The organism is Streptomyces sp. NPDC002054 (genome assembly GCF_040296685.1).
Taxonomy (GTDB): domain Bacteria; phylum Actinomycetota; class Actinomycetes; order Streptomycetales; family Streptomycetaceae; genus Streptomyces.
In genome coordinates, this window is the sequence record NZ_JBEOXT010000029.1 from 1 (window position 1) to 57,671 (window position 57,671).

At 72.6% G+C, this 57,671-nt stretch carries 45 protein-coding genes (1 of these 45 running past the window's edge); 24 read left to right on the top strand and 21 right to left on the bottom strand.

Annotation, left to right across the window (positions count from 1 at the left end; genetic code table 11):
• The coding region (locus tag ABT123_RS24880; RefSeq protein WP_351318441.1) for an IS200/IS605 family accessory protein TnpB-related protein at positions 1-1,362 on the top strand (1,362 nt) is incomplete at its 5' end.
• On the opposite strand, the gene ABT123_RS24885 is transcribed toward ABT123_RS24880, so the two are convergent.
• Positions 1,352-1,876 (bottom strand): methylated-DNA--[protein]-cysteine S-methyltransferase, encoded by a 525-nt coding sequence (locus tag ABT123_RS24885; RefSeq protein ID WP_351318443.1) that lies wholly within the window; start codon positions 1,874-1,876, stop codon positions 1,352-1,354. The two genes, ABT123_RS24880 and ABT123_RS24885, sit on opposite strands and share 11 nt — an antisense overlap.
• Positions 1,877-1,911: 35 nt before the next feature.
• A complete protein-coding gene (locus ABT123_RS24890; RefSeq protein ID WP_351318445.1) occupies positions 1,912-3,396 on the bottom strand; it encodes an AlkA N-terminal domain-containing protein in 1,485 nt (494 codons plus the stop codon).
• A 921-nt stretch (positions 3,397-4,317) separates the two neighbouring features.
• On the opposite strand from ABT123_RS24890, the gene ABT123_RS24895 reads away from it, so the two are divergent.
• The gene (locus tag ABT123_RS24895; protein ID WP_351318447.1) at positions 4,318-5,214 is read left to right on the top strand and encodes a GNAT family N-acetyltransferase; all 897 of its coding nucleotides are present in this window, start codon (positions 4,318-4,320) and stop codon (positions 5,212-5,214) included.
• 892 nt (positions 5,215-6,106) lie between these two features.
• Here the strand turns inward: ABT123_RS24895 and ABT123_RS24900 are convergent.
• The gene (locus ABT123_RS24900) at positions 6,107-7,306 is read right to left on the bottom strand and encodes a PucR family transcriptional regulator (RefSeq protein WP_351318449.1); all 1,200 of its coding nucleotides are present in this window, start codon (positions 7,304-7,306) and stop codon (positions 6,107-6,109) included.
• Between the two features lie 206 nt (positions 7,307-7,512).
• Between ABT123_RS24900 and ABT123_RS24905 the strand changes: the two genes are divergently transcribed.
• Genes ABT123_RS24905 through ABT123_RS24925 form a run of 5 tightly spaced genes read left to right on the top strand, consistent with a single transcriptional unit; the run spans position 7,513 to position 12,352 of the window.
• A complete protein-coding gene (locus ABT123_RS24905; protein WP_351318451.1) occupies positions 7,513-8,304 on the top strand; it encodes an ABC transporter ATP-binding protein in 792 nt (263 codons plus the stop codon).
• On the top strand, positions 8,301-9,122 hold the full coding sequence (locus ABT123_RS24910; protein WP_351318453.1) for an ABC transporter ATP-binding protein: 822 nt from the start codon (positions 8,301-8,303) through the stop codon (positions 9,120-9,122). The genes ABT123_RS24905 and ABT123_RS24910 overlap by 4 nt, the downstream gene beginning before the upstream one ends.
• Positions 9,119-10,009 carry a branched-chain amino acid ABC transporter permease gene (locus ABT123_RS24915; protein WP_351318455.1) on the top strand — a complete coding sequence of 297 codons (891 nt, stop codon included), beginning with the start codon at positions 9,119-9,121 and terminating at the stop codon, positions 10,007-10,009. The genes ABT123_RS24910 and ABT123_RS24915 overlap by 4 nt, the downstream gene beginning before the upstream one ends.
• Positions 10,002-11,084 (top strand): branched-chain amino acid ABC transporter permease, encoded by a 1,083-nt coding sequence (locus ABT123_RS24920; RefSeq protein ID WP_351318457.1) that lies wholly within the window; start codon positions 10,002-10,004, stop codon positions 11,082-11,084. Before ABT123_RS24915 ends, ABT123_RS24920 begins: the two co-directional genes overlap by 8 nt.
• A 26-nt stretch (positions 11,085-11,110) precedes the next feature.
• Positions 11,111-12,352 carry an ABC transporter substrate-binding protein gene (locus tag ABT123_RS24925; protein ID WP_351318646.1) on the top strand — a complete coding sequence of 414 codons (1,242 nt, stop codon included), beginning with the start codon at positions 11,111-11,113 and terminating at the stop codon, positions 12,350-12,352.
• A gap of 157 nt (positions 12,353-12,509) precedes the next feature.
• Here ABT123_RS24925 and pssA read toward each other — a convergent pair whose 3' ends face one another.
• From pssA to ABT123_RS24970, 9 genes are all read right to left on the bottom strand, one after another.
• On the bottom strand, positions 12,510-13,403 hold the full coding sequence (gene pssA, locus ABT123_RS24930) for a CDP-diacylglycerol--serine O-phosphatidyltransferase (protein ID WP_502971037.1): 894 nt from the start codon (positions 13,401-13,403) through the stop codon (positions 12,510-12,512).
• On the bottom strand, positions 13,390-14,046 hold the full coding sequence (locus tag ABT123_RS24935; RefSeq protein ID WP_351318459.1) for a phosphatidylserine decarboxylase: 657 nt from the start codon (positions 14,044-14,046) through the stop codon (positions 13,390-13,392). The genes pssA and ABT123_RS24935 overlap by 14 nt, the downstream gene beginning before the upstream one ends.
• A 177-nt stretch (positions 14,047-14,223) precedes the next feature.
• On the bottom strand, positions 14,224-15,429 hold the full coding sequence (locus ABT123_RS24940; RefSeq protein ID WP_351318461.1) for an acyl-CoA dehydrogenase family protein: 1,206 nt from the start codon (positions 15,427-15,429) through the stop codon (positions 14,224-14,226).
• A gap of 2 nt (positions 15,430-15,431) precedes the next feature.
• Positions 15,432-15,944, bottom strand: a complete 513-nt coding sequence (locus ABT123_RS24945; RefSeq protein WP_030155134.1) for a MaoC family dehydratase — start codon at positions 15,942-15,944, stop codon at positions 15,432-15,434.
• 3 nt (positions 15,945-15,947) lie between these two features.
• Positions 15,948-16,940, bottom strand: coding sequence for an HpcH/HpaI aldolase/citrate lyase family protein (locus ABT123_RS24950; RefSeq protein ID WP_351318463.1), 993 nt, complete (start codon positions 16,938-16,940; stop codon positions 15,948-15,950).
• On the bottom strand, positions 16,937-19,006 hold the full coding sequence (locus ABT123_RS24955) for an ethylmalonyl-CoA mutase (protein ID WP_351318465.1): 2,070 nt from the start codon (positions 19,004-19,006) through the stop codon (positions 16,937-16,939). The genes ABT123_RS24950 and ABT123_RS24955 overlap by 4 nt, the downstream gene beginning before the upstream one ends.
• Positions 19,007-19,037: 31 nt before the next feature.
• Positions 19,038-20,375: a crotonyl-CoA carboxylase/reductase gene (gene ccrA / locus ABT123_RS24960; protein WP_351318467.1), complete on the bottom strand. Its 1,338-nt coding sequence runs from the start codon at positions 20,373-20,375 to the stop codon at positions 19,038-19,040.
• A 414-nt stretch (positions 20,376-20,789) separates the two neighbouring features.
• Entirely contained in the window at positions 20,790-21,659 is an 870-nt protein-coding gene (locus tag ABT123_RS24965) for a TetR family transcriptional regulator (protein ID WP_351318469.1), read from the bottom strand.
• 154 nt (positions 21,660-21,813) lie between these two features.
• Entirely contained in the window at positions 21,814-23,616 is a 1,803-nt protein-coding gene (locus ABT123_RS24970) for a 3-hydroxyacyl-CoA dehydrogenase family protein (RefSeq protein ID WP_351318471.1), read from the bottom strand.
• 385 nt (positions 23,617-24,001) lie between these two features.
• Here ABT123_RS24970 and ABT123_RS24975 point away from each other — a divergent pair, with 385 nt between their 5' ends.
• Positions 24,002-24,580: a HEAT repeat domain-containing protein gene (locus ABT123_RS24975; protein ID WP_351318473.1), complete on the top strand. Its 579-nt coding sequence runs from the start codon at positions 24,002-24,004 to the stop codon at positions 24,578-24,580.
• Here ABT123_RS24975 and ABT123_RS24980 read toward each other — a convergent pair.
• From ABT123_RS24980 to ABT123_RS25005, 6 genes are all read right to left on the bottom strand, one after another.
• Positions 24,552-25,100 (bottom strand): GNAT family N-acetyltransferase, encoded by a 549-nt coding sequence (locus ABT123_RS24980; RefSeq protein ID WP_351318475.1) that lies wholly within the window; start codon positions 25,098-25,100, stop codon positions 24,552-24,554. The genes ABT123_RS24975 and ABT123_RS24980 overlap by 29 nt on opposite strands.
• 26 nt (positions 25,101-25,126) lie before the next feature.
• A complete protein-coding gene (locus ABT123_RS24985) occupies positions 25,127-27,136 on the bottom strand; it encodes a S9 family peptidase (protein WP_351318477.1) in 2,010 nt (669 codons plus the stop codon).
• A gap of 17 nt (positions 27,137-27,153) precedes the next feature.
• On the bottom strand, positions 27,154-28,515 hold the full coding sequence (locus ABT123_RS24990; RefSeq protein WP_351318650.1) for a M20/M25/M40 family metallo-hydrolase: 1,362 nt from the start codon (positions 28,513-28,515) through the stop codon (positions 27,154-27,156).
• A 1-nt stretch (position 28,516) separates the two neighbouring features.
• On the bottom strand, positions 28,517-29,350 hold the full coding sequence (locus ABT123_RS24995; protein ID WP_351318479.1) for a M55 family metallopeptidase: 834 nt from the start codon (positions 29,348-29,350) through the stop codon (positions 28,517-28,519).
• Positions 29,351-29,563: 213 nt separating this feature from the next.
• Positions 29,564-30,007 (bottom strand): SRPBCC family protein, encoded by a 444-nt coding sequence (locus ABT123_RS25000; protein ID WP_351318481.1) that lies wholly within the window; start codon positions 30,005-30,007, stop codon positions 29,564-29,566.
• Positions 30,008-30,109: 102 nt separating this feature from the next.
• On the bottom strand, positions 30,110-31,174 hold the full coding sequence (locus ABT123_RS25005; RefSeq protein WP_351318483.1) for a DUF2207 domain-containing protein: 1,065 nt from the start codon (positions 31,172-31,174) through the stop codon (positions 30,110-30,112).
• Positions 31,175-31,308: 134 nt separating this feature from the next.
• On the opposite strand from ABT123_RS25005, the gene ABT123_RS25010 reads away from it, so the two are divergent.
• The 7 genes from ABT123_RS25010 (at position 31,309) to ABT123_RS25040 (ending at position 43,821) form a co-directional block, all read left to right on the top strand.
• The gene (locus ABT123_RS25010; RefSeq protein WP_351318485.1) at positions 31,309-32,376 is read left to right on the top strand and encodes an Rv2578c family radical SAM protein; all 1,068 of its coding nucleotides are present in this window, start codon (positions 31,309-31,311) and stop codon (positions 32,374-32,376) included.
• A 128-nt stretch (positions 32,377-32,504) separates the two neighbouring features.
• Positions 32,505-34,100: an alpha/beta hydrolase gene (locus ABT123_RS25015; RefSeq protein WP_351318487.1), complete on the top strand. Its 1,596-nt coding sequence runs from the start codon at positions 32,505-32,507 to the stop codon at positions 34,098-34,100.
• A 777-nt stretch (positions 34,101-34,877) separates the two neighbouring features.
• Complete coding sequence (locus tag ABT123_RS25020) at positions 34,878-35,309, top strand: RidA family protein (RefSeq protein WP_351318489.1); 432 nt, start codon at positions 34,878-34,880, stop codon at positions 35,307-35,309.
• A gap of 7 nt (positions 35,310-35,316) precedes the next feature.
• Positions 35,317-36,222, top strand: coding sequence for an arginase family protein (locus ABT123_RS25025; protein ID WP_351318491.1), 906 nt, complete (start codon positions 35,317-35,319; stop codon positions 36,220-36,222).
• 242 nt (positions 36,223-36,464) lie between these two features.
• The gene (locus ABT123_RS25030) at positions 36,465-38,447 is read left to right on the top strand and encodes a DUF5107 domain-containing protein (protein ID WP_351318493.1); all 1,983 of its coding nucleotides are present in this window, start codon (positions 36,465-36,467) and stop codon (positions 38,445-38,447) included.
• Between the two features lie 101 nt (positions 38,448-38,548).
• On the top strand, positions 38,549-39,037 hold the full coding sequence (locus ABT123_RS25035; protein WP_351318495.1) for a hypothetical protein: 489 nt from the start codon (positions 38,549-38,551) through the stop codon (positions 39,035-39,037).
• A gap of 74 nt (positions 39,038-39,111) precedes the next feature.
• Complete coding sequence (locus ABT123_RS25040) at positions 39,112-43,821, top strand: aKG-HExxH-type peptide beta-hydroxylase (RefSeq protein WP_351318497.1); 4,710 nt, start codon at positions 39,112-39,114, stop codon at positions 43,819-43,821.
• A 3-nt stretch (positions 43,822-43,824) separates the two neighbouring features.
• Here the strand turns inward: ABT123_RS25040 and ABT123_RS25045 are convergent, their stop codons facing one another.
• Entirely contained in the window at positions 43,825-44,667 is an 843-nt protein-coding gene (locus tag ABT123_RS25045) for a methyltransferase domain-containing protein (protein WP_351318499.1), read from the bottom strand.
• A 222-nt stretch (positions 44,668-44,889) separates the two neighbouring features.
• Between ABT123_RS25045 and ABT123_RS25050 the strand changes: the two genes are divergently transcribed.
• The 6 genes from ABT123_RS25050 (at position 44,890) to ABT123_RS25075 (ending at position 51,943) form a co-directional block, all read left to right on the top strand.
• Positions 44,890-45,474, top strand: coding sequence for a TIGR03086 family metal-binding protein (locus tag ABT123_RS25050; RefSeq protein ID WP_502971039.1), 585 nt, complete (start codon positions 44,890-44,892; stop codon positions 45,472-45,474).
• A gap of 182 nt (positions 45,475-45,656) precedes the next feature.
• Positions 45,657-46,925: an aminotransferase class I/II-fold pyridoxal phosphate-dependent enzyme gene (locus ABT123_RS25055; RefSeq protein WP_351318652.1), complete on the top strand. Its 1,269-nt coding sequence runs from the start codon at positions 45,657-45,659 to the stop codon at positions 46,923-46,925.
• 91 nt (positions 46,926-47,016) lie between these two features.
• Positions 47,017-48,219, top strand: coding sequence for an MBL fold metallo-hydrolase (locus ABT123_RS25060; RefSeq protein WP_351318503.1), 1,203 nt, complete (start codon positions 47,017-47,019; stop codon positions 48,217-48,219).
• Between the two features lie 1,145 nt (positions 48,220-49,364).
• Complete coding sequence (locus ABT123_RS25065) at positions 49,365-49,955, top strand: SMI1/KNR4 family protein (RefSeq protein ID WP_351318505.1); 591 nt, start codon at positions 49,365-49,367, stop codon at positions 49,953-49,955.
• A gap of 78 nt (positions 49,956-50,033) precedes the next feature.
• Positions 50,034-50,489 carry a VOC family protein gene (locus ABT123_RS25070; RefSeq protein ID WP_351318507.1) on the top strand — a complete coding sequence of 152 codons (456 nt, stop codon included), beginning with the start codon at positions 50,034-50,036 and terminating at the stop codon, positions 50,487-50,489.
• A 95-nt stretch (positions 50,490-50,584) separates the two neighbouring features.
• Positions 50,585-51,943: an SMI1/KNR4 family protein gene (locus ABT123_RS25075; protein ID WP_351318654.1), complete on the top strand. Its 1,359-nt coding sequence runs from the start codon at positions 50,585-50,587 to the stop codon at positions 51,941-51,943.
• A 4-nt stretch (positions 51,944-51,947) separates the two neighbouring features.
• Here the strand turns inward: ABT123_RS25075 and ABT123_RS25080 are convergent, their stop codons facing one another.
• Together ABT123_RS25080 and ABT123_RS25085 are read right to left on the bottom strand one after the other, a co-directional pair.
• Positions 51,948-52,574 (bottom strand): DedA family protein, encoded by a 627-nt coding sequence (locus ABT123_RS25080; RefSeq protein ID WP_502971040.1) that lies wholly within the window; start codon positions 52,572-52,574, stop codon positions 51,948-51,950.
• Entirely contained in the window at positions 52,571-53,347 is a 777-nt protein-coding gene (locus tag ABT123_RS25085) for an MBL fold metallo-hydrolase (RefSeq protein ID WP_351318509.1), read from the bottom strand. Before ABT123_RS25085 ends, ABT123_RS25080 begins: the two co-directional genes overlap by 4 nt.
• Before the next feature lie 152 nt (positions 53,348-53,499).
• Between ABT123_RS25085 and ABT123_RS25090 the strand changes: the two genes are divergently transcribed.
• The 3 genes from ABT123_RS25090 to ABT123_RS25100 all read left to right on the top strand — a co-directional run.
• Positions 53,500-53,904 carry a hypothetical protein gene (locus ABT123_RS25090; RefSeq protein ID WP_351318511.1) on the top strand — a complete coding sequence of 135 codons (405 nt, stop codon included), beginning with the start codon at positions 53,500-53,502 and terminating at the stop codon, positions 53,902-53,904.
• 247 nt (positions 53,905-54,151) lie between these two features.
• Complete coding sequence (locus ABT123_RS25095) at positions 54,152-56,227, top strand: phage holin family protein (protein ID WP_502971043.1); 2,076 nt, start codon at positions 54,152-54,154, stop codon at positions 56,225-56,227.
• 106 nt (positions 56,228-56,333) lie between these two features.
• Positions 56,334-57,671 carry the 5' portion of an amino acid permease gene (locus ABT123_RS25100; protein WP_351318515.1) on the top strand. Its footprint extends 69 nt past the window's final position, so only the first 1,338 of its 1,407 coding nucleotides appear in the window; its start codon is at positions 56,334-56,336; its stop codon lies off the right edge, out of view.

The window sequence follows — 57,671 nt, forward strand, 5'->3', positions numbered from 1 at the left end:
CAGTGGGCACTCTCCCGCCGCTGCCAGCTCGCGCACATCCAAAGCCTTGAGGCCGGTGTCCGCATGCTGATGCACCGACTGTCCCAGCCGGTTGGGGGCAAGGGCAGCAAGCGGGCACCGGGCGGATACCGCAGCAAGGGCGAGTGGTTCCACAAGTCCCGGCGTCTGCACACCCTGGAGCAGCGTCTCGACGTCGCGCGAGCCGACCGGGAGAACGGCGTCGTGCACATCGTGCGCGGCGGCCGAAAGCTGCTCAACAACCGGCGCAGCCTCCAGGCAGTGCAGCTCACCGAGGCCGAGTGGCGGCAGCGGTGGGAGGCGGAGCGCTGGTTCCTGGCCGCTGACGGCGAGTCGGGCAAACGCTTCGGGAACGAGACGATCCGTGTCACCCCGGACGGTGAAGTGTCCCTCAAACTGCCCGCGCCGCTGGCACACCTGGCGAACTCCAAGCTTGGCCGGTACGTCCTGGCCTCCCGCATCGCTTTCGCGCACCGGGGCCGGGAATGGCGGGACCGGATCGACGGCAACCGGGCCGTCGCCTACCGCATCCACTACGACGCCCCGCGCGGGCGCTGGTACCTCACCGCATCCTGGCAGCGCCCCGTCATCCAGACGATCCCGCTGGAGACGGCACTCACGAGCGGTGTGATCGGCGTCGATACGAACGCCGACCACTTCGCCGCCTACCGCCTCGACACCCACGGCAATCCGATGGGTGAGCCGCACCGGTTCTTCTATGACCTGTCGGGCACCGCGGACCACCGGGACGCGCAGATCCGGCACGCCATCACCCAAGTACTGCACTGGGCCAAACGACGCGGCGTCAATGCCATCGCCATCGAGGATCTGGACTTCCAAGCGGAGAAGACCCGCGAGAAGCACGGCCGCAAGAAGCGGTTCCGGCAACTCATCTCCGGCATGCCCACCGGCAGGCTCAAGGCCCGGCTCGTCTCCATGGCCGCCGAAGCCGGTCTGTCGATCGTCGCGGTTGATCCGGCTTACACCTCTCAGTGGGGCGCCCAGCACTGGCAGAAGCCGCTTGTCACCCCACGTCGAAAGATGTCCCGTCACGATGCCGCCGGTATCGCGATCGGACGACGCGCCCTCGGGCACCCGATCCGGCGACGGACGGCACCGCCCCGCGACAACCGGAGTGATCGTCGCGGGCATCGGACCGTCCAGGCCGACCGTGGTACCCAAGAGCGTGAGGGAACCCGCCCACCCGTCACGGACCGTGCACACGATGCACGCGCCCGAGCGGGAACCACACGAGGAACGCGGGAGACCAGCGCATCCACAACCGTTCGGGATGCGCGCAGTGCCGGGACGTGGGCCCAAGACTCACTCCCGCTCACTGACTAGGAACGGTCCGCTCACCCGACTCGAAGGCCAGCAGCCGCTCCTTCCGCTCCACCCCGCCGCCGTACCCGGTCATGCTGCCGGACGCCCCGATCACCCGGTGGCAGGGCACGATGATGCCGACCGGGTTCTTCCCGTTGGCCAGGCCCACCGCCCGGGAGGCATTCGGCTTCCCGAGCCGGCCGGCCAGCTCTCCGTACGACCAGGTCTCGCCGTACGGGATGCGCTGGAGCTGCGCCCAGACGCTGCGCTGGAACTCGGTGCCCTCGAGACGGACCGGCAGGTCGAACTCGGTCAGCTCCCCGGCGAAGTACGCCGTCAGCTGCCGCACCACCTCCGGGAACGGCTCCTCGGCGGCATCGACCCGCAGGCCGAAGGACTCCTCCGGCGGCCGGTGCCGCTGCCCGGTCATGTACAGGCCACTGAGGATCCCCTCGGTGGCGACCAGGGTGAGCGTCCCGTAAGGACTGTTGACGACGGCGTGCTGCTTGTGCTGCCTGTGCTGCTTGCTGTTCACGATCGTTCTCCTGAAGAAGATGAAGTCTGGGGCGGTCAGGCGGGCAGCAGATTGATGGGGTGGTCGTCCGTCGCCCACAGGTACTGGACGGCGTACGCCCGCCACGGCCGCCAGCCGGCCGCCCGGGCGGTCAGCGCGGCCGGCGAGGACGGCAGCCCCAGCCCGGCCGCCGCCCGCCGCACCCCGAGATCGGACGGAAGAAACGCGTCCGGGTCACCCAGCGCGCGCATCGCGATCACCTCGGTGGTCCACGGCCCGAACCCCGGCAGCGCCGCCAGCTGCGCCCGCGCCGCCTCCCAGTCGCTGTCGATGCCCAGCGGCAGCGAGCCGTCCGCCAGCGCCCCGACCAGCGTGGTGAGCGTCGTCCGCCGGCTGCGCGGCAGCGCCAGCGCCTCCGGATCCAGCCCGGCCAGCGCCTGCGGCGACGGGAACAGGTGGGTCAGCCCGCCCTGCGGGTGGGGATCCTCTACCGGCTCGCCGTACGCGGTCACCAGCCGGGCCGCGTGGGTCCGCGCCGCCGCCGTGGACACCTGCTGGCCGAGCACGGCCCGTACGGCGAACTCCGCCGCATCGACCGTACGCGGCACCCGGCGCCCGGGCGCCTTGTCCACCAGCGGCGCCAGCAGCGGATCCGACCGCAGCTGCTCGTCCACCGCCTCCGGATCGGCGTCCAGGTCCAGCATCCACCGGCACCGGCTGATCGCGATCGTCAGATCCCGCAGATCCGTCAGCGCCAGCTGACAGCCGATGTGGTCCGGCTGCGGCGTCAGCGACACGACCCCGGTCCCGTACGGCAGCCGCAGCGTCCGCCGGTAGGCCCCGTTCCGCCACTCCTCCACCCCGGGTACGGCCGTCGCCGCGAGATGCCCGAACAGGTTGTCCGGGTTGAGCGGAGCCCGGTAGGGGAGCCGCAACGACAGCGTGCCGGGGGTCTGGGACGGGGCCGAACCATTGGCCCGGGCGGCCCGGGCCCGCAGCTCACCCGGGGCGAGTGCGAACACCTCGCGCACCGTCTCGTTGAACGTCCGGATGGAGGAGAATCCGGCCGCGAAGGCGATGTCGGCCATCGGCAGCGCCGAGGTCTCGATCAGCAGCCGCGCGGTCTGGGCGCGCTGCGCCCGGGCCAGGGCCAGCGGCCCGGCCCCGAGCTCGGCGTTCAGCTGCCGCTCCACCTGCCGGGCCGAATACCCCAGCCGGGCAGCCAGCCCCGGCACGCCCTCCCGGTCGACGACCCCGTCCCGGATCAGCCGCATGGCCCGCGCCACGGCATCGGCCCGGGCGTTCCACTCGGGCGAACCGGGACTGGTGTCCGGCCGACACCGCTTGCAGGCCCGGTAGCCGGCCTGCTGGCAGGCGGCGGCACTGGGCAGGAAGGTCATGTTCTCGACCTTGGGGGGAACCGCGGGACAGCTGGGCCGGCAGTAGATCCCGGTGGTCCGCACGGCGGTGAAGAACCACCCGTCGAACCGCGCGTCCTTCGACTGGACGGCCCTGACGCAACGCTCGGTGTCGGTGTGCATGGATCCAGCATCCGGGGAGTAAGGGTGCCGCGGCTGGCGGTTTTCCGACATCAAGGATACGGGGCCCCGTGCTCGGGTATACGGGGCTCCTGGCGCGGGCCCGCTTCTTCGCCCCCCTCTCGGGGCCGGGGTGCGGCGGGGTTTCCCGCCCGCCCCCGCGGGCTGCGGTCAGACGGAGTCCGGTGGTGGGGGCGCGGTGCTTTGCCTCCGCTGGGCGGAGTCCAGAGCCGGACTCGGAGCTCCGGGGCGCACCCCGCGGGCCCGCTGGCCCGTTGAGCGGTACCCGCCCTGCCCCGCTGGGGCGGAGCCCCGGTTTCGGGGAAGGCTCCGCATAGCGGTCCGCCCGGGCTGCGATCCCGGCCGGTTGCGGGGCGGGGCCCGGGGGTATGGGGTTTTTCCTGAACGGAATCAGGTGGTGTCCGGGGGCTGCCCGTCAGTCCCAGTGTCGTTCCGTGTCGGCCGTCGGCCTCAAGGGCGCTCCTTCGTCGCGTCGCTTCGCGATTCCGCTGCGCTCCACCCTTGCCCCCGCCGTCCGCCCCGGAAAGACAAGGACTGTCGGGAAGCCCCCGGGGGAGGGACGGCATGGGGAACGTGTCCCAGATACGGCCGAATCCGGGAGGGCCGGACGGCGGCTCCCGCCCGACCGGCCGCCCTTGCGGGCGGAGAGCTCCATTTCCTCGAAGCCGGGACCCATTTAGCGAGGCCAGACCATGGGGCGCCGCCGATCGCTACGCGCTTCTCCCGTCTCAGCGTCCTCAGACCGCCCGTGGCCGGACATAGGCCGCCAACGACCACTACACCCTCCGGCCGGTTTGGCGTCCGAGGACCGGCTGTGGGCGGACACAAGCCGCCACCGACCACCACCGATTGCCTCCCGCTCCTGTCATCTCGGCGAGGTGCGCACATGAGGGATCATGAAGGATGCGCCCGGATGACTGGCACCTCGCCCAAGACCTCGACGACTTCCTCGCCCGAGCCGGAGACTTCCTGCGCTCGCGCCCCGTCATGCACAACACGCCGCTGACAACGCTCGAGAAACTGCGAACGCGTGGTGCGGGCGCATTCGGCTCCGGAGCCACCGTCTTCGGCCGACTGGAGTCAGGGGGCGAGGTCAGCGCCATCTTCTACCGCACCCCACGTGGCCGCCTGACCCTCACCACCCTCGCCCCCGAGCAGGCCGACACACTCGCTGCCCACCTGGCCGCGCTCGGACACTCCTTCACCGGCGTCACCGCGGACCACGACACCGCCACCGCTTTCGCCGAGGCATGGCAGCGGCAGACGGGCGCGGCGCCGGTACGCGACTGGCGGGGCCGTCTCCACCGACTCCACACGCTCACCCCGCCGGAGCCGGTTCCAGCGGGCCGAGGCCGACTCGTGGGCGAGTGGGACCATGAGCACCTCATGAGCTGGTGCCGTGAGTTCGCCGCGGACGTCGGGGAAGTCGTCTCCATCGACGCCGCTTCCTGGGAGGACACACGCTTCGCCGAGAAGCGCTATACCTTCTGGGAGACCCCAGACGGCGTGCCCGTCTCGATGGCGGGCGTGAACCCGATGGTCGCAGGCCAGGTCCGGGTGGACCCCGTCTACACCCCGTCCCACCTCCGGGGCCGCGGCTATGCGGGCGCTGTGACGGTCGAGGTGAGCAGGGCTGCGTTGGCCGCAGGCGCGACGGACGTCGTCCTGTTCACAAACCCGGCCAACCCCACCAGCAACGCCCTCTACCAGCGCATCGGATACGTCCCGGTCACCGACTTCACTGGGTACAACCTCTCCTGCAACGCACCAGAAGCCGACCAGTCTCGGGCCGCCGGGTAGTGGTCGTTGGCGGCTTGTGTCCGACCACAGCCGGTCTTCGGACGCCAAACCAGCCGGAGCGCGTAGTGGCCGTTGGCGGTCTATGTCCGGCCACGGCCGGTCCGTCTGTCGCCTGACGGCAGAAGCGTGTAGCGATCGGTGGCGGCTTATGTCCGGCCACGGCCGGTCCGGAGACGCTAAACCGGCCGGAGCGTGTAGCGATTTGGCGCGCCCCATGGTCTGGCCTCGCCAAATGGGCTGGGGCTTCGGGGAAATGGAGCTCTCCGCCCGACAGGGCGGCCGGTCGGGCGGGAGCCGCCGACCCACTGCATACGCATGGCCGCATCTGGGACACGTTCCCCATGCCGGCCCTCCCCCGGGGGCCGCCCGACAGTCCTTGGTCTTTCCGGGGCCGGCCGGTCGGTCAAGGGTGGAGCGCAGCGACATCGCGAAGCGACGCGACGAAGGAGCGCCCTTGAGGGACCGGACGGACACGGAAGAACAGTGAGGACTGACGGGCAGCCCCCGGACACCACCTGATCCCGTCCAAGAGAAAACCCCCACCCCGGGACGCCGCCCGGCAGTCGGGCGGGGCCGCTGCGCGGGGACGTCCCTCGCCCCGTCCGTTCCCGAAGCCGGGGCTCCGCGCCCGCGTCCGCATGGCAGGAAGAGCGGGGCTTCCGCCCCAGCCAGCCCAGCGGCGGGTGCCGCTCAACAGGCCGGGCGGGCCCACGCCGGGGGCCCCGCAGCGCGGCCCGGCGTCCGGACTCCGTCCGACCGCAGCCCGCGGGGGTGGGCGGGAAACCCCGCCCCGCCCTGGCCCCGAGAGGGGGGCGAAGAAGCGGGCCCGCGCCAAGAGCCCCGTACACCCGCGTTAGCAGCAAAGCGGGCCCGCGCCGGGACGAGGCCCCCCTCACACCGCCGCCGCCCCCGTCGCCAGCCGGTACGCGTCGCGGGCCAACGTAAGCGCGGTCAGGTCGTGGGGGCGGGAGAGGGAGTGGGAGGTGAGTTGTTCCAGGCGGCGCAGGCGGTTGAAGACCGTGTTGCGGTGGCAGTACAGGCGGGTGGCCGCTCGGCCCGCCGAGCCCTCCGAGGCCAGCCACGCGTCCAGCGTGTCCAGCAGGACCGCCCGGTCCGCCGGGTCCAGTTCCAGCAGCGGGCCGAGGACCGAGGCGACGAGCTCTGCCGCGAGTTCGGGCTGGCGGACGACCAGGGCGGTGGGCAGCCGGTCCGTGAGGCGGACCAGCGCGCGGTCCTCCGGACCGCAGGTGCGCAGGGCGGTCTCCGCCAGCCGGCGGGCCCGGCCGAGTTCGGTGAGGCCGTCCACCACCGGGCTGATCCCGCCCGGGCCCGGGCAGCGGTCGGTCAGTTCCGCCGCGAGCTCGTCCAGGGTGCACGCGCCCAGCGCCACCACCGCCAGTTCCCGTTCCGTCCGCATCCGCCAGAACAGCCGCATCCCGCCGACCGCCTCGATCCGGTGCAGCGCATCCCGCCGGTCGGCGGGCAGCACCACCACCGCGTACCGCCCCTGCTCCGGCAGGTCCAGGCCCGCGGCGGCGCGGGCCGCCAGTTCCACCCCGGCCTCGCCCTCCAGCAGCGCGTCCAGCAGGGCCTGGACCCGCTCGTCGCTGCGCCGCCGCATTTCCCGCTCGGCGGTCCGGTACGCCTCCGCCGTGGCCGCCGCCTGCTGCTCGATGCCCGCCCACATTGCGCCCGCCGTACGGGCCAGGACCGGCAGGGCGTCCGGATGCCGTTCGGTGACGATGTCCAGCAGGGCCTCCCAGGTCAGCCGCCCGGCCCGCCGGTACGCGTACAGCAGCAGGTCCAGCGGGAGGCCTTGGCCGGCCCGTCGGCGGCCCAGTTCCTCCGCGTACGCGAGGTCCTTGCGCGGCTCGGAACGGCGGGCGGCAAAGGCCTCGATGCCGTAGTGCATCGCCTCGCTGACCTGCTGCCAGTGCTCGTCCCGCGGTACTGCCAGGTCGAACAGCGGTGAATGTTTCACCAGGTCGCCGATCAGCTGGTCGGTGAGCTCCGGGATCCGTTCCATCAGTACCTCGGCGGCCCCCAGCAGGACCGACCACTCCACGTCCGTACGCGTTCTGTGCCCGCCCATGGGCGCTGAGGATGTCACTCCGGCCCCACCCCCGTCATGGACCGCGACCGCAGGTCTGTGCGCCTGCACAACCGGACCCCGCTTCCGGCTGGTCATCGGCAGCGATTCGGCTTCGGGCCGTGGACGCGCGGTCCGGCCGGTGCTGGTGTGTGCGCCAGCACAAGGACCAGTGCAAGGACCAGCACAAGGAAAGGCAGGGAGAGGACGTGGCTTCGCTTCAGGTGCGGGCGCTGTCCATCGGCTATGGGCCGGTGCGGGCGCTGCGCTCCGTGTCGCTGGACGTGCCGGCCGGTGCCGTGGTCGTCGTACTGGGAGGGAACGGCGCGGGGAAGTCCACCCTGCTGCGCGCGGTGTCCCGGACCCTGGGGTTCCACCGGGGCGCCGTCACCGGGGGAGGCATCAGCTTCGACGGGCGCCCGCTGGACGGGCTCAGCCCCGCCCAGGTGGTGGCCGCAGGGGTGGTGCAGGTGCCGGAGGGGCGGCAGGTGTTCGCCCGGATGAGCGTGGCGGACAACCTGCGGGCCGGGGCGCTGGGTGCGCGGGCCGGGTCCCGGGCCGAGGTGGCCGCCTCGCTCGCCCGGGTGCACGAGTTGTTCCCGGTGCTGGCCCGGCGGGCCCGGCAGCGGGCCGGGCTGCTGTCCGGCGGCGAGCAGCAGATGCTCGCCCTGGGGCGGGCCCTGATGGCCCGGCCGCGCCTGCTGCTGCTCGACGAGCCCTCCCTCGGGCTGGCTCCGAAGATGGCCGCGACCATCGCCGAGACGGTCACCGAGATCAATGCCGCCGGTACGTCCGTCCTGCTGGTCGAGCAGAATGCCGCGCTGGCGCTGCGGCTGGCCTCCGAGGCGTACGTACTGGAGGTCGGCGAGGTCACCCTGCAGGGCCCGGCCGCCGAGCTGGCGGCCTCCGACGAGGTCCGCCGCCGCTACCTCGGCATTGGCGAGCCCGGGGTGCCGGGCCCGCGCCGGCCCGCCCGGGAACTGCGCAGGTGGTCCGCATGAGCACCAGCGCCGGCGCAGAGACTGGCGCAGAGACTGCGTCCCTCGAGACCGCGCCCCCCGAGCTCGTCGTCGCCGACGTCACCGTCCGGTTCGCCGGGCTCACCGCCCTCGACGCGGTCTCCTTCACCGTGGCACCCGGCAGTGTGCACGCCGTCATCGGCCCCAACGGGGCCGGCAAGTCCACCTGTTTCAACGTGCTCTCCGGGGTGTACCGGGCCACCTCCGGCAGTGTCCGGTTCGGCGGGACCGAGCTCACCGGCCTCGCCCCGCACGCGGTGGCCGCCCTCGGTGTCGCCCGGACCTTCCAGAACCTGGCCCTGCCCCCGCACACCACGGTCGCCGACAGCCTGCTGCTCGGCCGCCACCGGCTGATGCGGTCCGGGTTCCTCGCCACCGGGCTGCGGCTGCCCGCCGCCGCCCGCGAGGACCGCCGGCACCGCGAGCGGGTCCGGGAGATCGCCGCCTTCGTCGGCCTGGAGGGCGACCTCGCGGCGCCCGCCGGCTCCCTCCCGTACGGGAAACAGAAACTCGTCGAGCTGGCCCGGGCCCTGTGCATGGAGCCCCGGCTGCTGCTCCTGGACGAGCCCGTCGCCGGGATGACCGCCGACGAGCGGCAGCGCACGGCCGCCGTCATCGCCGGTGTCCGCGACGGACTGGGCATTTCGATTGTGCTGGTCGAACACGACATGGGGGTGGTGATGCGGCTCGCAGACGCGGTGACCGTACTCGACTTCGGCAAGCGGATCGGCGGGGGCAGCCCGGCCGAGGTGCAGAACGATCCGGCCGTGGTCCGGGCCTACCTGGGGGAGGAGGAATGAGCACCTTCCTCGAACTGCTGCTCGGTGGGCTGTCCATGGGCTCCGTCTACGCCCTGATCGCGCTCGGTTTCGTGGTCATCTTCAAGGCCACCGAGGTGGTCAACTTCGCCCACGCCTCGCTGCTGCTGGCCGGCGGCTATGTCACCGCGACCCTCCACGAGGAGCTCGGCTTCTGGCCCGCGCTCGCGGTCGGGGTGGCCGCGGCTGCCGCCGTCGGCGCGGGCATCGAGTTCCTCGTCATGCGCCGCTACCGCGGCCAGGACCAGAGCGTCCTGGCCATCGTCACCATCGGCGTCGACATCCTGCTCATCACCGACCTCACCCGCCGCATCGGCACCGATGTCCTCTCGCTGGGCGACCCCTGGGGCAGCGCGGTGGTCCACCTCGGACCGGTCACCCTGGCCCAGACCCGGATCGCCGCGATCCTCGCCGCCGGCCTGCTCATCACCGTCTTCCTGCTGGTCTTCCGGTACACCTCCTGGGGCGTGGCCATGCGCGCCGCCGCCGAGAAGCCGGAGACCGCCGCGCTGATGGGCGTCCGGCTGGGCCGGGTCTCGCTCGCCGCCTGGGCGGTGGCCGGGGCGCTGGCCGCCGTTGCCGCGCTGTTCCTGACCGTGTTCCCCACCCCCGGCCTGGAGCGGTCCACCTCGCTGGCCGCCCTGAAGGCCTTCCCGGCCGCGATTCTCGGCGGCCTCGACTCCACCACCGGGGCGCTGGCCGGCGGCCTGATCGTCGGCGTCACCGAGGCCCTGGCCACCGGCTACCAGAGCCAGCTGACCTTCCTCGGCCGCGGGATCGGCGATCTCGCGCCCTACCTGGTGATGGTCGTGGTCCTGCTGATCCGCCCGGCCGGCCTGTTCGGTACGAAGGAGCTGGCGCGTGTCTGACCTTGTTCGCCGGGCCCTGTGGGCTGCCGGAGCCGTGGTGCTCCTCGCCCTGCCCTTCTATCTGGACCGGTTCTGGCTCCAGGCCGGCCTGTTCGCCATCGCCGCCGCCATCGGGGCCATCGGGCTCAACCTGCTCACCGGGGCGACCGGCCAGCTCTCCATGGGGCACGCCTTCTTCCTCGCCGTCGGCGCGTACGGCTACTGCGCCCTGGCCGGGGACGGTACGAAGGCCGGAGGCCACGAACTGGTCGGCCTGGGGCTGCCCAGCTGGCTGGCTGCGGTCCTGGCCGTCGCCCTCACCGGGGCGGTCGGCGGGCTGTTCAGCCCCATCGCCGGCCGGCTGCGCGGCGCCTACCTCGGCATCGCCACCCTCGCCCTGATCTTCATCGGCCAGCACGTGCTGTTCAACGCCACCAGCCTGACCGGCGGGTTCAACGGCCGCTCCGTCGAGCCGCTGTCCCTCCTCGGCCTCACCTTCGACGACACCGAGACCGTGATCGCCGCCGTGCCGTTCCAGTCCGCCGAGAAGCTCTGGTACGTCGCCCTGGCCGCCCTGCTGGCCTGTGCCCTGTTCGCCCGGGGCATCCTCCGGGGCCGCCCCGGCCGGGCCATGAACGCCATCCGCGACCACAACATCGCCGCCGGGGTGATGGGCGTGCCGGTGGCCCGCTACCGGGCTGCCGTGTTCGTCCTGTCCTCGATGTACGCCGGACTGGCCGGGGTACTGCTGGCCCTGGTCTTCCAACGGACCGTGCCCGACTACTTCGGCATGGTCCTGTCCCTCGAATACCTCGCCATGATCGTCATCGGCGGGCTGGGCACGGTGGCCGGCGCCGTCGTCGGCGCCGCCTTCGTCTCCCTGCTGCCCCAGCTGCTCACCCGCTACAGCGACGCCCTCCCGCTGGTGTCCGCCCCCGGCACCGGCGGGGTCTCCCCGGGCGAGGCCTCCCGCTACCTGTACGGCGCAGCCGTCGTCCTGGTCGTGCTGTTCCTGCCCGGCGGCCTCATGCGTATCACCGCCATGCGTATCACCGCCCTCACCCGCCTCACACCTTCGAAGAAGGAGCAAGCGTGAAGAGATCCGGATTCGGCACCGCGGCCCTGGCGACCGCGCTGGTCCTCACCGTCGCCGGCGCCGCTGCCGGCTGTAGCAGCAAGGCCGGCAGCTCGGACAAGGACCAGCAGGGTGCCGGCGGGGTGAAGACCGGCGACGGGGTCTCCGACTCCGCCATCCAGCTCGGCGTGCTCACGGACATGACCGGGGTCTACGCCTCGCTCGGCAAGAGCGTCACCCAGGCGCAGCAGCTGTGGGCGAAGCAGACCAACGCCGCGGGCGGCATCTGCGGCCGGAAGATCGAGCTGACCGTACGCGACCACGGCTACGACCCGCAGAAGGCGCTGGCCGCGTACACGGAGCTGGAGCCCAAGGTGCTGGGCTTTGCGCAGTTCATCGGCTCGCCGTTCGTGGCCGCGGTCAAGGAGCGCATCGACGGCCAGGACAAGGGCCTGGTGGTCCCGCAGGCCTGGTCCGCCTCGCTGCTGGGCAGCCCGTACATCCGTACGGTCGGGGCGACGTACGACATCGAGACGGTCAATGCCATCGGCTGGCTGCTCGACCAGAAGCGGATCGCCTCCGGGGACAAGATCGGGCACGTCTACTTCGAGGGCGACTACGGGGAGAACGCGTTGGCCGGCGCGAAGCACGCGGCGAAGGAGGCCGGGCTCACGGTGTTCGAGCAGAAGATCAAACCGACCGACAACGATATGACGGCGCAGGTCGCGGCGCTGAAGCAGGCCGGGGTGAAGGCGGTGGTGATCAGTGCGGGCCCGCGTCAGGCGGCCTCGCTGGTGGGGGTCGCGGCGGCGGGCGGCTGGAACGTCCCGTTCGTCGGCAACAACTCGGCCTACGCCCCGCAGCTGCTGGCCACCCCGGCGGGGGCGGCCCTGCAGAAGGACTACTACGTCGCCGCCTCCACCCTGCCGATCGGCTCCGAGGAGCCGGGCCCGGCGGGTCTGGCCGCCGCGTACAAGGCGGAGTACCCGGGCGCGGGGCTGGACAACGGGGTGGTGGCCGGCTGGACGGCGGCGAGCATGTACGGGGAGGTCCTGAAGAAGGCCTGCGCCGACAAGGACCTCACCCGGGAGGGCGTCGGCAAGGCGCTGCTCGGCCTGAAGGCGTACGAGAGCGGCTTCGGCATCACCCACGACTTCTCGGACCCGAAGACCCCGTCCACCCGCCAGAGCATCATCATGAAGCCGGACGAAAAGGTCCCGGGCGGCCTGAAGGTAATCAAGGAAGCAACAGTCGCCCCGGCAGCCCGCAACTTCACCCCCTCCGGCTGACCGGTTTCAGCCCCGCCGGCGTTTGAGGCGCGGGGTCCGGGGCGGAGCCCCGGGGGCTCCGGCGGAGCCCCGCCGGGCCTGCCGGAGCCGCCGGGACAAACGAGAGGGGCCCGGACGCCATTGGCGTCCGGGCCCCTCTCGTGTCCGTAGCCGCAGGCTACGGAACCTGCGTGGCACGCGCCTCACGGCGATTGTGCCGGAAGGTGTTCACCCGCCGCGTCGTCGCGAACAGCGGAATGGTCGCCGCCAACACGATCTGCAGGGCGCAGCCCGTCTGCAGCAGCAGCTGACCGCCCGGCGCGTCGAACGCCCACGCCGCCAGCAGCCCCATCGCTCCGACGATCCAGCTGAGCATCGCCGCCGCGAGGACACCTCGCGGCTTGGGGTACTCGACCCGGCTCACCATCAGCCAGGCCACCCCGATGATCGCCAGCAGGGTCGGCACGAACGGCAGCTCCAGCAGCACGATCGAGACGACCGTCAGCGCGCCGAAGGGGCTCGGCATGCCCTGGAACATGCCGTCCTTCATCGTCACGCAGCTGAATCTCGCGAGTCTGAGCACCACGGCGAGCAGCACCACGATCGCCGCCACCGCCGACACCTTCTGGTGCGCGTCGTCGGCGACCATGCCGTAGACCAGCACGAAGTACGCCGGCGCCAGACCGAAGCTGATCAGGTCGGACAGGTTGTCCAGCTCAGCGCCCATCGGCGAGCTGCGGAGCTTGCGCGCCACGAGCCCGTCGAACAGGTCGAAGACCGCCGCCAGCAGTATCAGTATCACCGCGGTCGCGGCGCTGTGGCGGGCCATGCCCGTCTCGGTGCTGCCGGTGAGGTGCGGGATGAGGATTCCGGTGGTGGTGAAGTACACCGCCATGAACCCGCAGGTCGCATTGCCGAGGGTGAGGGTGTCCGCTATCGACAGCCGCAGCGAGAGAGGCATCTCCTCGCTGTCGGCCTCCGCGGGCGCCGCCTCCGGCACCCAGTCGGTGCGGTCGGTGCGGTCGCTGTGATCGGTACGGCTCGCCGGTGATTCGGGATCAGTCACGGTCAATTCGGGTCACCCCCGCGGTCGTGGCCTGGCCGACCTCGACCGCGACCTCGACGCCCTCGGGGAGGTAGATGTCGACGCGCGAGCCGAAGCGGATCAGACCGATCCGTTCGCCCTGCTCCACCTTCGTGCCGGCCGGCACGTAGGGGACGATCCGACGGGCGACCGCACCCGCGATCTGCACCATCTCGATGTCGCCGAGCTCGGTGTCGAAGTGCCAGACAACGCGCTCGTTGTTCTCGCTCTCCTTGTTGAACGCCGGGACGAATCCGCCGGGGATGTGCTCCACGGACGTCACCGTGCCGGCCAGCGGCGCGCGGTTGACGTGGACGTTCAGCGGGCTCATGAAGATCGCGACGCGGGTCCGTCCGTCCTTCCACGGCATGATGCTCTGCACCACACCGTCGGCGGGGGAGATGACCCGGCCCTGTGCGATCTCTCGCTCGGGGTCGCGGAAGAACCACAGCATGCCCGCCGCGAGTGCGGTGGTGGGCACGGCCGCCGCGGCCCAGCGTCCGGACTTGCGGGCCCGGGTCAGGCTGAGCGCCGCGGCGGCGACGGTCGGCAGAAGCCACGGCGATGCTCCGCGCGCGAGGCGTACGCCGGAACGGCTGTCGCGAGGTGCAGAGGTTTGGCTGTGGGGCATGGATGACCTTCGTAGCGAGGGATTGCCGCGCCGTAAACGGGGGGACGGGACGGCGGCTTTACTGGAATGCTATCGGTTGCGCGCAACAACTGGGCAAGCCAGAAGCCGAGTCGATGACCGAAGGCCAGTGACTGGATGTGACCCTTTTCGCTCCCAAAGGGTGGCGAATCGGGACGTTCAGCCCTGCAGTCGGTACTCCTCGAGCAGGCGTCGCCCAATGATCATTTTCTGGATTTCGGCGGTACCTTCACCGATGAGCAGCATCGGCGCCTCACGGTAGAGCCGCTCGATCTCGTACTCCTTGGAGAATCCGTATCCGCCGTGGATCCGGAAGGCGTCCTCCACCACCTCCTTGCAGTACTCGGAGGCGAGGTACTTCGCCATCCCTGCTTCGAGGTCGTTTCGTTCCCCGGAGTCCTTTTTGCGTGCTGCGTTGACCATCATCGCATGGGCGGCCTCGACCTTGGTAGCCATCTCGGCCAGCTTGAACTGAATGGCCTGGTGCTGAGCGATCGGCTTCCCGAAAGTGTGACGTTGTTGGGCATACGAGACACCCAGCTCGAACGCACGCTGCGCGACACCACAGCCACGCGCCGCCACGTTCACGCGGCCGACCTCGACGCCGTCCATCATTTGGTAAAACCCTCGGCCGGTGGTCCCGCCCAGGACACGATTGGCCGGAATGCGCAGTCCGTCCATGATGAGCTCGGTCGTGTCGACCCCCTTGTAGCCCATCTTGTCGATCTTGCCGGGGATGGTCAGGCCCGGACGGACCTCACCGAAGCCGGGCTCCTTCTCGACGAGGAAGGTCGTCATCGACTTGTGGGGCGCGGTGCCCTCGGGGTGTCCTTCGTCACTTCGGACGAGGACGGCCACCAGGGTGGAGCTGCCGCCGTTGGTCAGCCACATCTTCTGGCCGTTCAGGACGTACTCGTCACCGTCCTTCACCGCCTTGGACGTGATCGCCGACACATCCGAGCCCAGGGCCGGCTCGGACATCGAGAACGCGCCCCGCACCTCGCCCAGCGCCATCCGGGGGAGGAAGTAGTCCTTCTGCTCCTGGGTGCCGTGCTGCTTGAGCATGTACGCGACGATGAAGTGGGTGTTGATGATGCCCGAAACGGACATCCAGCCCCGAGCTATCTCCTCCACGCACAGGGCGTAGGTGAGCAGCGACTCGCCCAGGCCGCCGTACTCCTCCGGGATCATCAGCCCGAAGAGGCCGAGCTCCTTGAGGCCGTCGACGATCTGCTGCGGGTACTCGTCGCGGTGCTCCAGCTCCGTCGCGACCGGGATGATCTCCTTGTCGACGAACTCCCGGACGGTCTTCAGGATCTCCTGCTGGACGTCGGTCAGCCCGGCGGTCTGGGCGAGTCGTGCCATGGCTACTTCCCCTGTTCCTTCAGCTGGGGGCGGCCGGGCTGCTCGCCGCCGCGCTCCTTGATGTACGTCTCGGTCGGGACCATCACCTTGCGCCGGAAGACGCAGACCAGGGTGCCGTCCTGCTTGTAGCCCTTGGTCTCGACGTAGACGATCCCGCGGTCGTTCTTCGACTTCGACGGGGTCTTGTCCAGGACCGTGGTCTCGCCGTAGATGGTGTCGCCGTGGAAGGTCGGCGCCACGTGCCGCAGCGACTCGATCTCCAGGTTGGCGATGGCCTTGCCGGAGACGTCCGGGACGGACATGCCCAGCAGCAGCGAGTAGATGTAGTTGCCCACGACCACGTTCTTGCCGAAGTCGGTCGTGTTCTCCGCGTAATTGCTGTCCATGTGGAGCGGGTGGTGGTTCATCGTGAGTAGACAGAACAGGTGGTCGTCGTACTCGGTGACGGTCTTTCCGGGCCAGTGCTTGTAGACCGCGCCGACCTCGAACTCTTCGTACGTGCGTCCGAACTGCATGGCTCAGGCCTCCGCCGTCTTCTCAGTCGAGGGGTGTTCGAACTTGGTGGTGCGCTGCATGCCGGCGGCGCGGCCCTTGCCCGCGATGACCAGCGCCATCTTGCGGCTGGCCTCGTCGATCATCTCGTCGCCGAGCATGGCCGAGCCCTTCTTGCCGCCGGCCTCGGAGGTGCACCAGTCGTACGCGTCCAGGATCAGCTCGGCGTGGTCGTAGTCCTCCTGGGAGGGGGAGAAGACCTCGTTGGCCGCGTCCACCTGGCCGGGGTGCAGCACCCACTTGCCGTCGAAGCCCAGCGCGGCGGCCCGGCCGGCCACCTCGCGGTACGCGTCCACGTCGCGGATCTGCAGGAAGGGACCGTCGATCGCCTGGAGGTTGTGCATCCGGGCGGCCATCAGGATCCGCATCAGGATGTAGTGGTAGGCGTCCGCCGGGTAGCCGGGCGGCTGCATGCCCACGACCAGCGACTTCATGTTGATGGAGGCCATGAAGTCGGCCGGGCCGAAGATGATCGTCTCCAGCCGCGGCGAGGCGGCGGCGATCTCGTCGACGTTCACCAGGCCCTTGGCGTTCTCGATCTGCGCCTCGATGCCGATCTTGCCGACCTCGAAGCCCATGGTCTTCTCGATCTGGGTCAGCAGCAGGTCCAGCGCCACCACCTGCTGGGCATCCTGAACCTTCGGCAGCATGATGCAGTCCAGGTTCTGGCCCGCGCCCTCGACGACCGTGATCACGTCACGGTAGGTCCAGTGGGTGGTCCAGTCGTTCACCCGGACCACGCGGGTCTTCCCCGTCCAGTCGCCGTTGTTCAGCGCGTCCACGATGGTGTGGCGGGCGCCTTCCTTGGCGAGCGGTGCACACGCGTCCTCCAGGTCCAGGAAGACCTGGTCGGCCGGCAGGCCCTGTGCCTTCTCCAGGAACCGCGGGTTCGAACCGGGAACCGCGAGGCACGAGCGGCGCGGGCGCAGACGGTTGACGGGGGACAGGGGCGTGGTCATGCGGGGACCTCCGTGCTTGAAGCAGTTGCCAGGGGGTGAAGCTTGTGTGCTTTGCGGATCTCGTCGACGATACGGCCGATGATCTCCGTGATGCCGAAGTCCTTGGGGGTGAACACGGCGGCGACTCCGGCGGCCTTGAGCTCCGCCGCGTCGGCATTCGGAATGATGCCGCCGACGATGACGGGCAGGTCCTCCGCCCCCGCCAGGCGGAGGCGTTCGAGCACGTCCGGCACGAGCGCACTGTGCGAGCCGGACAGGATGGACAGTCCCACGCAGTGCACGTCCTCCGCCAGGGCTGCCGATGTGATCTGTTCCGGCGTCAGCCGGATGCCCTGATAGACCACCTCGAAGCCGGCGTCACGGGCCCGTACGGCGATCTGCTCGGCTCCGTTGGAGTGCCCGTCCAGGCCGGGCTTGCCCACCAGCAGCCGCAGCCGGCCGGCGCCGATCTCCTCGGCCGTCCGCGCCACCTTCTCGCGGACCTCGTGCATCGGGGTGCCCGGCTCGGCGGTGACCGCGACCGGGGCCGAGGAGACCCCGGTGGGGGCTCGGAACTCGCCGAAGACCTCGCGGAGGGCGTTCGCCCATTCGCCGGTGGTGACACCCGCGCGGGCGCACTCCAGGGTGGCCTCCATCAGGTTCTCGGTGCCGGCCGCGGCCTCCTTGAGGCGCTCCAGGGCCTGCCGGGTGGTGGGGAAGACGAAGGGATCGCCGTTCCCCTGCCGGTCCGAGGACTCCTGCCGCTCGGACCGCCAGCGGCCGATGCGCTCGACGGTGAACGCCTCCGTCGCCGGGTCCACCGTCATGATCGCGCCGTCCAGGTCGGCGGTCAGCGGGTTCTCCTCGGTCTGCTGGAAGCAGTTCACGCCGACGATCTTGTCCTCGCCGGCCTCGATCCGGGCCCGCCGCTCGGCGTGCGAGGAGACCAGCTGGGACTTCAGGTAGCCGGACTCGACGGCCGCCATCGCGCCGCCCATCTCCTGGATCCGGTCGATCTCGGCCAGGCAGTCGGCGACCAGGGAGTCGACTTTGGCCTCGATGACGTGGGATCCGGCGAAGATGTCCTCGTACTCCAGCAGATCGCTCTCATGGGCGAGCACCTGCTGGATGCGCAGCGACCACTGCTGGTCCCAGGGGCGGGGGAGGCCCAGCGCCTCGTTCCAGGCCGGCAGCTGCACGGCCCGCGCGCGGGCGTCCTTGGAGAGGGTGACGGCCAGCATCTCCAGGACGATGCGCTGGACGTTGTTCTCCGGCTGTGCCTCGGTCAGCCCGAGCGAGTTGACCTGGACGCCGTACCGGAAGCGCCGCTGCTTGGCGTTCTCGATGCCGTAGCGCTCCTTGGTGACCTGGTCCCAGATACGGCCGAAGGCGCGCATCTTGCACATCTCCTCGATGAACCGGACGCCCGCGTTCACGAAGAAGGAGATACGGGCGACCACCTCGCCGAACCGGTCCTCCGGGACCTGCCCCGAATCGCGGACCGAGTCCAGCACGGCGATCGCGGTGGACATCGCGTACGAGATCTCCTGGACCGGAGTGGCCCCCGCCTCCTGCAGGTGGTAGCTGCAGATGTTGATCGGGTTCCACTTCGGGATGTGGTTGACCGTGTACGCGATCATGTCCGTCGTCAGCCGGAGCGAGGGCCCGGGCGGGAAGACATGCGTCCCGCGCGAGAGGTACTCCTTGACGATGTCGTTCTGGGTGGTGCCCTGGAGCTTGGAGATGTCCGCGCCCTGCTCCTCGGCGGCCACCTGGTAGAGCGCCAGCAGCCACATGGCGGTGGCGTTGATCGTCATCGAGGTGTTCATCTGCTCCAGGGGTATGTCCTGGAACAGCCGCCGCATGTCGCCCAGATGGGAGACCGGGACCCCGACCCGGCCCACCTCGCCGCGGGCGAGGATGTGGTCGGGGTCGTAGCCGGTCTGCGTCGGCAGGTCGAACGCGACCGACAGGCCGGTCTGGCCCTTGGCGAGGTTGCGGCGGTACAGCTCGTTGGACGCCTCGGCCGTGGAGTGGCCGGCATACGTCCGCATGAGCCACGGACGGTCCTTCTGGCGCTCTGTCATCTCAGGCGATCCTTATGGCCTTTGAGCCGACTCAGACGTTGCGGAAGCGGTTGATCGCGTCGAGGTGCTTGGCGCGCATCTCGTGGTCGCGCACGCCCAGACCCTCCTCGGGGGCCAGCGCCAGCACGCCGACCTTGCCCTGGTGGAGGTTGCGGTGGACGTCGTACGCGGCCTGGCCGGTCTCCTCCAGCGAGTAGACCTTCGACAGGGTGGGGTGGATCTTGCCCTTGGCGATCAGGCGGTTGGCCTCCCACGCCTCGCGGTAGTTCGCGAAGTGGGAGCCGATGATGCGCTTGAGGGACATCCACAGGTAGCGGTTGTCGTACTCGTGCATGTAGCCCGAGGTGGAGGCGCAGGTGGTGATGGTGCCACCCTTGCGGGTGACGTAGACGCTCGCACCGAAGGTCTCGCGGCCCGGGTGCTCGAAGACGATGTCGATGTCCTCGCCGCCGGTCAGCTCGCGGATGCGCTTGCCGAAGCGCTTCCACTCCTTGGGGTCCTGGGTCTGCTCGTCCTTCCAGAACTTGTAGCCCTCGGCGTTGCGGTCGATGACCGCCGTGGCGCCCATGGAGCGGCAGATGTCCGCCTTCTCCGGGCTGGAGACCACACAGATCGGGTTGGCGCCGCCGGCCAGCGCGAACTGGGTGGCGTAGGAGCCGAGGCCGCCGCTCGCGCCCCAGATCAGGACGTTGTCGCCCTGCTTCATGCCGGCGCCGTTGCGGGAGACCAGCTGGCGGTAGGCGGTGGAGTTGACCAGGCCCGGGGACGCCGCCTCTTCCCAGCTGAGGTGGTCCGGCTTCGGCATCAGCTGGTTGGACTTCACAAGTGCGATCTCTGCCAGCCCACCGAAGTTGGTCTCGAAACCCCAGATGCGCTGCTCGGGGTCGAGCATCGTGTCGTTGTGGCCGTCCGAGGACTCCAGCTCGACCGAGAGGCAGTGCGCGACGACCTCGTCGCCGGGCTTCCACGAGTTCACGCCGGGGCCGGTGCGCAGGACCACGCCCGCGAGGTCGGAGCCGATGATGTGGTACGGCAGGTCGTGGCGCTTGGTGAGCTCCGACAGGCGTCCGTAGCGCTCCAGGAAGCTGAAGGTGGACACCGGCTCGAAGATCGAGGTCCAGACGGAGTTGTAGTTGACCGAGGAGGCCATGACGGCCACCAGGGCCTCGCCCGGGCCGAGTTCGGGGACCGGGACCTGGTCGAGGTGCAGGGACTTGCGCGGGTCCTTCTCGCGGGTGGTGAGCCCGGCGAACATCTCCGTCTCGTCCTTGTGCACGGTGATCGCGCGGTACGAGTCGGGGAGCGGCAGGGCCGCGAAGTCGTCGGCGGTAGCGGCCTGCGACTGGATCGCGTCCAGAATGTCCTTCACGGGAGTACCTCCGGCGAGCGCTGAATGAGGGTGCGCTGAAGAAGTTCGTGTCTGTGGTGTGGTGTGTGTGCCGTCGGTTCGGCGGTGCGTGTTGCGCGTGGTGCGAGTGACGCCTGTGGTGGGGCGTGAGGGGTGCCTGGTGACGCAGGCATCCGGGGCGCGTTCCGAGCCGTGGTGAGCGTGGACCGCGGGGACATCCGGACGAGCCCAACGTATGGCACCCCGTGTCACTCGACAAGGCACCGCGTGCCAAAACTTTCTCTCATTTGCCGATTGACCTGCGCAGATGAGCGATGATCGATCAGAGTTACCCGCCAGTAGGGGCAACTTGGACAAACGGAAGTGGCCGCCCCCGGAACGGGAGCGGCCACTGTGACGCGTGTCGCGTTTGTGTCAGGTCGACGTCAGGTCGGCTCAGGTCTTGCGCAGTGCCTTTTCGATGGTCCGCATGACCTCGTCCAGCGGGGCGTCCGTGCGGGCCACCGTCACCAGCACCTCACCCTCGGTCCGCACCACCGCCTCCGGCGCCTCGGCCGGAACCGGCCGGCCCTGCCCGGCCGGCTCGGCCATCGCGCCCAGCGCCCGGCCCGCACCGATCCCGGTGCCGAAGGTCTTCCGTACGATCGCGAAGGCGTGGTCCAGCTGCGCCTCCACATCCCCCTGCCCGCCCGCCCGCAGCCAGCGCCGCAGGACGTGGTTGTGGGCCGTGACCACCGCCGACGCCGCCACCTCCGCCAGCAGCGGATCGTCGTTGCCGTCGTGGTGGTCCTGCTCGTCGAAATGGGCCAGCAGATAGCGGGTGAACAGCCGCTCGTACCGGGCCACCGAGGCGATCTCGCGCTCCCGCAGGGCCGGCACCTCACGGGTCAGCCGGTACCGCTCCACCGACACCGCCGGCGAGGCGGCGTACATCTTCATGACTTCCTTGATGCCCCGGCAGACCGTGTCCAGCGGGTGCTCATGGGCCGGGGCCGCGTCGAGGACCGCCTCGGCACGGGTCAGGGTGTCGTCGTGGTCCGGGAAGATCGCCTCTTCCTTGGACCGGAAATGACGGAAGAAGGTACGCCGGGCCACCCCGGCCGTCGCGGCGATCTCGTCGACCGTCGTCGCCTCGTACCCCTTGGTCGCGAACAGCTCCATCGCCGCCGTGGCGAGCTCGCGGCGCATCTTGAGCCGCTGGGCGGCGGCCCGGGAGCCGGCGGCGCTCTCCGGGGCATCGGAGGAGGCCGTGGCGGCACGGGCCTGGGTCTTGGCGGGCTGGGACATAGTGCGAACGTACTGCATGCGCGCCGGGGCGCGCGCCCGAGGGCTGTCCTGGCCCGAGGGGTGGGACGGATGCGGGGGAGAGCCCGCACTGGGCTCGGGAGGGTATGTCCGCCGTGAGGGTCCGGCGGACCCGAGCAGCCCTCCCCACGCATCCGGCTCGTGGGCCCGCGGGTTACCGCCGGGCGTACTCACGGAATCCGCGGCCGGTCTTCCGGCCCAGGCAGCCCGCCGCCACCAGGTGCTCCAGCAGCGGGGACGGGGCCAGACCCGGGTCGCGGAACTCCTTGTGGAGCACCTTCTCGATGGCGAGGGAGACATCCAGGCCGACCACGTCGAGCAGCTCGAACGGCCCCATCGGGTACCCGCCGCCCAGCTTCATCGCCGCATCGATGTCGTCCAGCGACGCGTAGTGCGTCTCCACCATCTTGATCGCGTTGTTCAGGTACGGGAACAGCAGCGCGTTCACGATGAACCCGGCCCGGTCCCCGCAGTCCACCGCGTGCTTGCGGACCGCTGCGCAGACCTCCCGGACCGTGGCGTGCACATCGTCGGAGGTGAGCACGGTCCGGACCACCTCGACCAGCTTCATCGCCGGCGCCGGGTTGAAGAAGTGCATCCCGATCACGTCCTGCGGGCGCGAGGTCGCGCGGGCGCAGGCGATCACCGGAAGCGAGGAGGTGGTGGTCGCCAGCACCGCACCGGGCTTGCAGATCTTGTCCAGCGCGGCGAACAGCTCCTGCTTCACCGCCAGGTCCTCCGCGACCGCCTCGACGGCCAGGTCGACCTCGGCGAACGCGTCCAGGGAGCCGGCCGGGGTGATCCGGTCCAGGGTCTGCCCGGCGGCCTCCTCCGACAGCCGGCCCTTGGCGACCGCCCGGGCCAGAGACTTCCCGATCGCCGCCTTCGCCGCAGCGGCCTTCTCGTCACTGCGGGCGGCCAGCACCACCTCGAAGCCGGCCTGCGCGAAGACCTGCGCGATACCACTCGCCATCGTGCCGGAGCCGGCCACGCCGACCGAGCGCACCGGACGGCCCGCGACCGGGCCGGAGCCCTCCAGCGGGGTCAGCGCGTCCCGGACCACCGCCGGGCTGCCGGGCGCCTCGTACGTGTAGAACCCGCGGCCCGCCTTGCGGCCGGTCAGCCCCGCCTCCGTCAGGTGGCCCAGGATCGGCGCCGGGGCGTGCAGCCGGTCGCCGGAGGCGGCGTACATGGCCTCCAGGACGGTCCGCGCGGTGTCCACACCGATCAGGTCGAGCAGGGCGAGCGGGCCCATGGGCAGACCGCAGCCCAGCTTCATCGCCGCGTCAATGTCCTCGCGGGAGGCGTACTTCGACTCGTACATGGCGGCGGCCTGGTTGAGGTAGCCGAAGAGCAGCCCGTCGGCGACGAACCCGGGGCGGTCGCCGACCGCGACCGGCTCCTTGCCCAGCGACCGGGCGAGCGCGGTGACCGCCTCCACGGCAGGCGGCGCGGTCAGCACCGAGGAGACCACCTCGACCAGCTTCATCGCGGGCGCCGGGTTGAAGAAGTGCAGGCCGATCACCCGCTCCGGGCGCTGCGATTCGGCGGCCAGCCGGGTCACGGACAGGGCGTTGGTGCCGGTCGCCAGGATCGTGTCGGGCCGGACGATCGCGTCCAGCTCGCGGAACACCTGCTGCTTCAGCTCGTAGTTCTCCGGCACGACCTCGATGACGAGGTCGGCGTGCACGGCGGCCTGCAGATCGGTGAAGGTGCGCAGCCGGGACAGCACGCCCCGGCGCTCCGCCTCGGTGATCCGCTCCTTGGCGACGGCCCGGGCGGTCGCGCTCTCCAGCGCGGCGACACAGGCGCGGCCGGCGGCCTCGCTCACATCGATGCCGATGACCTCGTGGCCGGCGCGGGTGAGGACTTCGGTGATGCCGGTGCCCATCGTGCCGAGGCCGACGACGGCAACGGTCTGAAGGGTGGGCTGACCGGACGTGGACGGAAGGTCCATGACAGGACTCCAGTGAGGGTAAAGGGGTGACGGCTGAGCGGGCAGCGGGCATGCGCGAAGAAGAGAGGGGCGCGACTGCCGTGCGCGAGATGCGAGGGTGCGGTGTGCGCGGGCGGGGCGATGCGGGATACGCGATACGCGTTACGCGATGCATGACGGTGCTGCGGCGAAGGGCCCTGTCCCGGGGCGCCCGCCGTACAGACATGCCGAACCGACCGACGCGGGGGCGGCTGCGTCACCAGGCCGCTCCTGCTGACGCGAGAGTAACCCCACTGGTAACCGCTTGGCCAGAGCCGCGGAGGTGTGACGTGCACAACCGACCGGCGGGCGGCTGGAGTCCGGGCGGAGACCGACGGGGCCCGCCCCAACCCCCTATCGTGGGCGGATGACTGCGCTGGAACGGCTTCGCGCCGAGGCCGCCGAGTCCGACCAGTCCGCCGGGGCGGCGGAGTACGAGCGGCTCGCCGCGGCCCCGCCCGACGAGCTGGCCGAGGCGCTCACCGCCGGCGGCCTCCCCCTCTGGGCGCGGGAACTCGCCGCCTACCGGCTCGGCCTGGCCGGCGACCGGCGCGCCTTCGAAGCGCTGGTCCTGCTCCTCAACCACCGGGACCCACCCCGCTGCACGACCGCCGCCGAAGCCCTCGCCGTCCTCGGCGACCCGCGCACCGCCCGGGCCGCCGCCGCCCTCGCCACCAACCCCCTGCGCACCGCCTACGCCCTCCAGCCGGTCCGGCTCCTCACCGCCCTCCGCGCCCCGGAATCCGCCCCGGCCCTGATCGCCACCCTGACCCGGCTGCTGTCCCCCCACGACCCGTACTGGCGAATCGCCCTGGCCTGCGTCGAGGGCCTCGGCACCCTCGCCGACCCACGCGCCCGCGAGGTCCTGCTCCGCGCCCAGTCCCACCCCCGCCTGGCGGTCACGGCGACCGGGGCGCTCAGGGCGCTGCCACCATCTCCCGGGTGATCGCCCAGCGCTCGTGGTCCCGCCAGGCGCCGTCGATGAACAGGAAGTCGGGGGAGAAGCCCTCCAGGCGGAAGCCGCGGCCCCGGACCAGGGCGATCGAGGCGGTGTTGGCGGGCTGGATGTTGGCCTCCAGGCGGTGCAGGTCCAGCTCCTCGAAGGCGTAGCCGACGAGCAGGCCGAGCGCCTCCGCGAACAGGCCGCGGCCGGCCGCCTGCGCGAATGCGCCGTAGCCCAGCGCCCCGCACCGGAAGGCGCCCCACACGATGTTGTTGATGTTGATGAACCCGGCGATGCCCCCGCTCGCCCGCTCGCACACCAGGAACCCGGCCCGGGCCTCCTCCTCGATCAGCCGCCGCGCGTACGGCTCGTACTCCGCCTCCGTGTCCGGCGGGGACAGCCACGGCCGGTGCAGCTCGCGGCTCTCCCGGACCCGGGCAGTGAACTCGGGACCGTCCTCGAGCCGGAAGGGGCGCAGCCCCACGCGCGGGCCGGTGGTGAGGTACAGCGGAAGATCAGCCATCGGCAAAGGCTAGGCCCTGTCCGGGCTTATGCCAGGTCCGGACCGGCCAGGTCGAGGGGCGGGACGTCCGTGCGGGTGAGGCCGAATGTACGCACGTACAGCGCGAGTTCCGTCTCCAGTGCGCGGATCATCGTCTCCGCCCGGCGGAAACCGTGGCCCTCGCCCTCGAAGGCCAGGTACGCATGCGGAACCGAGCGGTCCCGCAAGGCGGCCAGGAAGCGCTCTGCCTGGGCCGGCGGGCACACCACGTCGTCCAGGCCCTGGAGCAGCACGAACGGGGCCGTGATCCGGTCCGCGCGGGCCAGCGGGGAGCGCTCGCGGCAGCGGACCGCCAGGGTGTCGGGCGGGCCCGCGAGGGAGTCGATGTAGCGGGACTCCAGGTCGTGGGTCTCCTCGGCGAAGCCCCGGAGGTCCAGCACCGGGTAGATGATCGTGCCGCACGCGTACAGCTCGGTGGCGGCCAGCGAGGCCGCCGTCGTCCAGCCGCCCGCGCTGCCGCCCCGGATGGCGAGCCGGTCCGGGTCCGCGGTGCCCTCGGCCGCCAGCGCCCGGGCGACCGCCGCGCAGTCCTCCACGTCCACCACGCCCCACTGCTCGCGCAGCCGCTCCCGGTAGGCCCGGCCGTAGCCGGTGGAGCCGCCGTAGTTGACCTCGACCACGCCGATGCCGCGCGAGGTGAAGTACGCGATGTGCAGGTCCAGGACGGGCGGCACGTGGTCGGTGGGACCGCCGTGCGCCCACACCACGAACGGGGGCAGTTCGTCGGCCGGGGCCCGGCGGGCCGGGTGGTGCGGCGGGTAGACGTGGGCGTGGATCTCCCGGTCGTCCGGGCCGAGGAAGGTACGGCTCTGCGGCTCCGGGTAATAGGAGGGGTCGACCGGCTGCGCGCGCCGCCCCCCGACCACCCGGGCCCAGCCGGTGGCCGTGTCCAGCTCCACGACCTCGTACCCGCTGCGCGGACTCGCCGCGACCCCGTACACCCGCGAGCCGGCCACGGCCAGGGTCGGCTGCCAGGCGGTCCACGGCCCGGCCACGTCCACCAGGTCCCCGGTCTCCGGATCCAGTATCCCCAGCACCGAGGCGCCCTGGCCGTGCAGCACGGCCACCGGCCCGGCCGGCAGCGGCGCCAGCCAGCCCAGGCCGGTCTTCCACAGCGGCCCGCCGAACTCCTCCTCGCGCGGGCACAGGTTCACCGCCGCCCCCGTGCCGGGGTCGACCCGGTACGGATTCCACCAGCCGCTGCGGTCGCTGACCGCCAGCAGGCTGCCGTCCGCAGCCCATTCGACCTGGGCGACGGCCTCCTCCGGGCCGCCGAGGACGGTCCGGATCCGGTCGAGCCCGCCGGTCTCCGTCACCTCGGCGAGCTTCAGCTCGGTACCGTCCCACGGCATCCGCGGGTGGTCCCACACCAGCCAGGCCGCCTGCCGCCCGTCCGGGGAGATGCGCGGCCCGGTGGTGAACCGGTGCCGGTCGTCCGTCAGCTCCCGGACCGCGGACCGGTCCTCGGCCGCCGACCCGTCCAGCGGTACGGCGGCCGGCACCCGGCGCACATCCGTCGGGGCCGGCCCGGTGAACTCCTCGAGCACGCACCACACCTCGGCACCGCGCACCACCGGGTCCGCCCAGCGCAGCCCGCCGCCGACCCCGGACAGCGGGGTGAGCGGCCACGGCACCGCCCCCGGCACGTCCGGCTCGTACGCGTACAGCCGCTGATCGGCGAAGTGCACGAACACCACCAGCGGTCCCCGCTCGCCGCGCGGCACCCCCGTCCAGGGCCGGCCGCCGTACTCCACGACCCGGCTGCGGACGTTCCACGGTGCGGGCAGAACCGATTCCTCCGGGCCGCCCTCGGCCCGGAGCCGGACCAGGGCCCGCCGGCCCCCCTCGGCGGGCCGGGGCTCCGTCCACCACACCTCGCCGCCGAGCGTGCCGACGTACTCGGGGCGCCCGTCGAGCGCGGCGGCCAGCGCGGCGTCGATGGGCGAGGGCCAGCTGCCGTACGGCCCGTCGGGCCCGTCTGGTTCACCGGCGTGCATCGGTTCGCCGGGGTGCATCACAGGGCCCGCAGCGCGCGGTCCAGGACGTGGACCCCGAAGTGCAGGGCGTCGACCGGGACCCGCTCGTCGACCCCGTGGAACAGCGACCAGTAGTCGAAGCCGGGCGGCAGCTTCAGCGGGGAGTAGCCGTAGCCGGTGATGCCGAGCCGGGAGAACTGCTTGGCGTCCGTACCGCCCGCCATGCAGAACGGCACCACGTGCCCGTCCGGGTCGAAGTGCTCGACGGACTCGCGCAGGATCGAGTACGTCCGCCCGTCGACCGGGGCCTCGAGGGCCACCTCGCGGTGGTGGAACTCCCACTCCACGTCCGGGCCGGTGAGGGCGTTCAGCGTGTCGATGAACTCGCGCTCGCCGCCCGGCACCATCCGGCCGTCCACATAGGCGGTGGCATGGCCGGGGATCACGTTCAGCTTGTAGCCGGCGCTCATCATGGTCGGATTGGCGCTGTTGCGCACCGTCGCCTCGACCAGCGCGGCGGCCGGGCCGATCTTGGCGAGGACGGTGTCCAGGTCGAAACCCGGTCCGCGCGGGTTCACCGACAGGCCGTCCAGCGCCGCGAGTTCGGTGATGCAGGCGGTGACGGTGTCGGTCAGCCGGACCGGCCACTCGTACTCGCCGATCCGGGCCACGGCCGCCGCGAGCCGGCTGACCGCGTTGGCCCGGTTGGGCTTGGAGCCGTGGCCGGCCGTGCCGTGCGCGGTGAGCTTCAGCCAGGCCGTGCCGCGCTCGCCGGCGGCGATCGGGTAGAGCGCCCGGCCGCGTTCGGTGTGCACGGTGAACGCGCCCGACTCGCTGATGCCCTCCGTACAGCCCTCGAACAGGTGCGGGTGGTGGTCGGCGAGGAAACCGGAGCCGTCGACGGCGCTGTCCTCCTCGTCGGCGGTGAAGGCGATCACGATGTCCCGGCGCGGCCGGACGCCGGCCCGGGCCCAGGCCCGTACGACGGCCAGGACCATCGCGTCCATGTTCTTCATGTCGACGGCGCCGCGGCCCCACACCACCCCGTCGCGGACCTCGCCGGAGAACGGGTCCACGCTCCAGTCGGCGGCCTCCGCCGGGACCACGTCCAGGTGGCCGTGGACCAGCAGGGCGTCCGCGGACGGATCGGTGCCCTCGATCCGGGCGACCACATTGGTGCGGCCCGGGGTCCGCTCCAGCAGGACGGGTTCCAGCCCGGCGGCGGCCAGCCGCTCGGCGGCGTACTCGGCGGCGGGCCGCTCCCGGCAGTCGCCGCCGCCCCGGTTGGAGGTGTCGATGCGGATCAGCCCGGAGGTGAACTCGACCACCTCCTCCAAGGCCGTCGCGTCCACGGGGGATTCCGGAGGGCTGACCTGCCGGGAGATCTCTTCGGTGTGCATGTCAGCCATACTGCTCCTCCACGGCGGCCGAGACGATCGTGGTGACCGCCTTGAAGGTCCGGATTCCCTCGAACATCGTCGGGCTGCTGTACGCGACCCTGCGCTCACCCGTCCGGTCCACGCCCGGTACCACGGTCGCCGCCATCGACAGGTGCTCGGCGTCGAACTCCAGCTCCACGGTGAACGGGCCGCCGGACACCGGATCGTGCCGGACCGCCAGGGCGGTGGCCTCCTTGGCGGCGGCCCGGATGTCGGCGGCCGTCCGGGCCGGGGTGCGGCAGACCGCCGCATACCGCGACACATGGTCCTTGACCGCGACGGTACGGGCCCGGGGCGCGTAGCCGGCGGCGTCCGCGCAGGTCAGGTCGTCGCCGGTGACGAGCACCACGGGGACCCCGTACTCGGCGACCACATGGGAGTTGAGCAGGCCCTCGCTGGCGCGGACCCCGTTGACCCAGACCCCGGTGATGGAGTTGGCGAGGTAGGTGTGGGCGAGGACCCCTTCGGTGCCGGCGCCCGTGTGGTAGCCGACGAAGGCGATCCCGTCGACGTCACCGTGCTGGACCCCCTCGACCATGGAGAGGGACTTGTGCCGGCCGGTGAGCATCTCGACCCGCTCGTCGAGCCGCTCCAGCAGCAGATTGCGCATGCTCCAGTGGGCTTCGTTGATCAGCACCCGGTCGGCGCCGCCGTCGAAGAAGCCCTGGGCGGCGGCGTTGACGTCGGAGGTGAACAGGGAGCGGCAGCGCTCCCACTGCGGAGTCCCGGGCAGCACGTCGGCGGGCCAGGTGACGCCGGTGGCGCCCTCCATGTCGGCGGAGATGAGGATCTTCATCAGGCCCCCGGGTGTGCGTGCCGGTGCGCGTCGCCGGTCGACAGCGCGGACTGCCCCAGCCTATCCAGGGGGCGGGCGGGGGCCCAGGGCTCCTGCCGCGTGGCGCGCGGCCCGGCAGGGCCGGGCCGCGAAATCACTCGAACCGGTGAGACCGGCTCCGGCGGCAGCCGCCGTCGGCAACCGCCGTCGGAAAACCGCCGCCAACCGCGGGGCTCAGGCCTCGACTTCGGCGGCCAGGTTGGCGAGCACGCTGTCGTAGATGCGGCCGAGGCCCTTGGGGGCGAAGGTGCGCTCGAAGAAGCCGCCGATCCCGCCGGCCCCGTTCCAGACGCTGGTCACAACGGCCCGGGAGGTGCCCTCGCCCGCCGGAGTCACGGTCCAGGTGGTGACCATCGAGGAGTTGCGGTCCTTCTCGACCAGCCGGCCGTCGGAGGGCTCGGTGACCTCCAGCAGGCAGTCCCGCACGCGCTTGCTGGTGGCCTGCAGCTTCCAGTGCACCAGCGTGCCCTCGCCGTCGCCGCCCTCGCGTACCTCGTACTCGCTGAAGTGCTCGGGGAGCAGCTTGCCGCGGGTGCCGGTGTAGTCCGCCAGCGCGTCGAACACCGTCTCCGCGTCGGCTGCGATGATCCGCTCCGTGGTGGCCTCGACCTGCGCCATACCTGTTCCTCCAGCAGTCGTGAACGCTCGTTGCGGCGGCAAGCCAATCACCTCCGGGGCAGGTGCCCAAATCCGGGTCGGGTACCGGCACACCGCAGGCCGTCAGATACCGCCTCCGCAGCCGCCGCCCCCACCATCGCAGCCGCCACCGCCACCGCCGCATCCGGCGATGCCGCCGAGGCCGGGCGCTTCCGATCCGGGCCAGGGGCCCGACCGGCGCGTTGAGGGGCGGGCGGTGCTCGGCGGGGGTGGCGGCGGGACCAGTACGTCCGCCAGCTCCTTGGGCATGGCCCGGTACGAGTCGCGGGCGACGGCCAGCAGGACGGCCGCCTCGGCCGGGCCGAGTGCTTCGCCCGGTTCCGGTTCCGGGCGCCAGTCCGGGTCGGCGGCGGATTCGCGCATCAGCCGCTCGGCCGGTGCAGTGGTGGAGCGCACCAGCGGGACCCAGCCCGCCCGCCGGTGGACCGTCGTTTCCACGGCGGCGGTCAGGATGGCGAAGCAGGCCAGCGGGGCCAGGCCGTGGGTCCGGCCGAAGGCCAGGTCCAGGGCGACCGCGGCGGCTGCCGCCACCAGGGTGCCGGCCCGGGCGGCGACGAACACCTTCCTGGCGCGGACGGCCGGCGTCTGGAGGGCGGGATCGGCGAGGAGTCCGCGCCGGACCAGGGAGGTGCGGACGGCCCGTACCGCGTCGGTGTCCGCGGCGGAGTTCGCCAGCAGCCGGCCCACGGCCGTGCCATCGGCATGGGCGAGGGCGAGAACGGCGGCCCCGATCGGGTCGGCCGCTGCCGCCTCCGCCGCCCGGGCGGTCTGCGCCGGGCCGATGACCGTTCCGGAGCTCGTGATCGCCCCCCAGGCCTGGCCCTTCGGGCCCCGGGCGACGGCCGGGGCGGCCGGCACGGTCCGGGTTGCCGTCAGCACGAGCGGCTTGTCGCTGCGGACCGTGATCCGGCCCGCCAGGTACAGCCGGCAGATCGCCGTCCGGGCCACCCAGTGCGAGCCGCCGTACAGCTGGGCGATCTCGTAGACCGTGAGCGGGACGCCGCCGACCGGCCCGGCCCGGTCCGGCAGGGCCCGGTGCAGCCGGTACGACCGGATCCGCCGGGCCGCGGCCACCGGCCAGCCCACCGCCGCCGCCACGAACAGGATCAGCCAGCCGAAGTCCGCCATCTCCGTACCCCCCCCGGGCAGTTGTGCGGCTGTTTCCCCGGTCCGCCCGGGCCCCAAACCGCACCCCGCCCCGCCCCCGCACGATCATGGGAACATTTGTTCTATTCTCGGTCGGGAGCTACCGAGGAGGCGCCATGCGCTGGGACAATCTGACCGCCGGCCCGGGCCGGCCGGAGGGCGCGGCCGGACCCGCCGCCCCCACCGCCCCCGCCGCCCTGTTCGGCGCGGACGCCGTGGTCACCCGTACCTTCGACACCCCCGAATTCCGCGGGATCACCTTCCATGAGGTCCGCGCCCGGTCGATCGTCAACCGGGTCCCCGGCGCCTCCCGGATGCCGTTCGAATGGACCGTCAATCCGTATCGTGGTTGCTCTCACGCTTGCGTCTATTGTTTTGCGCGCAACACCCACAGCTATCTCGACCTCGACACCGGCCTCGGCTTCGACTCCCAGATCGTGGTCAAGACCAACGCCCCCGATCTGCTCCGCCGCGAGCTCGGCTCCCCCCGCTGGACCGGCGCGCACATCGCCATGGGCACCAACGTCGACTGCTACCAGCGCGCCGAAGGCCGCTACCGCCTGATGCCCGGGATCATTGAAGCCCTGCGCGACCACGCCAACCCCTTCTCCATCCTCACCAAGGGCACGCTGATCCTGCGTGATCTGGAGCTGCTGCAGCAGGCCTCCGAGGTCGCCGAGGTCGGCATCTCCGTCTCCGTCGGCTTCACCGACACCGCCCTGTGGCGGACCGTGGAACCCGGCACCCCCTCACCCGCCCGCCGGCTGGACGTCGTACGGACCCTCACCGAACACGGCATCGAATGCGGGGTGCTGATGGCGCCCGTCGTCCCCTTCCTCGGCGACGCGCCGGAGCAACTCCGGGCCACCGTGCGGGCCATCGCCGAGTCCGGCGCCACCTCCGTGACACCCCTGGTACTCCATCTGCGGCCGGGTGCCCGCGAGTGGTTCACGGCCTGGCTGGCCGCCCACCACCCCGGACTGGTCGAACGCTACGAACGGATGTACGCGGGCGGGGCGTACGCGCCGACCTGGTACCAGCGCCGCATCACCCGCCAAGTCCACGAACTGGCCGCCGAATTCGGCATCGGCCCGAGCGGGCGCGGGGCGGCCCGGAAGGCGGTGCTGCCGGAACGCCCCGCCGAGCCGCTCCCGGCCGGGCCCACCCAGCTGACCCTGCTGTGACCCCGGCGGCGGCCCGGGCAATGATCGGAAGAGTCATCAGATCGGGCCAATAGGCAGGGCAATCCCGCCTTCCGGGGGCGGGTTCCGGGACGATTCCGCCCAGAACCCTCTGCCGGGAGGCCCACCTCATGATCCCCCCTCGTTCCCCTTCCCGCACGATCCCCTTCAAGAAGCGGGCCGCCGTCCTGCTGTCGATCGCCACCGCCGCCACCGCCCTGGCGAGCCCGGTCACCGCCGCCGCCCCGGCGGCGCCCGCCGCGGCAGCCGCGGCAGCCGCCCTGAAGTGGACGAAGTGTGCGACCACCCGCTACCCGAACCTCCAGTGCGCCACCCTGAGCGTCCCGCTCGACCACGCGCAGCCGGCCGGCCGGAAGATCTCCCTGGCCCTCACCCGGGTCCCGCACACCGCCGCGAAGTCCCAGGGCCCGCTGCTGGTGAACCCGGGCGGACCCGGCGGCAGCGGCCGTTCCCTGGCCGGGTACATCGCCTCCGCGCTGCCCAAGGACGTGGCCGCCCAGTACGACATCATCGGCTTCGACCCGCGCGGCGTCGGCCGCAGCGAGCCCGCCCTCGACTGTGGACCGGGGCACTTCACACCCGTACGCCCGGACTCAGTGCCGTACCGCGCGGCCGACGAAGAGGCCAACCTCGACCGGGTCCGCTCCTTCGCCAAGTCCTGCGCGGACCGGCACGCCGATGTCCTCCCGCACATCGGCACCGTCGCCGCCGCGCGCGACATCGAACTCCTCCGCCAGGCCCTGGCCGCCCCCCGGATCAGCTACTTCGGCTACTCGTACGGCACCTACCTGGGCGCGGTGTACGCCAAGCTGCACCCCAAGCGGGTGCACCGGCTCGTCCTCGACTCCGTCGTCGACCCGTCGGGCGTCTGGTACCAGGACAACCTGGCCCAGGACATCGCCTTCGACGCCCGCCACAAGGCGTTCCTGGCGTGGGTGGCGCGGTACGACGCGAAGTACGGGCTGGGTAGCGACCCGGCCGGCGTCGAGGAACGCTGGTACGCCATGCGGGACGCGCTGCGCGCCGAGCCGGCCGGCGGCAAGGTCGGCCCGGCGGAGCTGGAGGACACCTACCTGCCGGGCGGCTACTTCAACGGCTACTGGCCCAGCCTGGCGGAGGCCTTCGCCGCGTTCGCGGTACGCAAGGACCCGGCGCCGCTGGTCGCCGCGTACGAGCGGTTCGGCGCGGTCGACCCGGCGGCCGGCAACAGCTACAGCGTCTACAGCGCGGTGCAGTGCCGGGACTCGGCCTGGCCGAGGGACTGGAACGTGTGGCGGCGGGACATGTGGGCCACCCACGCCAAGGCGCCGTTCATGACCTGGAACAATGCCTGGTACAACGCGCCGTGCGCGTTCTGGCCGACCGAGCAGCTCGAGGCGCCGGACATCACCAACACCGAGCTGCCCCCGGCCCTGCTGGTCCAGGCGACGGAGGACGCGGCCACGCCGTACTCGGGCGCGGTGAGCATGCGGGAGAAGCTGGCGGGCTCGGCGCTGCTGGTGGAGCAGGGCGGCGGCAACCACGGGGTCGCGCTCAGCGGGAACAAGTGCCTGGACGAGAAGGTCGCGGCGTACCTCGGCTCGGGCCGAGCCGCCGACGCAACCTGCCCGGCCCAACCAACCCCCGAACCCACCCCGCCCACCCGAGCCCTCCCCCCCTCAGCATCCGGCGCCGCCCTCCACGGCCTCCTCGGCTCCCGCGGCTGAACCCGCCCGGCCCCGGCCGGCCGGCCCGGGCCGGGCCGGCCGGCTAGGCCCGCCCGGCCGGTCGGCGCCCGAGCCGGCCGCCTGCCCGGCCTGGCCCACACGGCGCACCTGGCCGACCCGGACTACCTGGCCCGCCCGGGCCGGCCCACCCGGGCCGGGATCGGCCCGCGGGGGCCTGTCAGGCCCTGCCCGGCCCCGGGCCCGATCGGGCGCGGCCTGCCCGGCCCCGCCCGGCCTGGGTCGGTTTGGCCCCGCCCTGCCTGGGCAGGTCCGCGCCAGCTGGCCTGCCCGGCGCGGCCCGCATGGCCGGCCGCCGCCGGCCACTCGGCCCGCCCGGCGGGGAGTTGGCCCAGCCACCTTCGCCGCCCGACCCGGCTCCGCCCCGGCCCGGGGCGAAGCCGGGCTCGCCTGCCTTGAGCTCGGTCTGCCGGACCCATCCAGCTTGGGCCGCCTGGCCCGCCTGGCCCGGGCTCGCACCGGTCCGGGCCAGGCCGGTCCGCCCAGCCCCGGCCCTGGCCCGGGTCCGACCCGGCCGGGTTCGGTCCCGCCCCGCCTGGGCGGGTCCGGGCGGGATCTGCCGGTCGGCTAGGTCCGAACGGTCAGGCGCCCGGCGCTGGTCGGGCCGTCGGCCCAGCCGGCTGACGCGTTCGGCCCGGCTCCGGGGCGCCCGCCGGGCCCCGTCCGGCTGGGGGCAGCCCAGCCGGACGGGGCCGCGTGGCACGGCTCCGGCCCGCCCGCCCCACCCGGCCCCCGGCCGGGCTGGCAGGATCGGGGCGCATGAGCAGTGATCACATCACCCGGATATCCGCCCCCGACGGCGTCAGCCCCGGCACCGGCTACAGCCATGTCGCCTTCGGCACCGGCCGGTTCATCGCCGTCTCCGGCCAGTGCGCCCTCGACGAGCGCGGCGCCGTCGTCGGCCCCGGCGACGCCGCCGCGCAGGCCCGGCAGGTGTTCGAGAACCTCCGCCGGTGCCTGGCCGCAGCCGGCGCCTCCTTCGAGGACGTCGTCAAGCTGACGTATTTCGTCACCGATGTGGCCGATCTTCCGGCCGTCCGGGCCGCCCGCGACGCCGTCATCCCCGCCGACCGGCTCCCCGCATCCTCCGCGGTCCAGGTATCGGCCCTGTTCCGCCCCGAACTCCTCCTGGAGATCGAGGCGTTCGCCGTGATCCCGCCGGACCGGCCCGCTCCGGCCGGTGCGGCATAGTGGGGGCATGAGAACGCTCGTACTCATCGACGCACCCTCCAACCTGGGCCTGCGCCCGCCCGCCCCGGGAACCGTCCCCGGCGTCTACAAGCTCGCCGGGGCCCTGCGCGAGCAAGGACTGCTGGCGCGCCTCGGCGCCCGGGAGGGCGGGGTCGTGGTGCCGCCCCGCTACGACCGTGGCACCTGGCAGGCCGGGGACGGGGTGTTCCACGCCGAGCGGCTCGCCGCGTACACCGTCACCCTCGCCGACCGCATCGAACGCCACCTGCGGGCCGGGGAGTTCCCCGTGGTGCTCGGCGGGGACTGCTCGATCCAGCTCGGCGCCTCCCTGGCCATGCGCCGACTCGGCCGGTACGGGCTCGCCGCCATCGACGGCTCCGCCGACTTCCGGCACGCCGGGAACACCGCGGTCAACGGGCCGGTCGGGGCCGCCGGCGGGGAGGAGCTGGCCATCGCCACCGGCCGCGGCCAGCGGGACCTCGCCGACATCGAGGGGCTCTCCCCGTACCTGCGCGACGACGACGTACGGATCTTCGGCGTACGCGACGGCGACGAAGACCTGGCCGAGCTGGGCGCGCTCGGGATCCGGACGGCCACCGTCGGGGAGATCCGCGAGCGCGGGCCCGCGACGGTCGCGAAGGCCGCGCTGGACGGGCTGCACCCGCCGGTGACCGAAGGGTTCTGGGTGCACCTGGACGCCGACGTGCTCGACCCGAGCGTGATGCCGGCCGTGGACAGCCCGGACCCGGACGGCCTGCTCCCCGCCGAACTGGCAGAGCTGTTGGGTGTGCTGGTGGCCTCGCCGCGCTGCGTGGGGCTCAACGTCACCATCTACGACCCCGATCTCGACCCGGACGGGAGCGCGGGAGCCCTGCTGGCCGACCTGGTGGCCGGGGCTTTCCCGACCCCCTGACGGGGTGGCCGGCCCCGAAGGGGCCCGGTCGGGTCCGGCCTCGCCCGGTCCCGACCCCGGTTCCGGCCGGGCAGGGCCGGGACCGGCGTCGACCGACTGTGTCCGGTCGGGACCGGATCCGACCAGTCCCGGCCGGGGTTCGGCCGGGTCCGGCCGGAGGCAAGCCCCGTCCCGGCGGGGCCACCCGCACGGCGTTCGCCCGGCTCTTGTTCTCCGCCCCTCGCGGCGTGTTCCATTCCCCCATGGCCACCACCGTGCGTCGCGCCGTCCTCACGCTGCCCGCCGCCCCGCTCGGGCCCGAGAATCCGCTGCCGCCGCTCCGTGTCCTCGACGAGGTGCACGTCCTCGACGAACGGGCCCGCGCCGGCCTGCCCCGCGACATGGCCCGGCAGATCGGCTACGAGCCGCTGCGGTCGCTGCTGCCCGTGCGGCTCAACGACGGGTACCGGCGGGAGCGGTCGGCGACGGACTTCGAGGCCGTGGTGCTGGAGAACGAGCACCTCAGAGCCACCGTGCTGCCGGGCCTCGGCGGCCGGCTCCACTCGCTGGTCCAGCTGCCCACCGGCCGCGAACTCCTCTACCGCAACCCGGTGTTCCAGCCCGCCGCCTTCGCCCTCAACGGCGCCTGGTTCTCCGGCGGCGTCGAATGGAACATCGGCGCGACCGGCCACACCACCCTGTCCTGCGCGCCGCTGCACGCAGCCCTCGTGCCGGCCCCGGACGGCGGCACGATGGTCCGGCTCTGGGAGTGGGAACGCCTGCGGAACCTGCCGTTCCAGGTGGATCTGTGGCTGCCGGACACCTCCCCGTTCCTGTACGTCGGAGTCCGTGTCCGCAACCCGCACGAGCGGCCCGCGCCCGTCTACTGGTGGTCCAATATCGCCGTCCCCGAGACCCCCGGGATCCGGGTGCTCGCCCCCGCCGACCAGGCCTGGCACTTCGGCTACGAACGCAGCCTGCGCCGGGTCCCGGTGCCGGAGTGGGAGGGCGCGGACCGGACGTACCCGCTGCACAGCGAGTACCCGGCCGACTGGTTCTACGAGCCCGCCGAGGACGCCGACCGGCCCTGGATCGCCGCACTGGATGCCGAGGGGCGCGGACTGGTGCAGTCCTCCACCGCGCTGCTGCGCGGCCGGAAGCTGTTCGTGTGGGGCGCGGGCCGGGGCGGGCGGCGCTGGCAGGAATGGCTCACCGAGCCGGGCACCCCCGGCTACGCGGAGATCCAGGCGGGCCTCGCCCGCACCCAGCTGGAGCACGTACGACTGGACGCCGGGGCCGAGTTCAGCTGGCTGGAGGCGTACGGGCCGCTGGCCGCCGACCCCGCCGCGGTGCACGGCGCGGACTGGCCCGCAGCCCGCGGCGAGGCCGAGCGGGCCCTGGGGGCGGCCCTGCCCCGCGAACGGGTGGACGCGGCCTACGCGGCCTGGCGCCCGTACGCCGACCGGGAACCGGAGCAGCGGCTCGCCACCGGATCGGGCTGGGGCGCACTGGAGGTGCTGTGCGGCGGCCTCAAGCTGCCCGGTACCCCGTTCGAGGAGGCGGAGGTGGGCGAGGCGGAACGCCCCTGGCTGGAGCTCTGGCGGTCGGGTGCGCTGCCCGCCCCGGACCGCCCCGCCCCGCCGGGCCCCAGCCTGGTCGCCCCGCACTGGCGGGACATGCTGGAGACCGCCCCCGCCGACCCGCTGACGGAATACCACCTGGGCGTCGCCCAATGGCACGCGGGCGATGTGGCCCAGGCGGTCCGCAGCTGGGAACGCGGCCTGCCCCTCGCCCCCGCCCGGTGGCCCCTGCTGCGCTGCCTGGCGGTGGCCGACGGGCTGGCGGGCGACCCCGGCCGGGCCGGGGACCGGTATGCGGAGGCCTTCGCGGGCCTGATGGCCGAGAGCCGGAGTGGCGAGGCCTGTAGCGGCGAGGCTTGGGCAGCTGCGGAATCGGCCCTCGGCCGGGAGGCGATGGCCGCACAGCTGGCGGCGGGCCGGACCCGGGAGGCGCGGGAGATCTGGGACCGGCTCCGGCCTGGCCAGCGGGAGCAGGGGCGCTTCCGGCTGCTGGCGGCGAGGCTGCTGGTCGCCGAGGGCCATGTGGCCGCCGCCCGGCGGCTGTTCGAGGACGGCATAGAGGTCCCTGACCTCCGCGAGGGCGACGAGATCCTCTCCGAGGTCTGGTCCTCCCTGACCCACGCCCCCCTCCCGGCCCGCTACGACTTCCGCATGCGCCCGCAGTAACCCGCCGGTAACGGTGCGCGATCCTCTCCTGCGGCGCTACCGTGCGCGAGGTATTGCTTGGTCTTCGACTGTTCGACTGTTCGGTTGAGGGGGGAACGGGGATGCTGGAGCAGGCGTTGACGGCAGTGGCCGCCGCGGGCGGCTTGGCAGTGGTGCAGGCCGCGGGAACGGACGTGTGGACCGGGCTGAGGCAGGCGGTCGCCCGCTGGTTCGGCCGCGGAGAACCGCAGCGCGAACAGGCGGAACTGGAGCGTCTGGACCAGACCGCGGGCGAACTGGAAGCCGCGGACGCGGACGCTGACCCGGCCGAGGCGGAGCGGGCCCGCATCCGTCAGGTGGCGGCTTGGCAGGCCCGGATCGAAACCCGCCTGGAGGACTTGGGCGACACCGAGCGGGCCCAGGCCGCCGAAGAGCTGCGCGCCCTGCTGGCCCGGCACACCCCCCAGGGCGAAACGTCGGCCGGGCAGGGCGGGCTGGCCGTCGGAGGCAACGTAAACATTCGCGCCGAGAAGGGCGCGATCGCCGCGGGCGTCATCAACGGGGGTGCGCGCATCAGCAACCCTCCGGTGCCGGATTCGTCCCAGGGCTGAACGAACCGGCCGCCGCCCCCAGCCCACCACCCACCAGTACGCCGGCCACTCCCGGCGGGCTCGCGCATCTCACCGTGCGGGCAGACCAAGGCGGCGTCTCCCTCGGCTCCGTGGGCGACGGCGCCCGGTTCACCTTCAACGGCGTACCACCGCTGTGGACGGGCTCTCGGGACCCCGACCGTACGCGCTCCGGGATCGGGCACGGGCACGCACAGGCGTGGCCGCCGCCCGGGCCGGGCGTTCCCCTGGCCGTTCCACAGCGCAGGGTCGCGTCGGGCCGTCTGCGGGGACGCACCGAGCTGGTGACCGGACTGACCGGTGCGATGGCGGCACGCGGCAACGGCGACCGGGACGTGCCCGGTGTCTGGGTGCTCTCGGGACTGGGCGGGTGCGGCAAGACCACGGTCGCCCTGGAGACGGCCCATCGGCTGGCGGACGCCTCGACCCGGGTGTGGTGGGTGTCGGGAGCCGGCGGCGAAGGCCTGTCCGGACCGCTGCGTGCGGTGGCGTTCGCCGCAGGTGCCGGAGCGGCCGACTTCGCTGCGGCCCACCCGGCGGACGTGCTCTGGAAGTACCTCGACGCCCTCACGACTCCATGGCTGCTGGTCCTCGACAACGTCGACAACCCGGCCGTCCTGGCGGTCCCGCCGTACCGCATGGCCGACGGCGCCGGCTGGCTCCGGCCGCCGGCACACCCGTGGGGCACGGTACTGATCACCAGCCGCGAGGCACGCGGCGGACGCTGGGGGAGCTGGGTGCACATGGTCGGCGTCGACCTGCTCTCCAGCGAGGACGGCGCGAAGGTGCTGTGCGACCTGGCGCCACAGGCCGGCAGCACGGGGGAGGCCCGGGAACTCGCCGAACACCTCGGGGGCCTCCCCCTCGCGCTCGACCTCGCCGGCTCCTACCTGGCCCGGGCACTGGACGACCCCTGGCCGTCGCAGCCGACGCCGGACACCTTCGCCGCGTACCGCCACAGTCTCGACGCACGCCTGGCCGACATGGCCTCCGACCCGGACACGGACCTTGGGCCGGACGAGCGGACCCGTCGGGCGCTCCTGAGCACCTGGGAACTCTCCCTCGACCTGCTGCGCGGCGAAGACACCCCGCAGGCATCCGACCTGGCCCGCCCGCTGCTGCGGTTGCTGTCCGCCTTCGGGCCGGCGCCCATTCCGTACCAGGAACTCCTCGATCCGGAGCTCCTCGCCCGGAGCGGGCTCTTCGGCGAACCGACACAGCCGCAGTTGCAAGAGGCTCTGAAGGGCCTGGCCGGGCTGAAGCTGATCACCATCGAAGTGACGCGACGCGATGCCGCGGACGCACGGGGCGTCGGCCCCCTGCGCTGGATCACCATTCACCCCATGGTCCGGGCCGCCAGCCGAGCCCACCCCGACTTCACCGCACAGGCGTCGCGGATGCTGGAGCTCGTCACCGCTCTGATGCGCCGGGTCAGCAGCCCCTTGGAGTCGGCCAACCCGGCTCACTGGCCGATGTGGCGGGCGATCGCACCGCACAGCACCGCCCCCCGCGTCCTGCTGTCCGCCTGCGAGGACAGCCTCGGTGACGGTGACGCCCTGGAGCCGAGCCTGGTCGCCGCCGCCACCGAGGCCGCCGTCGGCACCGCCCAGTACCACAACTCCCTGGGGATGTACGGGGAGGCCATCGCCGAGCTGCAGGCTGTCGAGGCGATCAGGGCGCGCCTGCTCGGTGAGGACGCCCCCGCCACCATCGTGACCCGGCTGCACCTGGCCTGGGCGCTGCGCGACAACGGCGACCTCACCGAGGCGGACCGGCTCTACCAGGAGGTGGCGGAGGCCTGCGAGCGCGCTCTGGAGGACGATCATCCGTACCTGCAGTCGGCCCGGACCGGCCGGGCCCGGGTCCTGCGGGAGCGCGGCCGGTACGAGGCCGCCGAGGCGGAGCTCGGCGCGGCGCTCGCCATGCGCCGACGCGACTCGCAGGCCGGCCTGCGCGGCGTGCTGCGGATCCGGCACGACCTGGCCACGCTGGCCCACAGGCGCGGTCGGTTCGAGGAGGCGCTGGCCGAACTGCGCGAGGTCGTACGGCAGACCAGGGCCCTGGGCGGGGAGGCCGAACTGGACGCGCTCGCCATGGGGGTCAGCCTCGCGCGTGCCCTGCGCGACGCAGGGCAGGCCGAGGAAGCCGAGCGCATGGCCGAGGACGTGGTGCGGGAGTACCACGAGGTCCTGGCACCCGACCATCCCGATGTGCTCCTCGCCCGGCACGAGCGCGCCCGCATCGTCCGCGACCACGAGTCGGATCGGGAGCGTCTGGTGTGGGCCAGGGACGAGTTCACCGAGATCCGGCAGATCAACGAGCGCCGGCTCGGGCCGGATCACCCGGACACCATCGCCGCCGTGCACGAGCTCGGGACGGTCTGGCACCTGCTCGGCCGGCCCGATCTGGCGGCCGAGCACTTCCGGACCGCACTGGAGGCAGGCCGGCGACGGCTCGGTGAGGGTCACCCCGATGTCGCCGTCTGCGCCCGCAACCTCGCCACAGTGCTCGCCGAACTTGCCGAACTCGCCGAACTCGCCGAGCAGCCTCGGTCACCCCTTGGAGGAACCCCGGTGGGCGATCTGACGGCGCTGTCGGTCGAGGAGGCACTCGCCCCCGAGGGTCACCACGCCGATTCGGATCCGGCCACGGCACGGATGCTGTCCCGGTTCCTCCAGCCCCGGAAGAGCCGTGGCGGAGCCAATCCCGGAAGCGGAGGGTTTTCGGAGTCCGCTCCCGCACCGAAGCCGAGCCCGCGGCCACGGCAGCAGCCACGGCCACGCTCTGAATCCGGCGGATTGCCCTCCCGTACGTACCGCCCCGTGTCCACCGGGCAGGGCGACGCCCCGGAGCGTGCAACCGAGCCCGCCTTCCCCACCCCCGCCGACGTACGGGCGCTGGCGACCGGCGCCGAAGACCGCGCCCTGATCGAACGGATCCGGGCCCGGCAGCGCGCTGCACGCCTGCTGGCCCTCGGTGAACTCCTACGCCGGGCAGGCGCGGTGGCGGAGGACCCCGCGGGCACGGCGCCCGCGCTTCCGCTGGTCCCGCAGGTCCCGCAGGTGCGCGCCCTCCTCCTGGAGGCCGACCGCGCCGACCCCGAGGCCGTCACCGAGGTCCTGCTCCACCCGCCCGTCGGCCGGTGGCTGAGCCGGGCGCTGCGAGCCCTGCACACCCTGCCCGAGGGGGTGTCCGTACCGTCCGACCCGGCATCCGCCGACCTTCCCCACCTGCACGCCGTGGCAGCTGCCGCGGCCATCAGGGCCGGGGTCTCGTTCACCCTCCCGCTCCCGCTGCGCGACGGCCTGGCCTTCCTGCCCACCCTGGGTGTCGCCGACCTGCGCCGGGCCGGGACCGACCGGGCGCAGGTGGTGGCGACGGAGGACGGGGTCGTGGTCAGGAGCGCGGAGGCCGAGGTGTGGCTGCCGGAACAGCCGCCGGGACCGGGCGAGGTGTCCACTCCCGGCTGGATTCCCGTGCACCGGCTGCTCACGCCCGTCGGGACGACCAGCCGTTTCGACATCGTCCTGGACGACATGGATCCGTACCGCGAGACGGACGGCCCGGTGGCGCCTTCCCGGCTGCCCCTCTCGGACGTCATCCGCTGGCGAGGGCTGACCCGTAGCGCGGGGGTTCTGCTGGCGGGTGTCGATCCCGGGCAGGCCGAGGCACTGGCGGCGGCCTTCACCGCACTCACGCCCCGGCCCGCGACACCGGGTGGTGTGATGACCTCGATTTCCACCAGTGACGCATTCGGAGGTGCTGTCCTCAGCTCCCCGCCCGACGCCGTGGAGCACGCTGTCACCCTGGTCCACGAATTCCGGCACATGAAGCTGAACGCGGTACTGGACTCCGCCGATCTGTACGACGAAGCGGGTGAAGCACCGGACCACCGTTCCTTGTACTACGCCCCGTGGCGTGACGACCCTCGCCCCTTTCCCGGCTTCTTCGACGGCATCTTCGCCTTCTTCGGCGTGGTCGATTTCTGGCGGAGGCTCACCCACCATGCGGAAAGGGAGGATCTGCGGCGCGCCCAGTTCCAGCTGCTGTACTGGCGCATGCAGGCGCGCGACGCGTACGCCGTTCTGTGTTCCTCACCGCTTCTCACCGCGGCCGGACGGGATTTCACGGCGATGATGGGCGAAAGCGCCGCGTCCTGGACCGACCATGCGCGGGTGCCAGACGATGTGGCGGCGCTTGCTGTGGAAGCTGCGCTGGCCCACCGCATGCGCTGGCGTCTGCACCATGTGCGCCCGCCGAGCGATGCCGTGGCGGAACTCGCCGACGCGTGGTCGTCCGGCCGGTCCGGCTCGTCCCGTCGGCCTCGACTGCTGCAACTCGCCGACGTGCTGTGCCCGGACCCCGCCGTGCCGTCCCTCAACGACTACACGGCACTGCTGTGCCGGGCGGCGGCTTACCCGGCCTGGCTGCGGTCCGATGCCCGGAGGCTGAGCGGCGACGCCTTCGACCCCGCCGATCTGGCCCGCCTCCTCGGGGAGACCGAATCGGCGCGCCGGGCCGCCGCCGACCAGGTGACGCAGCAGCCGCGGCAACCCGAGCCATGGGCCCGGCTCGGACTCGCGCTGCGGATGCCCGGTGCCGTGGCCTCGCTCGGACCCGCCGGAACCGCTGCGGCGGTGCAGGCGCTGACCCGCTGCCCGGAGATCGTCCGGGTCGTCCATGCCCGCGTCAGCACGGTCACGGGCTCGCCTCCGGATCCCGTCGCACTGGCGGCGTGGATCGATGACCCGTACAGCCCCGCGTAGCGGTCAGGCGCGGCAGAGGATTTCGCCGTGCAGGACCGAGAACCACGCATCCGGCTCGGCCGCCCACTCCCGCCACGCCGCACCCAGTGCCTTCAGCTGCTCCGGCGTCGCATGGCCGCCCTCCGTCGCGATCCCCGCGTACGAGGAGGCCGTCGTACGGTCCGCCCACAGCTCGGACCACCAGGTGATCTCCTCCGGCGTGGCGTAGCACCACGCCGTGGCCGAGGACCGGACCTCGGTGAAGCCGGCCGCCCGCGCCCAGGACAGCAGCCGGCGGCCGGCGTCCGGCTCGCCGCCGTTCGCGCGGGCCACCCGCCGGTACAAGGCCAGCCAGTCGTCCAGGGCGGGAGCGTCCGGGTACCAGGTCATCGCCGCGTAGTCCGCGTCCCTGGCCGCGACGATGCCGCCCGGCCGGCAGACCCGGCGCATCTCGCGCAGGGCCTGCACCGGATCGCCCACATGCTGGAGCACCTGGTGCGCATGGACCACGTCGAAGCTGTCGTCGGGGAAGTCGAGGGCGTGCACGTCCGCCGTGCCGAATTCGATGCCGGTCAGGCCGCGTTCCGCCGCGTGGGCCCGGGCCTGTGCGACCACGTCCGCCGCCGCGTCCACCGCGACCACCCGGCCGCCCGGGGCCACCAGCTCCGCCAGGTCCGCCGTGATGGTGCCGGGGCCACAGCCCACGTCCAGGACGGACAGGCCAGGGCGCAGCTCGCCCAGCAGGTAGGCGGCCGAGTTCTGCGCGGTCCGCCAGCGGTGCGAGCGCAGGACCGACTCGTGGTGGCCGTGGGTGTAGACGGCGGTTTCGTGGGCGGGCTCGTGGGCGGTCTCGTGGGCGTGGCTCATCGCGGGACTCCTTGGGTGTCGGGTCGTCGGGCCCTCGTCGAAGCGGTGCCACCACCGTAGAGGATCATGTCGGGATGTGAGATAGGCGTATTGGCATGTGGACGGCACCCGTATGGGCAAAGGAGGTTCAGGGCTGGTTGAGGTGGTCGCTGGCAGGGCAGTCGAGGGGCGAGGAGAGTGGGCTCCAGGGGAACTCAGCCGGGGGAGAGGACGGTGAGAGCTGTGGGAGGAAGCCAGCGGGAGGCGCTGCTCGAACAGCACGCCGAGGCCCTGCGCCTGTTCGGTGACCGGGTGCACGCCGTCCGGGAGGACCAGTGGGGCGCGTCGACGCCCTGCACCGAGTGGACGGTGCGGGACCTGGTCAACCACGTCACCGGCGAACAGCTCTGGATCCCGCCCCTGGTCACCGAAGGCCGCACCGTCGAGGACGTGGGCGACGCGCTCGACGGGGATCTGCTCGGCGCCGACCCGGCCGCCGCCTGGGACCGCGCCGCGGCGGCCTCGCACGCCGCCTTCGCCGAGCCCGGGGCGCTGGACCGCACGGTCCGGCTGTCCTACGGCCCGGCCCTCGGCTCGGCGTACTGCTCGGAACTGACCGCCGACTGTGTCGTGCACACCTGGGACCTCTCCCGGGCCATAGGCGCGGACGACCGCCTGCCGGACGGACTGGTCGAGTTCTCGATCAAGGAGGTCATGCCGTACGCGGACGGCCTTGCGGCCAGCGGCATGTTCGCCCCGCCCGTGGAGATCCCGGCCGGGGCGGATGCCCAGACCCGGCTGCTCGCCCTGCTCGGCCGGGCCTCTTGAGGCCTTGGGGCCTTGGGGACCTTGAGGGGGCCTTGAGTGGTCTTGAGCGACTCTGAGGGGCGTATCAGCCCAAACGGCCGTATAAAGGCAATGCGAGGGTGGGCGGGTCGAAGGCGGTCGGCCATGGCAGGGTCCGAGCGCCCTGCGGAGGACGAGTCGAGGAGACAGAGGCGGTGGAGGGGATGCAGCGCACGGCACCGGAGGGCCGCGGGCCGGTCCGCTACGGCCCGCCCGCCCCCGAACCCGGACTGCCCGTGCTGCCCGAGCTGCGTGCCGTACTGGCGGGCGCGGCCGGCCGGGCCGAGCCCGAGCCGCCCGGCGGCGGCCCGGCCGTCCGGGAGGCCGCCTGCCGGTACTGGGAGCGGCGCGGCCTGCCCACCACCCCGGAGTACGTCGCCGCCGCCCCCGGCGCCCCCGCACTCCTGCTCGCCCTGCTCGCCGCCTCCGGGGGCGATGTGCTGCTGCCCAGGCCCTGCCCGGCCTGGTGGACCCCGCAGGTACGGATGCTGGGGCGGCGGGCCTACCACGTGCCGACCCCCGCGGAGTGCGGCGGCGTACCGGACCCGTGGGCCCTGCTGGAGACCGTACGGCGGGTCCGTGCGGAGGGCGGGGACCCGCGGCTGCTGCTGCTCAGTACGGTCGACGACCCGACCGGGACGGTCGTTCCACCCGAGCTGCTGCTCGAGGCCTGCGAGGCGGCCGAGTCGGAGGGGCTTCTGGTGGTCGCCGACGAGACCTGGCGGGACACCGTGCACCGGCCGCACGAGACGCTGGCTCTCAGCCCGGCCGAGATGCTGCCCGGGCAGGTCGCGGTCCTGGCCGACCTGGCCGGGGCACTGCTGCCGGCCGGCTGGCCCGCGGGCATCGCCCGCTTCCCCGGCACCCCGCGCGGCACCTGGCTGCGGGCCCGCACCCTCGACGTGCTCACCGCCACCGCGGCGGTACCGGCCGGTCCGGTCGCGGCTGCCGCGGCGTACGCGCTGGACGAGCCCGAGCCGGTGAGCGCGCGCGGCCGGGCCGCGGCGGAGCTGTACGGGGTGGTGGCCACGGCCGCGCACGAGGTGCTGCTGGCGGCGGGCGCGCTGGCCAGGCCCCCGCAGGCCGGCCGGCACCTGTACGCCGACCTGACCCCCCTGCGGGCGGGCCTGGCCCGGCGCGGCGTGGGCGACGCTATGGAGCTGGAGGACTGGCTCGGCAGCCGGCTGGGCGCGCCCGCCCCCGGCGGGCAGCGGTTCGCGGACGAACTGGGCGCACTGCGCTTCCGGTTGTCGACCGGGCCGCTGCTGGGCGCGACGGAGGAGGAGCGGCTGGCCGCGCTCGGCGCACCCGACCCGCTCGGGCTGCCGCACGTACGCGGGGCGCTGGAGGCGCTGGCGGCGGTTCTGGCGGACGCGCGGGGGCGGCCGGGCGGACCGGGCGGGGATCTTGCGGCGGACTTTGCGGGGACCTGACGAGCGGGCTGCCGACGAGTTGACGTGACGAACTGCGTGCGAATTGATGCGACGAACCCTTTGTCCCCGGCCGGCGAATGGAGCCTTGCTGATGAGGGATCAGACGGACCAGACGGACCGGTGCGACACCTCGCACCGTACGGCGGTACGTCCGAACGACCTGGCTGACCGGTCGGCGCAGCCCGCCGCCGTCCCCGCCCCCGCCCGGTCCGCGGCCAGACCTGCCGTGGGGCCGGGCCGCCAGGCGGTCCTGGGGCGCGGGGCGGTGCCGGTTCCGGCGCATGCGGTACGGAGGTCGGGGGCGTCAGGGGTGCTGCCGGCGTCACCTCCGGGGGAGCTGCGGGCGCTGGGGGAGGTCCGGGCCTGGCCGCGGTCCTTCGCGGACCGGCTGACCAACCCGCTGCCGGGTGGCGTACGGGAGTTCGCCCGGCTCGCCCGCGAAGGCGCCTTTCGGCCCGGCCCGGACGGGCTCCGCGGGATCCCCGATCTGCCGTACGAGCCCGCGCCGCTGCCCGCGGCTGCGCCCGGCACGGTGGCGGTCACCTGGGCCGGGCACGCCAGCTGGGTGGTCCGGATCGGCGGGCTGACCGTCCTGACCGACCCCGTCTGGTCGCGGCGGATCCTCGGGACTCCGGCCCGGATGACCCCGGTCGGGGTCCGCTGGGAGGAACTGCCGCCCATCGATGCGGTGGTGATCAGTCACAACCACTACGACCACCTCGACGCGCCCACGCTCAAGCGACTGCCGCGGGACACCCCGCTGTTCGTCCCGGCCGGCCTCGGCCGCTGGTGCCGGCGGCGGCGGTTCACCCGGGTCACCGAGCTGGACTGGTGGGAGGCGGCCGAACTGGGCGGCGTACGCTTCGACTTCGTACCCGCCCACCACTGGTCCAAGCGGTCGCTGCTGGACACCTGTCGGAGCCTGTGGGGCGGTTGGGCCCTGACCGACACCGCGACGGACAAGAAGGTCTACTTCGCCGGGGACACCGGCTACGGCCACTGGTTCGCCGAGATCGGCCGCCGCCACGCGGGCATCGACCTGGCCCTCCTCCCGATCGGCGCGTACGCGCCGCGCTGGTGGCTGCGGGACGTCCACGCGGACCCGGAGGAGGCGGTGCAGGCCTGCCTCGACCTGGGCGCGGAGCGGATGGCTCCGATGCACTGGGCCACCTTCGTCCTCTCGGCGGAACCGGTCCTGGAACCCCTCCACCGCACCTACGCAGCCTGGACCGCAGCCGGCCTCCCCCGCGAAAACCTCTGGGACCTGGCGATCGGGGGGTCGGGGGTGCTGTAGGTGTACGTGGCTCCTGGCGCGGGCCCGCTTGTTGGCCTTGCCTCGGTGTACGTGGCTCCTGGCGCGGGTCCGCTCTTTTGCCCCCCTCTCGGGGCCGGGGCGGGGCGGGTTTCCCGCCCGCCCCCGCGGGCTTTGCCGGGCGGAGCCCGGCTGCTGGGCGGGGTATTTCGCGCTCCTTGGACGGAGTCCGGAAGCAGGGGTGAGCTGCGGGGCGCCCCCGCGGGCCCGCTTCTTTGCCTGGGGTCGAGGTGCGGGGCTCCCGGCGCGGGCCCGCTCCTTTACCCCCTTCTCGGGGCCGAGGTGGGGCGGTGTTTCCCGCCCGCCCCCCGCGGGCTTTGCCCGGGCGGAGCCTGGTGGTGGGGCGGGGTGTTTCGCCTCGGTGGGGCGGAGTTTAGAGCCGGAGCCGGAGCTCCGGGGCGCGCCCGCGGGCCCGCTTCTTTGCCCGGGCTCGGGGTGCGGGGCTCCTGACGCGGGCCCGCTCTTTGCCCCCCTTCTCGGGGCCGGGGTGGGGCGGTGTTTCCCGCCCGCCCCCGCGGGCTTTGCCCGGGCGGAGCCCGGCTGCTGGGCGGGGTGCTTCGCCTCGGTTGGGCGGAGTCCAGAGCCGAAGCTGCGGCTGCGTGGCCCGCAGCGCGGGCCTGCTGGCCTGTTGAGCGGTGCTCGCCGCTGGCCCCGGCTGGGGGCCGCGTCCGCTGCAGGGCGGCGCCCGGGGTGGCGGGGTTTCGCCTGGGCGGGGTCAGGTGGTGCCCGGGGGCTGCCCGTCAGTCCTCACTGTCCTTCCGTTTCGGCCGTCGGCCTCAAGGGCGCTCCTTTGTCGCGTCGCTTCGCGATGTCGCTGCGCTCCACCCTTGACCCCGCCGTCCGCCCCGGAAAGACAAGGACTGTCGGGAAGCCCCCGGGGGGAGGGCCGGCATGGGGAACGTGTCCCAGATACGGGCCCGCGAGGGCGGCCGGGCAGCGGCTGCCGCCCGACCGGCCGCCCTGTCGGGCGGAAAGCTCCGATTCCCCGAAGCCCGGGCCCGTTTGGCGGGGTGGAGCCCCCTGGCGCGGCAGATCGCTACGCGCTCCAGCCGGTTTGGCGTCCCGCGACCGTCCGTGGCTGAGCAAATGGAGACAGGTCTGTTGGTAAGGACTGCTGTTGGTGAGGGGTGAATAGCCCTCGGGATTGTCGCAGCGGGTGCGACAATCTGTCCGTATCCGAGGAGCTCTCGCGTTGGTATCGCGGTCGCCTGGTAGGCGGTCCGTTCAGGCCGTTCGACCCAGGCGAGTGCGCCGCGCTGGAGCGGGAGATCGGGCTGCCCCTGCCACCCGCCTATCGCTCGTTCCTGGAGGCCGCCGACGGGGGGAAGCTGGCCTATTCGGTCCGCCTCCCGGCTTGTGAACCGGAACCGATCCAGGGCTTCGACGATCTCTACCGGTTGGGCCGTGACGACGCCGGTGAATACGGCTGGGGCACCCTCCTGGGCGAATACCGACGTGGCCGCGATGGGTGGCTCGCTGGGGAAGTCTCCCTGACCGGGCTACTGCCCATCGCCCGCAACGCCGGCAGCGACACCCTCTTCCTGGACCTGAACCCGGCCACACACGGCGAGCTGCACGCGTTCGTCCACGCCATCGCCTGGCCCGGGTATCTGGGCAGCCATGTCTTCACGAAGGTCGCCGACACCTTCGACGCCTACCTCGACAGTCTGTTCATCGACCCCGACCTGGCGGAGGACGCCTGGGCAGCCGCGCCTTGACCGTTGGCGCACCAGATGCGTTCCAGGGCCTGTTGCGAAAGTGGATCGTCTGTCAGACCTGCCTGGGATGCTCCGAGCATGGAGGTGACAGTGCAGCTGACGATCGACTGCTCCGATCCGCAGAGAATGGTGACTTTCTGGGCCGAGGCCCTGGGCTACGTGCCTGAGCCTCCGCCGGGCGGCCACGCCACGTGGCGTGCCTACTGGGCGTCGGTGGGGGTGCCCGAGGCGGAGTTGCCGACCGGTGCCGGGGATATTCCGGAGTCGATCGTTGATCCCGCGGGACGTGGACCGAGGGTGTGGTTCCAGCAGGTTCCGGAGCCGAAGGCCGCCAAGAACCGGTGGCACTTCGACCTGAAGGTCGGTGGGGGCCGTGACGTCCCACTGGACGTCCGCACACAGCGGGTCAAGGCTACGGTGGAACGGCTGGTCAAAGCTGGTGCCACCGTGTTGCGGATCAAGGATGAGCCGGACATGGGGCTCTATGCCGCCGCCATGCAAGACCCCGAGGGCAACGAATTCGACGTCGTCTGAAGGCCGTTGCGACGGTGCTGGTCACAGCCACTCGTTCACGGCTGCGACCAGCGCAGTCGCCTTTACTGCGTTCATCGGAATGGATAGGGGGCATGTTGTCCGCGTTGCGTGACTTTGCCACCTGGGAGCCGTTGTTGAGGCTCATGCGGGTCGCTCATGCGGAGCGGCTGGCCCAGCCGGGTGGGTATGTGGCCGGGCAGATTGGGCGGTCGGGGTGGAGTGTGCCCCTGGGGCGCGGGCGGCGCACGCGGGATGAGTTCGGTGCGGTCGAGCGCGTGCAGGGCGCGCTGGTGGATGCGGGTGTTGATGACGTGTCGTTTGCCGCGGAGATTTCGCCGGGCGGCGGGGCTGTGCTTCACCTGTTCGGGACCGGTCCCGCCGTGGAGGCCGGCATTGGGGGTCCGTATCCGGGTGCGCTGACCCTGAGTGAGGGGTCCGTTCCGGAGCCTTGGCGGCGTTTGCCTGATTCGGTGGTCGGGGCGGTGCCGGACCCGGTGGTGGATTTGGGGTTGTTGGAGCGGACGCTGCGTGAGCGGATCCCGGATGCCATTGGGGCTACCGAGGCGGAGATTGCCGCTGCGGAGGCGCGGCTCGGTGTTGCGTTGCCTGAGGAGCTCAAGGTGCTCTACCGGGTGACGCGGGCGCGGTGGGAGGACTGGGGCGAGGGCTACGCGGACGCGGAGCGGGTTTATGAGGCTGTTGGTTGTGAGCTCTTTCCGCTGGATCGTTTGTATGTTGCCGATGTGGCGTCGCGTCCCTGCCGGTGGAAGTCCGCGGCGATGGCGGCGGTGGTCACCCCGGCCGATGCCGCGGTGCAGGGGCTGGTCGGGTCTCCCGGCTGGATCGCCTTCGGTGACAACGGGGGTGGCGACCGGATGGTGGTCGATCTGACACCTGGCCCGCGCGGGTATGTGGGGCAGATTGTGATGCTCGACCACGAGCAGGTCATCGGGGCCGGCCTGCTCGCCGACTCGCTCACCGACCTGGTGGTGAACCGGCGCAGTGAATGGTGCAGTGGTCGTTTGTGGGATCGGCCGCCGGTTGTGGCAAGGGTTCGCGTCGGGAGTCTGCTGAGTGTGCGGGCAGCCGCCGATCCCGGGCTGGAGGTGCTGTCCATTGGCGGGTGGGAAGGTGAGCCGGTCAGTCTTGTCCCGCTTGTTGGGTTGCCTCGCCTGCGGACGCTTGTTGCCTACCCCGGTACGCTCGCCGACCCGCTGGAGATCGCCCGGCTGAGGGGCCTGGAATTCCTGGAGCTCGGGCCGGAGGAGTGGCGGGTCCTTCTTGCGGCCGGGGGCGTTCCGAGTGGCTTGTCGGCTGCTGCTATTGCGGTGCAGGTGCAGGAGGATTGGCATCCGCTGTCCGTGGTGGCTCTGGCCAATGAGCTTCTTGGGTTGTGGGGTCGGCCCCCGATCAGCCACACCGTTGTTGAAGGGAAACTCGGGCCTGTGGGGTAGGCAGTCAGGCGGTTCGGCGGAGGTGGCGCCAGAGGGTGGGGGTTGTGCTGATCAGGAGGGTGAGGGTTACTGCCAGGGCCACGCCCTGCCAGGGTTCCGGGAAGAGAGCGCCGCCCAGGATGCCGATCAGGCCGTACGTGGCCGCCCAGGCCAGGCAGGCCGGGGCGTCGCCGCGGGCGAAGCGGCGTAGCGGGAGGCCGGCCAGGAGGCAGGCCAGCATCACCGGGATGCGGCCCGCCGGGATCAGGCGGGAGACGACCAGGACCAGGACGCCGTGCTCGTCCAGCCGGGTCTGGGCCTGGGCCAGGCGTTCCGGGGTGGCCCGCTTCTCCAGGGCCGCCAGCCAGCGCGAGCCGTTGCGCGAGCGGACCCCGCGCTGGCCCAGCCAGTAGAGGGCGATATCGCCGAGGAAGGCCGCGGTGGCGCCGACCAGGAAGACCATGAGCACACCGAAGGGGAGGGTCTGCTGCTGGTGTACGGCGACCACGGCCGCGGAGCTGACGAGTGCGCCGGTCGGGATCACCGGGATCAGCGCGCCCAGGGCCACCAGCAGGAACAGCGCCGGGTAGCCGACCGCCTGTTGGGTGGTTTCGGGCGGGACCTGTTGCACCGTGTCGGCGAAGGGGATCACGGCAGCAGCACCCGCTCGCCGTGCTCCGGGGCCCGGACGGCCACCTTCGGCGCCAGCCGGGCCGCGCGGCGTACGAACTCCTCGCCCGGCGCGTGGAATTCGTGGGGGCGGACCGCGTCCATGCCGATCGGCCAATACGTTCCGTAGTGCACCGGCACGGCCGCGGTCGGGGCCAGCGCGGCCAGGGCGTCGGCCGCGCGGGCCGCGTCCAGATGGCCCGGGCCCAGGTACGGGCCCCAGCCGCCCACCGGCAGCAGGGCCACGTCCACCGCACCGACCTCCTCGGCCATCGAGTCGAACAGGCCGGTGTCCCCGGCGAAGTAGGTGGTGGAGGTGCCGTGGACCACGTAGCCGAGGGCGGGGGAGAGCTGCGGGCCGAAGGGGAGGCGGCGGCCGTCGTGGCGGGCGGTCACCGCCCGGATGTGTACCCCGTCGCGGATCACCACTTCGTCGCCCGGGGAGACCTCCGTGACGCGCAGGGAGCGGACCCCGGCGATCCGTGCCAGGCCGGGCACCGCCCGGCGGGCGCCGCGCGGGACCAGCAGCCGGGTGCCGGCGGTGAGGCGGGCCAGGGACGGCAGGTGGAGGTGGTCGGCGTGCAGGTGGGAGACGAGCACCACGTCCGCCAGGGCCGCCTCCGGCGGCGGCAGGGCCCCGCGCCGGCGCCGCAGGTGCGCCAGCCGCCGGGTGAACAGCGGGTCGGTCAGCAGCCGTACCCCGGAGTCCTCGACCGTACACGTGGCATGCCCCCACCAGGTGATCTCCACCGGCACCGCGGCCCCTCCCTCCTTCGGACACCCCCACCTGTCCCCGAGCCTAGGCCCTGGCCGGGCGATCCGCCCGTACGTCCGCGCCGCCGGACCCGGAGGGTACTGTCCGACCGCCCCCTCCTCCCGGCAGACCGATCGGAGTAGGGTCGGGCGGCATGGATGCGCTGCGGGTGGCCGCGATCGCCAGCCTGGTCCCGCTTGAACACCTGGACGCCGACCCCTTTGTCGTCGACACCCGGAGCCAGCACGCCATGTGCGCCCGCTGGGCCGCCGACCAGGGCTACGTGGTCACAAGGCAACTGCTCTTCTACGGGCTGCGGGCCGACCACTGCGCGCTCTGGGCCGATGTCGACGCCGGACAGGTCGATCTGTTCGTCGCGCCCAACCGGCGGGTGCTGGAGCGGGCCCTGCGCTCGGTGGAGGAGTTCACCGCGGAGTGCGAGCGGCGCGGGGTCCGGCTGGAGACCGCCGGGCTGGACGAGCCCTCGTACACCTCGGCGATGAAGGCCGAGGTGCACCGGCGACTGTCCATGCCGACCGCCGGGTACGACGGCACCTGACGTACCCCGTACGGACTTCCCTCTGCTTGAACCCTTGTCGAGTGCTGGGCTCCGGCCGCCCGTTGGGCCGGTCCGCCTCCGGCCGCCCGCCAGGGCGCCGCTGTGCGCCCCTGTGTCGAACCGCCCGGTCAGCCGCGTTGTGCGACGCTGGGAAGGGGGCTCGCGGGCGGGGCGCGGGCCCGTGAGGTGAGGTGGGTACGGCGTGCTCCACGGGCGGTGGCGAACCACGGGCAGCGCACTGCTGCGGATGCTCCTGGTCTGGGCGGTGTCGACGCTGACCATGCTTCTGCTGGCCGGGGTGCTGCCCGACTTCCGGCTGCAGTCCGACGACGGGGACAGCCTCACCCAGATCGCGCTCACCGCCGCCTGGGGCGCCGGTGCCTTCGGTGTGCTCAGCGCCCTGGTGTGGCCGGTCCTGGTGCGGGCCCTGTTGCTGGTGCCCGCGCTGGTGCTGGGCCTGCTGGTGTTCTTCCTCAACGGCACGCTGCTGCTGGTCGCGCTCCGCCTGATCCCGGACGGGCGGGGCGAAGCCGCCCCGGAGACCGCCGTGGTGGTGGCCGCGGTGATGTCGGCGGTGGCGTCCGCGACCTCGACGGCGCTGGCCGTACGCGATGACGAGGCGTACCGGAGGAGGCTGTATCGGCTGGCCGACCGCAGGCGGCGGCGCGGCCCGTCCGGTGGTCCGGGGGCCGGTGACAGCACCCCGGGGGTGCTGTTCCTCCAGCTGGACGGGGTCGGGTACGAGCAGCTGCGGCAGGCGGCGGGCGGCGGGCTGATGCCGACGGTGGCCGACTGGCTGGACCGCAGCCATCGGGTCACCTCCTGGCGGACGGACTGGTCCAGCCAGACCGGCGCCAGCCAGCTCGGCCTGCTGCACGGTTCCACCTTCGACGTGCCCGCCTTCCGCTGGTACGAGAAGGACAGCGGGGAGATCATGGTCTGCAACCGGCCCACCAGCGCGGCCGAGCTGCAGCGACGGGCGGCCCTCCGGGTGGGTCACGCCGGCCTGCTGACCGGGGACGGGGCGAGCCGGGGCAACCTGTTCAGCGGGGGTGCCGACCAGCTGGCGCTGGTGCTGTCGATCGCGGCCCGGCGGGGCAAGGGGAACCGGTCGCGGGCGGGCTATTTCACGTACTTCTCCGATCCGGCCAATGCGGTCCGCACGGCGCTGTCCTTCGTCGCCGAGGTGGGCCGGGAGATCGGGCAGGGGCTACGGGCCCGGTGGTGCGGGGACGGTCGGCCGCGGGTGTCGCGCAGCGGGCTGTACCCCTTCATCCGGGCCTTCGCCACCGTGGTGGAACGCGATGTGGTGGTGGCGGCGGTGATCGGGGACATGCTGGCCGGGCGGGCCGCCGTCTATGCCGACCTGGTGGCGTACGACGAGGTGGCGCACCATTCGGGGCCCGTCGGCCGGGACACCGACCGGGTGCTGGCCCGGCTCGACCGGAGCCTGGCGCTGATCGCCCGGGTCGCCGAGCATGCGCCGCGGGACTACCGGATCGTGCTGCTGTCCGACCACGGGCAGAGCCCGGGGGAGACCTTCCTGGGGCGGTACGGGCTGACCCTGAAGGATCTGGTCCGGGCGGGCTGCGGGCTGCCGGTGTCCCGGCGGGCGGGACGGACCCACAGCGGGGCGGAAGCGCGGGCGGCGGTCCGGGCGGCCCTGCACCGGCCGGTCGAGGAGGAGCCGGAGACCGTGCGGGGGCGGGAGGAGAAGGGCTCCGACCCGGTGGTGCTGGCCTCCGGGAACCTCGGGCTGATCTCCTTCCCCGATGTGCCGGGCCGGGCCACCCTGGAACAGATCGAACGGGCGCATCCGGCACTGCTGGCCACCCTCGCCAACCATCCCGGGATCGGCTTCCTGCTGGTCGACGGGGAGGTCCTGGGCCCGGACGGGGCCTCGGCGCGGCTGGCGGAGCCGGGGGAGGCGGAGAAGCTGCTCTCCGTGTTCGGGCCGGGTGCGGCGGATGCGGTGCGGCGGACCGATTCCTTCCCGCACGTGGCCGACATCATGGTCAATTCCGCGTACGACCCGGGGACCGGGGAGGTGCACGCCTTCGAGGAGCAGATCGGCTCGCACGGCGGACTGGGCGGGGAGCAGGGGCATCCGTTCCTGATGTGGCCGACGGTGCTGGAGCCGCCTCCGGCGGCGCTGGTGGGCGCGGAGCAGGTGCACAAGGTCTTCCGCAGCTGGCTCCGCCCGACCCCAATGGCCCCGTCGGCGGGGGCCTCGGGGCTGCGGCCGGAGGATCATCGGCCGGAGGGCTGTGACGGTGGAATCCTTCCGTCCCTGCAGGCGCTCCCGCAGGACGAAAAGCGCTGATTTGGTGCTGCCCGCGCGGTGCCGCACGATGGCGGCCGTCCACGATGTGAAACACCCGTTCACCCGTGGCGCCCGTAGCACCCGATACCCCTGAGGCGCACCAGCAGTGAGCACCACCCTTCGGCCGGCCGAGCAGAACGCCGAGCAGAACACCCTCCCCCCGGCCGAGAACACCCGCCCGCCGGCCGCGCAGACCGGCCCGCACGCCCGCCGTTTCGGCCTCCCCGTCGCCGTCTGCCTGGTCATGGGCAACATCATCGGCGGCGGCATTTTCCTGCTGCCCGCCTCCGTGGCCCCCTTCGGGACCATCAGCCTGGTCGCCTTCGCGGTGCTCAGCCTCGGCGCCATCGCCCTCGCCCTGGTCTTCGGCCGGCTCGCCGAGCGCCATCCACAGACCGGCGGCCCGTACGTCTACGCCCGCGCCGCGTTCGGCGACTTTGCCGGGTTCCTGGCCGCGTACAGCTACTGGATCACCACCTGGGTGTCGAACGCGGCGCTCGCCGTCGCTGCGGTCGGCTACCTGGTGGTCCTCTTCCCGGCCGTCGGCGCGCACCCCTGGTCGATGTGCCTGGCCGCGCTCACCGTGCAGTGGCTGCCGGCCCTCGCCAACCTGGCGGGCACCCGCTACGTCGGCGCCGTACAGCTGGTGGCCACGGTCCTGAAGTTCGCCCCGCTGCTGCTGGTGGCCGTCGGCGGCCTGTTCTTCTTCGACCCGGCGAACCTCGGCCCGTTCCGGGCCACCGACCAGAGCGCGGTGGGCGCGGTCTCGGCCTCGGCGGCGATCCTGCTGTTCAGCTACCTCGGCGTGGAATCCGCCGCGGTCAGCGCCGGCGAGGTCCGCGACCCGCGCCGCAACGTCGGCCGGGCCACCATCCTGGGCACCCTGGGCGCGGCCCTGGTCTACCTGCTGGGCACGGTCGCCGTCTTCGGGCTGGTCCCGCACGACCGGCTGATCGACTCCGAGGCCCCCTTCACCGATGCCGTCAACGCCATGACCGGCGGTACCTGGGGCGGCACCCTGGTGGCCTGCGCGGCGGTGATCTCCATGGTGGGCGCCCTGAACGGCTGGACCCTGCTGAGCGCCCAGACCCCGTACGCGGCAGCCCGGGACGGACTGTTCCCGAAGGCCTTCGAGACCCGGCGCCGCGGGGTCCCGGTGGTGGGCGTGGTCGTGACGGTCCTGCTGGCCTCGGCGCTGACCGTCTACAACTACACGGCCGGCTCGCAGGGCGTCTTCGAGGTCCTGGTCCTGATCACCACCTTCACGGCGACCGTCCCCTACCTGCTGTCCACCGCCGCCCAGATCTACTTCCTGGCCTCCGGGCAGGCCGACCGGGTCCACCGCGGCCGGCTGGTGCGCGATGCCGTCCTCGCCGTGCTGGCCTTCGGCTTCTCGATGTGGCTGGTGGCGGGCTCCGGCTACGCCGCGGTGTACCAGGGCGTG

Bases quoted from the DNA above. Each gene is read 5' to 3' on its own strand.
- ABT123_RS24945 (WP_030155134.1), bottom strand. From the start codon at position 15,944: ATGCAGTTCGGACGCACGTACGAAGAGTTCGAGGTCGGCGCGGTCTAC.
- ABT123_RS24950 (WP_351318463.1), bottom strand. From the start codon at position 16,940: ATGACCACGCCCCTGTCCCCCGTCAACCGTCTGCGCCCGCGCCGCTCG.
- ABT123_RS25095 (WP_502971043.1), top strand. From the start codon at position 54,152: ATGCTCCTGGTCTGGGCGGTGTCGACGCTGACCATGCTTCTGCTGGCC.
- ABT123_RS24965 (WP_351318469.1), bottom strand. From the start codon at position 21,659: ATGCAGTACGTTCGCACTATGTCCCAGCCCGCCAAGACCCAGGCCCGT.
- ABT123_RS24990 (WP_351318650.1), bottom strand. From the start codon at position 28,515: ATGCACACCGAAGAGATCTCCCGGCAGGTCAGCCCTCCGGAATCCCCC.
- ABT123_RS24970 (WP_351318471.1), bottom strand. From the start codon at position 23,616: ATGGACCTTCCGTCCACGTCCGGTCAGCCCACCCTTCAGACCGTTGCC.
- ABT123_RS25060 (WP_351318503.1), top strand. From the start codon at position 47,017: ATGAGGGATCAGACGGACCAGACGGACCGGTGCGACACCTCGCACCGT.
- ABT123_RS24955 (WP_351318465.1), bottom strand. From the start codon at position 19,006: ATGACAGAGCGCCAGAAGGACCGTCCGTGGCTCATGCGGACGTATGCC.
- ABT123_RS25010 (WP_351318485.1), top strand. From the start codon at position 31,309: ATGCGCTGGGACAATCTGACCGCCGGCCCGGGCCGGCCGGAGGGCGCG.
- ABT123_RS25030 (WP_351318493.1), top strand. From the start codon at position 36,465: ATGGCCACCACCGTGCGTCGCGCCGTCCTCACGCTGCCCGCCGCCCCG.
- ABT123_RS24985 (WP_351318477.1), bottom strand. From the start codon at position 27,136: ATGCACGCCGGTGAACCAGACGGGCCCGACGGGCCGTACGGCAGCTGG.
- ABT123_RS24890 (WP_351318445.1), bottom strand. From the start codon at position 3,396: ATGCACACCGACACCGAGCGTTGCGTCAGGGCCGTCCAGTCGAAGGAC.
- ABT123_RS25055 (WP_351318652.1), top strand. From the start codon at position 45,657: ATGCAGCGCACGGCACCGGAGGGCCGCGGGCCGGTCCGCTACGGCCCG.
- ABT123_RS25070 (WP_351318507.1), top strand. From the start codon at position 50,034: ATGGAGGTGACAGTGCAGCTGACGATCGACTGCTCCGATCCGCAGAGA.
- ABT123_RS24915 (WP_351318455.1), top strand. From the start codon at position 9,119: ATGAGCACCTTCCTCGAACTGCTGCTCGGTGGGCTGTCCATGGGCTCC.
- ABT123_RS24940 (WP_351318461.1), bottom strand. From the start codon at position 15,429: ATGGCACGACTCGCCCAGACCGCCGGGCTGACCGACGTCCAGCAGGAG.
- ABT123_RS24910 (WP_351318453.1), top strand. From the start codon at position 8,301: ATGAGCACCAGCGCCGGCGCAGAGACTGGCGCAGAGACTGCGTCCCTC.
- ABT123_RS25020 (WP_351318489.1), top strand. From the start codon at position 34,878: ATGAGCAGTGATCACATCACCCGGATATCCGCCCCCGACGGCGTCAGC.
- ABT123_RS25015 (WP_351318487.1), top strand. From the start codon at position 32,505: ATGATCCCCCCTCGTTCCCCTTCCCGCACGATCCCCTTCAAGAAGCGG.
- ABT123_RS24995 (WP_351318479.1), bottom strand. From the start codon at position 29,350: ATGAAGATCCTCATCTCCGCCGACATGGAGGGCGCCACCGGCGTCACC.
- ABT123_RS24895 (WP_351318447.1), top strand. From the start codon at position 4,318: ATGCGCCCGGATGACTGGCACCTCGCCCAAGACCTCGACGACTTCCTC.
- ABT123_RS24980 (WP_351318475.1), bottom strand. From the start codon at position 25,100: ATGGCTGATCTTCCGCTGTACCTCACCACCGGCCCGCGCGTGGGGCTG.
- ABT123_RS25025 (WP_351318491.1), top strand. From the start codon at position 35,317: ATGAGAACGCTCGTACTCATCGACGCACCCTCCAACCTGGGCCTGCGC.
- ABT123_RS24900 (WP_351318449.1), bottom strand. From the start codon at position 7,306: ATGGGCGGGCACAGAACGCGTACGGACGTGGAGTGGTCGGTCCTGCTG.
- ABT123_RS25035 (WP_351318495.1), top strand. From the start codon at position 38,549: ATGCTGGAGCAGGCGTTGACGGCAGTGGCCGCCGCGGGCGGCTTGGCA.
- ABT123_RS25005 (WP_351318483.1), bottom strand. From the start codon at position 31,174: ATGGCGGACTTCGGCTGGCTGATCCTGTTCGTGGCGGCGGCGGTGGGC.
- ABT123_RS25090 (WP_351318511.1), top strand. From the start codon at position 53,500: ATGGATGCGCTGCGGGTGGCCGCGATCGCCAGCCTGGTCCCGCTTGAA.
- ABT123_RS24975 (WP_351318473.1), top strand. From the start codon at position 24,002: ATGACTGCGCTGGAACGGCTTCGCGCCGAGGCCGCCGAGTCCGACCAG.
- ABT123_RS24935 (WP_351318459.1), bottom strand. From the start codon at position 14,046: ATGCCCCACAGCCAAACCTCTGCACCTCGCGACAGCCGTTCCGGCGTA.
- ABT123_RS25000 (WP_351318481.1), bottom strand. From the start codon at position 30,007: ATGGCGCAGGTCGAGGCCACCACGGAGCGGATCATCGCAGCCGACGCG.
- ABT123_RS25045 (WP_351318499.1), bottom strand. From the start codon at position 44,667: ATGAGCCACGCCCACGAGACCGCCCACGAGCCCGCCCACGAAACCGCC.